At 72.0% G+C, this 52,000-nt stretch carries 49 protein-coding genes, 2 tRNA genes and 4 pseudogenes; 17 read left to right on the plus strand and 38 right to left on the minus strand.

The annotated features are described in order from the left end of the window. From B277_RS09980 to B277_RS09995, 5 genes are all read right to left on the minus strand, one after another. Nucleotides 1–1,856 (minus strand): coiled-coil domain-containing protein (locus tag B277_RS09980; RefSeq protein ID WP_476625115.1); only part of this gene is annotated, 1,856 nt, incomplete at its 3' end. Continuing rightward, entirely contained in the window at nucleotides 1,853–2,566 is a 714-nt protein-coding gene (locus B277_RS19105; RefSeq protein ID WP_051987997.1) for a chromosome segregation SMC family protein, read from the minus strand. The genes B277_RS19105 and B277_RS09980, both read right to left, overlap by 4 nt. 90 nt (nucleotides 2,567–2,656) lie before the next feature. Continuing rightward, entirely contained in the window at nucleotides 2,657–3,418 is a 762-nt protein-coding gene (gene map, locus B277_RS09985) for a type I methionyl aminopeptidase (RefSeq protein WP_007927831.1), read from the minus strand. 4 nt (nucleotides 3,419–3,422) lie between these two features. Then, nucleotides 3,423–3,710, minus strand: a complete 288-nt coding sequence (locus tag B277_RS09990) for a chorismate mutase (protein WP_040881311.1) — start codon at nucleotides 3,708–3,710, stop codon at nucleotides 3,423–3,425. A gap of 66 nt (nucleotides 3,711–3,776) precedes the next feature. Beyond that, complete coding sequence (locus B277_RS09995) at nucleotides 3,777–4,067, minus strand: acylphosphatase (RefSeq protein ID WP_007927842.1); 291 nt, start codon at nucleotides 4,065–4,067, stop codon at nucleotides 3,777–3,779. Nucleotides 4,068–4,137: 70 nt separating this feature from the next. Here B277_RS09995 and B277_RS10000 point away from each other — a divergent pair, with 70 nt between their 5' ends. Next, a complete protein-coding gene (locus tag B277_RS10000) occupies nucleotides 4,138–6,099 on the plus strand; it encodes an acyltransferase family protein (RefSeq protein ID WP_007927843.1) in 1,962 nt (653 codons plus the stop codon). A 60-nt stretch (nucleotides 6,100–6,159) separates the two neighbouring features. On the opposite strand, the gene mutM is transcribed toward B277_RS10000, so the two are convergent. The 9 genes from mutM to B277_RS10045 form a co-directional block, all read right to left on the minus strand. Beyond that, nucleotides 6,160–7,032, minus strand: a complete 873-nt coding sequence (mutM, locus tag B277_RS10005; protein WP_007927845.1) for a bifunctional DNA-formamidopyrimidine glycosylase/DNA-(apurinic or apyrimidinic site) lyase — start codon at nucleotides 7,030–7,032, stop codon at nucleotides 6,160–6,162. Nucleotide 7,033: 1 nt separating this feature from the next. After that, nucleotides 7,034–7,780 carry a ribonuclease III gene (gene rnc / locus B277_RS10010; protein ID WP_007927846.1) on the minus strand — a complete coding sequence of 249 codons (747 nt, stop codon included), beginning with the start codon at nucleotides 7,778–7,780 and terminating at the stop codon, nucleotides 7,034–7,036. A 13-nt stretch (nucleotides 7,781–7,793) separates the two neighbouring features. Then, on the minus strand, nucleotides 7,794–7,988 hold the full coding sequence (rpmF, locus tag B277_RS10015; RefSeq protein ID WP_007927847.1) for a 50S ribosomal protein L32: 195 nt from the start codon (nucleotides 7,986–7,988) through the stop codon (nucleotides 7,794–7,796). 1 nt (nucleotide 7,989) lies between these two features. After that, on the minus strand, nucleotides 7,990–8,586 hold the full coding sequence (locus tag B277_RS10020; RefSeq protein WP_040881312.1) for a YceD family protein: 597 nt from the start codon (nucleotides 8,584–8,586) through the stop codon (nucleotides 7,990–7,992). 105 nt (nucleotides 8,587–8,691) lie between these two features. Next, nucleotides 8,692–9,174, minus strand: coding sequence for a pantetheine-phosphate adenylyltransferase (gene coaD / locus B277_RS10025; protein ID WP_007927850.1), 483 nt, complete (start codon nucleotides 9,172–9,174; stop codon nucleotides 8,692–8,694). Beyond that, nucleotides 9,171–9,725: a hemerythrin domain-containing protein gene (locus B277_RS10030; RefSeq protein ID WP_007927852.1), complete on the minus strand. Its 555-nt coding sequence runs from the start codon at nucleotides 9,723–9,725 to the stop codon at nucleotides 9,171–9,173. Before B277_RS10030 ends, coaD begins: the two co-directional genes overlap by 4 nt. A gap of 48 nt (nucleotides 9,726–9,773) precedes the next feature. After that, nucleotides 9,774–10,349, minus strand: coding sequence for a 16S rRNA (guanine(966)-N(2))-methyltransferase RsmD (rsmD, locus tag B277_RS10035; RefSeq protein ID WP_007927854.1), 576 nt, complete (start codon nucleotides 10,347–10,349; stop codon nucleotides 9,774–9,776). A gap of 66 nt (nucleotides 10,350–10,415) precedes the next feature. Continuing rightward, a complete protein-coding gene (locus tag B277_RS19925) occupies nucleotides 10,416–11,819 on the minus strand; it encodes an ATP-dependent DNA helicase RecG (protein WP_338009757.1) in 1,404 nt (467 codons plus the stop codon). An 834-nt stretch (nucleotides 11,820–12,653) separates the two neighbouring features. After that, nucleotides 12,654–14,306: a DAK2 domain-containing protein gene (locus B277_RS10045; RefSeq protein ID WP_040881315.1), complete on the minus strand. Its 1,653-nt coding sequence runs from the start codon at nucleotides 14,304–14,306 to the stop codon at nucleotides 12,654–12,656. A 155-nt stretch (nucleotides 14,307–14,461) separates the two neighbouring features. Between B277_RS10045 and rpmB the strand changes: the two genes are divergently transcribed. Further along, entirely contained in the window at nucleotides 14,462–14,656 is a 195-nt protein-coding gene (gene rpmB / locus B277_RS10050; protein WP_007927862.1) for a 50S ribosomal protein L28, read from the plus strand. 90 nt (nucleotides 14,657–14,746) lie between these two features. On the opposite strand, the gene B277_RS19930 is transcribed toward rpmB, so the two are convergent. Then, nucleotides 14,747–15,373 (minus strand): thiamine-phosphate kinase, encoded by a 627-nt coding sequence (locus tag B277_RS19930; protein ID WP_338009759.1) that lies wholly within the window; start codon nucleotides 15,371–15,373, stop codon nucleotides 14,747–14,749. After that, a complete protein-coding gene (locus B277_RS19935; RefSeq protein ID WP_338009760.1) occupies nucleotides 15,306–15,752 on the minus strand; it encodes a thiamine-phosphate kinase in 447 nt (148 codons plus the stop codon). Before B277_RS19935 ends, B277_RS19930 begins: the two co-directional genes overlap by 68 nt. 54 nt (nucleotides 15,753–15,806) lie before the next feature. Here B277_RS19935 and B277_RS10060 point away from each other — a divergent pair, with 54 nt between their 5' ends. Further along, the gene (locus B277_RS10060; protein ID WP_007927864.1) at nucleotides 15,807–16,265 is read left to right on the plus strand and encodes a DUF3515 family protein; all 459 of its coding nucleotides are present in this window, start codon (nucleotides 15,807–15,809) and stop codon (nucleotides 16,263–16,265) included. Between the two features lie 154 nt (nucleotides 16,266–16,419). Here B277_RS10060 and B277_RS10065 read toward each other — a convergent pair. Continuing rightward, nucleotides 16,420–17,546, minus strand: a pseudogene (locus tag B277_RS10065) (D-alanine--D-alanine ligase family protein). 31 nt (nucleotides 17,547–17,577) lie between these two features. On the opposite strand from B277_RS10065, the gene B277_RS10070 reads away from it, so the two are divergent. After that, nucleotides 17,578–18,681: a trans-sulfuration enzyme family protein gene (locus B277_RS10070; RefSeq protein ID WP_007927866.1), complete on the plus strand. Its 1,104-nt coding sequence runs from the start codon at nucleotides 17,578–17,580 to the stop codon at nucleotides 18,679–18,681. Between the two features lie 173 nt (nucleotides 18,682–18,854). Here the strand turns inward: B277_RS10070 and B277_RS10075 are convergent, their stop codons facing one another. From B277_RS10075 to B277_RS10080, 3 genes and pseudogenes are all read right to left on the minus strand, one after another. Then, complete coding sequence (locus B277_RS10075; protein WP_007927868.1) at nucleotides 18,855–19,544, minus strand: NAD(P)H-dependent glycerol-3-phosphate dehydrogenase; 690 nt, start codon at nucleotides 19,542–19,544, stop codon at nucleotides 18,855–18,857. Between the two features lie 94 nt (nucleotides 19,545–19,638). Further along, nucleotides 19,639–19,854, minus strand: a pseudogene (locus tag B277_RS19940) (2-dehydropantoate 2-reductase N-terminal domain-containing protein); the annotation flags it as partial. Beyond that, complete coding sequence (locus tag B277_RS10080; RefSeq protein WP_007927870.1) at nucleotides 19,851–20,606, minus strand: lysophospholipid acyltransferase family protein; 756 nt, start codon at nucleotides 20,604–20,606, stop codon at nucleotides 19,851–19,853. The pseudogene B277_RS19940 and the gene B277_RS10080, both read right to left, overlap by 4 nt. 85 nt (nucleotides 20,607–20,691) lie before the next feature. Here B277_RS10080 and B277_RS10085 point away from each other — a divergent pair, with 85 nt between their 5' ends. Continuing rightward, nucleotides 20,692–20,898, plus strand: a complete 207-nt coding sequence (locus B277_RS10085) for a hypothetical protein (RefSeq protein WP_007927872.1) — start codon at nucleotides 20,692–20,694, stop codon at nucleotides 20,896–20,898. Between the two features lie 54 nt (nucleotides 20,899–20,952). Here the strand turns inward: B277_RS10085 and B277_RS10090 are convergent, their stop codons facing one another. From B277_RS10090 to leuC, 3 genes are all read right to left on the minus strand, one after another. Further along, a complete protein-coding gene (locus B277_RS10090) occupies nucleotides 20,953–21,693 on the minus strand; it encodes an HU family DNA-binding protein (protein WP_040881316.1) in 741 nt (246 codons plus the stop codon). A gap of 204 nt (nucleotides 21,694–21,897) precedes the next feature. After that, nucleotides 21,898–22,491 carry a 3-isopropylmalate dehydratase small subunit gene (gene leuD, locus B277_RS10095; RefSeq protein ID WP_007927875.1) on the minus strand — a complete coding sequence of 198 codons (594 nt, stop codon included), beginning with the start codon at nucleotides 22,489–22,491 and terminating at the stop codon, nucleotides 21,898–21,900. 10 nt (nucleotides 22,492–22,501) lie between these two features. Continuing rightward, nucleotides 22,502–23,926 carry a 3-isopropylmalate dehydratase large subunit gene (gene leuC, locus B277_RS10100; protein ID WP_007927876.1) on the minus strand — a complete coding sequence of 475 codons (1,425 nt, stop codon included), beginning with the start codon at nucleotides 23,924–23,926 and terminating at the stop codon, nucleotides 22,502–22,504. Nucleotides 23,927–24,046: 120 nt separating this feature from the next. Here leuC and B277_RS10105 point away from each other — a divergent pair, with 120 nt between their 5' ends. Then, nucleotides 24,047–24,796 (plus strand): IclR family transcriptional regulator, encoded by a 750-nt coding sequence (locus B277_RS10105; protein WP_007927877.1) that lies wholly within the window; start codon nucleotides 24,047–24,049, stop codon nucleotides 24,794–24,796. Between the two features lie 226 nt (nucleotides 24,797–25,022). Here B277_RS10105 and B277_RS10110 read toward each other — a convergent pair. The 6 genes from B277_RS10110 to B277_RS10135 all read right to left on the minus strand — a co-directional run bounded on the left by B277_RS10110 (nucleotide 25,023) and on the right by B277_RS10135 (nucleotide 29,457). Continuing rightward, nucleotides 25,023–25,095, minus strand: a tRNA-Glu gene (locus B277_RS10110). Between the two features lie 99 nt (nucleotides 25,096–25,194). Then, nucleotides 25,195–25,266 (minus strand) — tRNA-Gln (locus tag B277_RS10115). Between the two features lie 96 nt (nucleotides 25,267–25,362). Beyond that, on the minus strand, nucleotides 25,363–26,913 hold the full coding sequence (gltX, locus tag B277_RS10120) for a glutamate--tRNA ligase (RefSeq protein WP_007927878.1): 1,551 nt from the start codon (nucleotides 26,911–26,913) through the stop codon (nucleotides 25,363–25,365). Between the two features lie 33 nt (nucleotides 26,914–26,946). Continuing rightward, on the minus strand, nucleotides 26,947–28,203 hold the full coding sequence (locus B277_RS16020) for a WXG100 family type VII secretion target (RefSeq protein WP_007927879.1): 1,257 nt from the start codon (nucleotides 28,201–28,203) through the stop codon (nucleotides 26,947–26,949). Between the two features lie 129 nt (nucleotides 28,204–28,332). Continuing rightward, nucleotides 28,333–28,668 carry a YnfA family protein gene (locus B277_RS10130; protein ID WP_007927881.1) on the minus strand — a complete coding sequence of 112 codons (336 nt, stop codon included), beginning with the start codon at nucleotides 28,666–28,668 and terminating at the stop codon, nucleotides 28,333–28,335. Nucleotides 28,669–28,680: 12 nt separating this feature from the next. After that, the gene (locus B277_RS10135; protein ID WP_007927884.1) at nucleotides 28,681–29,457 is read right to left on the minus strand and encodes a fumarylacetoacetate hydrolase family protein; all 777 of its coding nucleotides are present in this window, start codon (nucleotides 29,455–29,457) and stop codon (nucleotides 28,681–28,683) included. Between the two features lie 36 nt (nucleotides 29,458–29,493). Between B277_RS10135 and B277_RS10140 the strand changes: the two genes are divergently transcribed. Beyond that, nucleotides 29,494–30,378 carry a hypothetical protein gene (locus B277_RS10140; protein WP_007927886.1) on the plus strand — a complete coding sequence of 295 codons (885 nt, stop codon included), beginning with the start codon at nucleotides 29,494–29,496 and terminating at the stop codon, nucleotides 30,376–30,378. 44 nt (nucleotides 30,379–30,422) lie between these two features. On the opposite strand, the gene B277_RS19110 is transcribed toward B277_RS10140, so the two are convergent. After that, nucleotides 30,423–31,217 (minus strand): PucR family transcriptional regulator, encoded by a 795-nt coding sequence (locus B277_RS19110; RefSeq protein ID WP_238539395.1) that lies wholly within the window; start codon nucleotides 31,215–31,217, stop codon nucleotides 30,423–30,425. A gap of 441 nt (nucleotides 31,218–31,658) precedes the next feature. Between B277_RS19110 and B277_RS10150 the strand changes: the two genes are divergently transcribed. The 9 genes from B277_RS10150 (at nucleotide 31,659) to B277_RS10185 (ending at nucleotide 38,980) form a co-directional block, all read left to right on the plus strand. Further along, nucleotides 31,659–32,198, plus strand: a complete 540-nt coding sequence (locus B277_RS10150) for a hypothetical protein (RefSeq protein WP_007927891.1) — start codon at nucleotides 31,659–31,661, stop codon at nucleotides 32,196–32,198. Then, a complete protein-coding gene (locus tag B277_RS10155) occupies nucleotides 32,195–33,253 on the plus strand; it encodes an acyl-CoA dehydrogenase family protein (protein WP_007927893.1) in 1,059 nt (352 codons plus the stop codon). The genes B277_RS10150 and B277_RS10155 overlap by 4 nt, the downstream gene beginning before the upstream one ends. Beyond that, entirely contained in the window at nucleotides 33,250–34,614 is a 1,365-nt protein-coding gene (locus tag B277_RS10160) for a bifunctional PIG-L family deacetylase/class I SAM-dependent methyltransferase (protein WP_007927895.1), read from the plus strand. Before B277_RS10155 ends, B277_RS10160 begins: the two co-directional genes overlap by 4 nt. Continuing rightward, the gene (locus B277_RS18155; RefSeq protein ID WP_007927904.1) at nucleotides 34,611–34,985 is read left to right on the plus strand and encodes a glycosyltransferase family 2 protein; all 375 of its coding nucleotides are present in this window, start codon (nucleotides 34,611–34,613) and stop codon (nucleotides 34,983–34,985) included. Before B277_RS10160 ends, B277_RS18155 begins: the two co-directional genes overlap by 4 nt. 52 nt (nucleotides 34,986–35,037) lie before the next feature. Continuing rightward, entirely contained in the window at nucleotides 35,038–35,310 is a 273-nt protein-coding gene (locus B277_RS18160; protein WP_193788272.1) for a hypothetical protein, read from the plus strand. Next, nucleotides 35,310–36,392: a glycosyltransferase gene (locus tag B277_RS10170; protein ID WP_007927908.1), complete on the plus strand. Its 1,083-nt coding sequence runs from the start codon at nucleotides 35,310–35,312 to the stop codon at nucleotides 36,390–36,392. Before B277_RS18160 ends, B277_RS10170 begins: the two co-directional genes overlap by 1 nt. Beyond that, nucleotides 36,389–37,432 (plus strand): glycosyltransferase, encoded by a 1,044-nt coding sequence (locus tag B277_RS10175; RefSeq protein ID WP_007927910.1) that lies wholly within the window; start codon nucleotides 36,389–36,391, stop codon nucleotides 37,430–37,432. Before B277_RS10170 ends, B277_RS10175 begins: the two co-directional genes overlap by 4 nt. Before the next feature lie 488 nt (nucleotides 37,433–37,920). Next, on the plus strand, nucleotides 37,921–38,271 hold the full coding sequence (locus B277_RS18400; protein WP_202948422.1) for a glycosyltransferase family 2 protein: 351 nt from the start codon (nucleotides 37,921–37,923) through the stop codon (nucleotides 38,269–38,271). Between the two features lie 31 nt (nucleotides 38,272–38,302). Continuing rightward, a complete protein-coding gene (locus B277_RS10185; RefSeq protein WP_040881314.1) occupies nucleotides 38,303–38,980 on the plus strand; it encodes a helix-turn-helix transcriptional regulator in 678 nt (225 codons plus the stop codon). A 205-nt stretch (nucleotides 38,981–39,185) separates the two neighbouring features. On the opposite strand, the gene B277_RS10190 is transcribed toward B277_RS10185, so the two are convergent. Further along, nucleotides 39,186–40,367 (minus strand): zinc-dependent alcohol dehydrogenase, encoded by a 1,182-nt coding sequence (locus B277_RS10190; RefSeq protein WP_007927914.1) that lies wholly within the window; start codon nucleotides 40,365–40,367, stop codon nucleotides 39,186–39,188. A gap of 24 nt (nucleotides 40,368–40,391) precedes the next feature. Then, nucleotides 40,392–42,497: a catalase gene (locus B277_RS10195; protein ID WP_007927918.1), complete on the minus strand. Its 2,106-nt coding sequence runs from the start codon at nucleotides 42,495–42,497 to the stop codon at nucleotides 40,392–40,394. A gap of 227 nt (nucleotides 42,498–42,724) precedes the next feature. Here B277_RS10195 and B277_RS20330 point away from each other — a divergent pair. Further along, nucleotides 42,725–46,145: pseudogene (locus tag B277_RS20330) on the plus strand (proline dehydrogenase family protein). A gap of 43 nt (nucleotides 46,146–46,188) precedes the next feature. On the opposite strand, the gene cimA reads toward B277_RS20330, so the two are convergent. The 6 genes and pseudogenes from cimA to B277_RS10230 form a co-directional block, all read right to left on the minus strand. Beyond that, complete coding sequence (cimA, locus tag B277_RS10205) at nucleotides 46,189–47,769, minus strand: citramalate synthase (protein WP_007927920.1); 1,581 nt, start codon at nucleotides 47,767–47,769, stop codon at nucleotides 46,189–46,191. Between the two features lie 377 nt (nucleotides 47,770–48,146). Next, nucleotides 48,147–48,935, minus strand: a complete 789-nt coding sequence (locus B277_RS10210) for an HAD family hydrolase (protein ID WP_007927923.1) — start codon at nucleotides 48,933–48,935, stop codon at nucleotides 48,147–48,149. A gap of 34 nt (nucleotides 48,936–48,969) precedes the next feature. Beyond that, nucleotides 48,970–50,071, minus strand: a pseudogene (locus tag B277_RS10215) (branched-chain amino acid aminotransferase). 62 nt (nucleotides 50,072–50,133) lie between these two features. Further along, on the minus strand, nucleotides 50,134–50,391 hold the full coding sequence (locus B277_RS10220) for a Txe/YoeB family addiction module toxin (protein ID WP_007927930.1): 258 nt from the start codon (nucleotides 50,389–50,391) through the stop codon (nucleotides 50,134–50,136). Further along, nucleotides 50,388–50,633 carry a type II toxin-antitoxin system Phd/YefM family antitoxin gene (locus B277_RS10225; RefSeq protein WP_007927933.1) on the minus strand — a complete coding sequence of 82 codons (246 nt, stop codon included), beginning with the start codon at nucleotides 50,631–50,633 and terminating at the stop codon, nucleotides 50,388–50,390. Before B277_RS10225 ends, B277_RS10220 begins: the two co-directional genes overlap by 4 nt. A gap of 78 nt (nucleotides 50,634–50,711) precedes the next feature. Continuing rightward, a complete protein-coding gene (locus B277_RS10230; RefSeq protein ID WP_007927934.1) occupies nucleotides 50,712–51,758 on the minus strand; it encodes a 3-isopropylmalate dehydrogenase in 1,047 nt (348 codons plus the stop codon). Nucleotides 51,759–52,000: the final 242 nt, after the last annotated feature.

Consider the following 52,000-nt stretch of genomic DNA (forward strand, 5'->3'; position numbering starts at 1 on the left):
GCGGCACTCTGCACGGCTGCCGCGACCTCGGCCTCGCGTCGGCGACGCTCGCGGCGGGCCCGCAGTCGCTCCCGGGCGGCGATCTCGTTGCGGGCGGCCCCCTCGAGCGACTCGGCCCGGCCGTGCAAGGAGCGGGCCCGCTCCTCCTTGGTGCGCAGAGCCAGACGCACCTCGGTCTCCGCGGTGCGCGCCGCGCTCGCCTCGAGCTCCAGACGCTCGCGGTCGTCGGTGTCGTCATCCGTCTCGTCGTCGGCCGGGGCCGCGGAGGCCTCCTCGAGGCGCTGCTCGAGCTCGGCGAGCTCGGCACGCTCGGACTCGAGCGCGGTCGTGACCTCGGTGATCTTGGCGCGGGTGCGCTCGGCCTCGCTGCGGGCGGTCCGGGTCGTCGTGCCCAGGCTGCCGAGCTGCTCGGCGACGGCCGCCATCCGGGCGTCGGACTCGTGCAGGGCCTCCATCGCGGCATCGCGCGCCTCGACGCACTCGGCGAGGGTGGCGCGGGCGCGGGTCAGGGCAAAGGCCGACTCCTCGCTGCGCCGGGTCGCGTCGTCGAGGCGGGTGCGGGTCTCGTCGACGGCGGCCTGCAGCTCGAGCAGGCTCGGTGCGGCGCTGGACCCGCCCCGCACGAAGCCCGGTCCGTAGACGTCACCCTCCTCGGTGACGGCGGTGACCTCGCCGACCCGCTCGAGGAGGGCCAGCGCGGCGGGCGTGTCCGAGACGACGGCGACCCGCTCGAGGACCTGCTCGACTGCGGGGCGGATGTCGTCGGGGGCCTCGAGCACGTCGAGCGCCCAGACGGCGCCGTCCGGCAGGGTGGGCCAGCTGCTCCGGTCCGAAGGGCGGGCCGTTGCGCCGACGACGAGCGTCGCCCGACCGGCGTCATCGGTGCGCAGCTGCTCGACGGCGCGGGCCGCCGCCGCGACGCTGCCGACCGCGAGCGCATTGCCGGCCTGGTCCAGCGCCGCGGCGATGGCCGCCTCGTGCCCCCCACGGACCGTGACGAGCTCGGCGACCGAGCCGATGATCTCGTGCTCCCCGGACGCGGCCTCGCGCAGCGCCTCGACCCCGTCCTTGCGGCGCAGGCTGAGCTCGAGGGCCTCGAGGCGGGCCTGGGCGGACTGGCGGTCGCGGTCGGCCGTGCGCCCGGCCTCGACGATCTGCTCGACCTCCTGGGTAGCGGAGTCGTGGGCGGCGGCGGTGCGTTCGTAGGCCTCGTCGAGGCCCTCCTCGCTCCCCTCCTCGTCGGCGATGGTCCCCTCGAGCCGGGTGAACTCCCGCTCGGCCTCGTCGGCGCGGGCGAGTGCCGTCGAGACGATCTCCTCGAGGCGCCCGACCTCGGCCTCACGGGCCTCGATGCGCGACCGGCGAGCGCCGACCTGCCCGGCGAGGCGGGCCAGGCCCTCACGCCGGTCGGCCGCGCGCTGGGCGAGGGTCGCGATGCGCTGCTGCTCGGCGGCGTGCGCCTGCTCCGCAGACTCGCGGGCGGCGACGGCTGCGGCGAGCTCCTCCCCCACGCGGGCGATGTCGGCGCGCAGCGTCTCCTCGTCGGCACGTGCCCTGGCCGCCTGCTCACGCAGAGCGTCCGGGTCGCGGCCGCTCGTCGTCTCGACCTCCTCGTCCTGGCCGAGCAGGCGCACCCGCTCGGCGGCGAGGGAGGCGGTCGCGGCGAGGCGGTCGGTGAGCGTCGCCAGCCGGGTGGCGCGCTGCTGCGCGGCGACGAGCTCGGCAGCGGCGGCGGCCCCGGCCTCCTCGTGCTCGGTGATGCGGGTGCGGGCGGCGAGCACGGCCTGCTCGAGGGTCTTGCGCCGCTCGAGCATGGCCTGCTCGTCGGCGACCTCCTGCTGGAGGGCCGAGGTCATCCGCACGAGGTCGTCGGCGAGCAGGCGGTGACGAGCATCGCGGGCGTCGGCCTGGATGACCGCTGCCTTGCGCGGGCGGTCTCGGCCTGGCGGCCCAGCGGCCCGAGCTGGCGACGGATCTCGGTGGTCAGGTCCGCGACGCGCGAGAGGTTGGCCTCCATCCCCTCGAGTTTGCGGATCGCCTTTTCCTTGCGCTTGCGGTGCTTGAGGACGCCGGCGGCCTCCTCGATGAAGCCGCGGCGCTCCTCGGGGGTCGCCCGCAGGACGGCATCGAGCTGGCCCTGCCCGACGATGACGTGCATCTCCCGGCCGATGCCGGAGTCGGAGAGCAGCTCCTGGATGTCGAGCAGCCGGCACGAGGTGCCGTTGATCGCGTACTCCGAGCCGCCGTTGCGAAACATCGTGCGGCTGATCGTCACCTCGGTGTAGTCGATCGGCAGCGCACCGTCGGTGTTGTCGATCGTCATCGTCACCTCGGCGCGGCCCAGCGGCGCCCGGCCGGCCGTCCCGGCGAAGATGACATCCTCCATCTTGCCGCCGCGCAGCGACTTGGCCCCCTGCTCGCCCATGACCCAGGCGAGGGCGTCGACGACATTGGACTTGCCCGACCCGTTGGGTCCGACGATGCACGTGATGCCCGGCTCCAGGCGCATGTGGGTCGCCGAGGCGAACGACTTGAAGCCCTTGAGGGTGAGGCTCTTGACGTACACGAGCGAGGCGCTCCTCGGGCCGGCGGCGGGATGAGTTCGGGCCACTCTACTTCCGGGCAGCCGGAGGCCGGGGCGCTGCGCCCCCTTCGCTCAGGCGGTGAGGATGATCGGGTCGCCGTCGGTGATGGCGACCGTGTGCTCGCTGTGGGCACCACGCGAGCCGTCGACGCTGCGCAGGGTCCACCCGTCGGGGTCCGTGTAGATCTCGTCGGTCGTCGCGAGGAACCACGGCTCGATGGCGATGACCAGGCCCGGCCGCAGGGGCATGCCCCGGCCCGCCCGACCGTCGTTGGCGACGTGCGGGTCCCCGTGCATCTCGCGGCCGACACCGTGCCCGCCGAAGTCGGTGTTGATCGAGTAGCCCTCGCCGCGGGCGACGGCTGCGATCGCCGCACCGATGTCGCCGATCTTCTTGCCGGGGCGGGCGACCTCGATCGCCGCCGCGAGCGCTCGCTCGGTCGTGTCGATGAGCCGCAGGTCCTCGGGGTCGGGCGTACCGACGACGAAGGACCGGGCCGCGTCGCACACCCAGCCCTCGACCGACACGGCGAAGTCCACGGACAGCAGGTCACCGTCGCGCAGCCGGTAGTCGTGCGGCAGGCCGTGCAGGACGGCGTCGTTGACCGAGGTGCACAGGACCTTGCCGAAGGGGCTGGCCCCGAAGGAGGGGTGGTAGTCGATGTAGCACGAGGTCCCGCCGGCGGCGCGGATCATGTCGTGCGCGATCGCATCGAGCTCGAGGAGGTTGGTGCCGACCTCGGCGACCTCGGTGAGGCGCTGCAGCACGTCTCGCACGAGCCGCCCGGCGGGGCGCATCTGCTCGATCTCGCGGGGGGTCTTCAGCTCGATCATGCGATCAGTCCTCGTCCGGGCCGGCCTGCTGGCTGGCGATCTGCTCGTGGTGGTGGATGACCTCGGCGATGACGAAGTTCAAGAACTTCTCCGCGAAGACCGGGTCGAGGCCGGCCGTGTCGGCGAGGTCGCGCAGTCGCGCGATCTGGCGCTCCTCGCGCGCCGGGTCGGCGGGCGGCAGGTCCATGCGCGCCTTGAGCACCCCGACGCTCTGCGTCGCCTTGAACCGCTCGGCGAGCAGGTGGATCAGCGCCGCGTCGATGTTGTCGATGGACTGACGCAGTCGCAGCAGCTCGGGGGGTGGTCTCGCTCACCCGGTCAAGGCTAGGTCACGTGCCCGGCTCGGCTCGAGGGCCTCTCACTTCTCGACGAAGCCCGCGACTCCTCCCTTCGCGCTGCCGTCCTGACGCACCACCGACGTGACCTGACCGGGCCGGCGCGTCGTCGAGGGCTCCTCCCGCAGGAGCCGGTCCAGCGCGGCCAACGCCGAAGGGGAGCCCTGCGCCACGACCTCGACCCGCCCGTCGTCCATGTTGCGGGCGTGGCCGACCAGACCCAGCTCGAGGGCCCGGGAGCGGGTCCACCAGCGGAAGCCGACGCCCTGCACCCGGCCCCGGACGAAGTAGGTCGCGCGCTCCGTGCTGGTCATGGCGGCGAAACTACCCGCTCCCCGGTGCGCCTCCACCACCCGAGGGCCGCGCGCGCCTAGCGTCGGGTGCGTGGGTCAGCCAACCGCCACCGCCGACGCAGAGGCCACCTCCGCGCCCGAGGCCACCTCCCCGCCAGCCCCGGCCGGCCGTGCCAGCCGCGGCCACCTCGCCGGGCTCGACGGCCTGCGGGCCCTGGCGATCGTCGCGGTCGTCGTCTTCCACCTCGACCCGGCCTGGCTGCCCGGTGGATTCCTCGGCGTCGACGTCTTCTTCGTCATCTCCGGCTTCCTCATCACCACACTGCTCGTCCGCGAGCGGCGGGACACCGGGCGGGTGGACCTGCGGGGCTTCTGGACCCGCCGGGCCCGACGCCTCCTGCCCGCCCTGCTCGTCGTCGTCCCGGTGGCGATCCTCATCGCCCGCACCGTCGAGGCCGACCTGCTCGTCGGCGTGCGCCGCCAGGCGCTCGGAGCCCTGACCTTCTCGACCAACTGGCTCGAGATCGCCCAGGGCAGCAACTACTTCGCCGCCACCTCGCCGCAGCTCTTCATGAATTTCTGGAGCCTGGCGGTCGAGGAGCAGTTCTACCTCGTGTGGCCGCTGGCGATGATCGGCCTGCTGTGGCTGCACCGCCGCTTCGCCGTCACCGAGGGCGCGCTCGCCACCCTCGTGCTCGGGCTGGGGCTCACCTCCGCCGTGCTCATGGCGGTGACCTTCGACCCCGCGGCGCCCACCGTCGCGTACTACGGCACGCACACCCACCTCGTCGGCCTCATGCTCGGTGCCGCCCTGGCGATCGTGTGGACCGGCCCGCTGCGGGCGTACACGACGAGCCGGGTGTGGTGCACCCGTCGACCGTGGATCGTCGGCGCCGCCATCGTGACGATCGCGCTGCTGCTGGCCTTCGCCGCCGAGGACCACGCGTGGACCTTCCGCCTGGGCATCCCGCTCGTGTCCGTCGCGACCGCCGTGCTCCTGCTCGCGGCCGTGGAGCGCCCCGGGCGGCTGCGCAGCACCCTCGAGCTGCCGCCCCTGACGTGGATCGGGCAGCGCTCCTACGGCATCTACTTGTGGCACTGGCCGGTCATCCTCATCGTCGCCCAGGACATCCCGACGAGCGCCGGCTCCGCCGCCTTCGTCTGGACGCGTGTGTGGGCCGTCGTCGTGACGCTGGCCCTGGCCGACCTGTCCTACCGCTTCATCGAGACCCCCGTGCGCCGGCTCGGCTTCCGCGAGACGGGTCGTCGCATCCTCGGCGCCTTCACGCTCCTGCAGTCGGCGCGGGCCCGCCGCGTCGTGCTCGGCACCGCCGTCGCCGCCGCCCTCGTGCTCGGGCTCGTCCTCGTCACGGCCCCTGACACCACGTCGACCCAGCGCACCATCGAGGCCAACGAGGCCCGCGCGGCCGCCCCCCGCAAGACCGAGCCCGCCCCGACCTTCTCCGGCACCGCGAGCTTCACGATGCCGGAGGGGGACGAGATCGACGTCTTCGGCGACTCGATGGTCGTCGGCTCGGTGCCCGCGCTCGAGTACTACTTCCCCGGCGTCCAGATCGACGCGAAGTCCAACCGCCGCTGGTCCGACGGGCGCTCGGCCATCGAGGCGGCCGGCTCCTCGCTGCGCCGCGCCGTCGTCCTGGCCTTCGGCACCAACGCGGGCACCGAGCCCGAGACGATCCGCGCGATCCTCGACGAGATCGGCGACGACCGCATGGTCGTCATCGTCAACCTCCACGCCGATCGGCTCTCCCGCATCGACGACGACAATGCCGAGCTGCGCAAGATCGCGGCCGAGCGGCCCAACGTCGCCCTGGCCGACTGGGACGCGGCCGTGGCGGCGGAGGACCTGCAGGCCGACGGAATCCACCCTTCGCTCGGCGGGGCGCACACCTACGCGGCGACGATCCGGCAGGCCTTCGCCGACCTCTCCGAGAAGCACACCGGCAAGGCCGTGACGCTCAAGGACCTCCCCCCGCCCCCTGACCCCCGCATCTCCCTAGGGAAATCACCCATCCGGACCACATTTCCCTAGGGAAATGCGCACACCCGGCCGCATTTCCCTAGGGAGATGCGCACGCCCGGCCGCATTTCCCTAGGCAGATGCCGACCTCGGGCGCACCTGGCAGCGCGGACACGAGGTGGAGCTGCGGTTCATGAACTGCTCGCGTCGCATCGTCGTGCCACACCGCGGGCAGGGGCGTCCCTCCTGGCCGTAGGCGGCGAGCGACCGGTCGAAGTAGCCCGAGGCGCCGTTGACATTCACATAGAGCTCGTCGAAGCTCGTGCCGCCCTGCTCCAGGGCCTGCGCCATGACGTCGCGCGCATGGTCGAGCAGGCGCGCGATCGCCGGCTTCGTCAGCGACGAGGCGAGCCGCTCCCCGTGGACCCCGGCACGCCACAGCGCCTCGTCGGCGTAGATGTTGCCGATGCCGGAGACGACGGTCTGGTTGAGCAGCACCCGCTTGATCCCGCTGCGCCGCCGCTTGATGTCGCGCACGACGACGTCACGGTCGTAGTCGGGGTCGAAGGGGTCGAGCGCGATGTGCGTGATGCCCTCCGGCACACCGTCGACGAGATCGGCGAGGGCGAAGCCGCCGAAGGTGCGCTGGTCGACGAAGCGCAGCTCGTGGCCGGCGTCGGTGAAACGCACCCGAGCGTGGGTGTGGCGGGCCTCCGCGTCGTCGGGGTCGGTGACGAGCATCTGCCCGCTCATGCCGAGGTGGACGACCAGCCCCTCGTCGGGCACGGCGTCAGGCCCCTCGGCGAGGGCCAGCCACAGGTACTTGCCGCGCCGGTGGGCCCCGGTGACGGTGCGACCGGCGAGGCGGTCCTCGAGATCACGCGGACCGGGCACGTGGCGTCGAGCCACCCGCTCGCCGCGCAGCGACACGGTCTCGATGGTCCGTCCGGTGACGTGGGCGGCCAGTCCGCGTCGGACGACCTCGACCTCGGGCAGCTCGGGCACGTCAGGCCGAGGTCTGGGGCGCGTCCGCGGTCAGCGCCGCGTACGCGTTGGCCGCAGCCTGCTGCTCGGCGTCCTTCTTCGACCGCCCGACACCGGTGCCCCGCACCTCGTCGCCGACGTGGGCGTGGGCGGTGAAGGTCTTGTCGTGGTCGGGACCCTCGTCGCTCGTGCGGTACTGCACGCCGCCGAGACCTTGGGCGGCCGCGACCTCCTGCAGGGAGGTCTTCCAGTCGAGGCCGGCGCCGAGGTTGGCCGAGCTCTTCATCACCGGGCCGAGCAGGGAGTGCACGAGCAGCCCCGCGGCGTCGAGGCCGCGGGGCTTGGGCGTCGAGAGGTAGACCGCGCCGATGACCGCCTCGACGGTGTCGGCGAGGATCGAGTTCTTGTCCCGCCCGCCGGTCGTCTCCTCGCCGCGCCCGAGGCTGACGAAGTCACCGAGACCGATGGTCCGGGCGACCTCCGCCAGGGCACGCATGTTGACCACGGCGGCCCGCAGCTTCGCCAGCTCCCCCTCGCTGAGGTCAGGGTGCGTCGAGTGCAGGTGGTCGGTGACGACGAGCCCGAGCACCGAGTCCCCGAGGAACTCGAGGCGCTCGTTGTGGGGCAGGCCGCCGTTCTCGTAAGAGTACGAGCGGTGTGTGAGCGCACGCGTGAGCAGCGGCTCGTCGACGGGCTCCCCGGTCACCTCGGTGAGGTATCGGGAGAGCTCCTCGACGGGCCGCTGCTGCGGTGAGGTCCTGTCGCTCATTGCGACAGGAGGCTCAGGCCTGGTGCTCGGTACGGTCCGCGGTCGCGTAGTAGCGACCCTTGTAGGTACCGCAGGAGGGGCAGGCCTGGTGGGCCGGCGCCGGCGACTTGCACTGGGGGCAGGTCGACAGCGCGGTCGGCGTCGCCTTCCAGTTCGCGCGGCGGCTACGGGTGTTGGAGCGCGACATCTTCCGCTTCGGGACGGCCACGTCAGTTCCTCTTCTCTTCGTTGTCCTCATCCCCCGCCTGGGCGGCCAGAGGCGCAAGCGCCTCGAGTGCCGCCCACCGGGGGTCGATCAGCTCATGGTGGTGCTCCGGGTCGTCCTCGAGCCTGGCTCCACACTCGGAGCACAGTCCCGGACAGTCGTCCCGGCACACCGGTTGGAAGGGCAGGCTCGGCAGCACCGCGTCCCGCAGCACCGGCTCGAGGTCGATCTGGTCGTCCTCGATCTGGTGCTCTTCCTGCTCGTCGGCCTCGGCATCCACCTCGCGGTGGTGCTTCGCCCGATCCGGCCAGACGAACAGCTCCTGGAAACGGTTGTCGACCGGTAGGTCGATTTCGTCCAGGCACCGCACGCATGCGCCCGTCGCCGTGGCAGAGACCGTCCCCGTCACCAGCACGCCCTCGTGCACGGACTCCATCCGCACCGTCAGGTCCATCGGGTGACCCTCGGGGACGGACAGCACATCCGTGCCGAAACCGGCAGGTGCTCCGGCCTGGACGTCCACTTCATGCATCGACCCGGGTCGTCGGCCCACGTTCTTGGCATCAAGCACCAAGGGCGAGGAGGGGGCGTTGCGTTCCATGGCTCCAGTCTCCGGAAGAACGGCCCACGACACGACGACGTAGACCGACGCACCAGACTACCGGCGATCCCCCCTTCGTCCCAAACCGGCGAAGGGGGGCGGCGCTCAGGGCCCCGGCAGCCGCTCGACGAGGGCGTCGCGCACCTCGTCGGAGACCAGTCCGGTGACGTCGCCGCCGAAGCGGGCGACCTCCTTGACGAGCGAGGAGGAGACGTGCTCGTGGCGGGGGTCGCCGGGGATGAAGAGGGTCTCGACACCCGTGAGGTGCCGGTTCATCAGGCCCATCGGCCACTCGTAGGAGAAGTCGGTCTCCCCGCGCAGCCCCTTGAGCAGGACCTGCGCGTCGAGCTCCGCGCACACGTCCACGACGAGCTGGTTGGCGAAGGGAGCGACCCGCACGTTGCTGAGGTCCCCGACCTGAGCCTCGATGAAGGCGACCCGCTCGTCGACGGTGAAGGTGCCCTGCTTGGCCGGGTTGTGCAGGATCGCGACGACGACCTCGTCGAAGAGCGTGGCGGACCGGCGAAAGACGTCGACGTGGCCGACCGTCACCGGGTCGTAGGAGCCGGGGCAGACGGCGCGGGTCACGACGGCTGGTCGTCGTTGGGGAGCAGACCGTCGTCGTAGGCCTGCTTGACGATGGACTCCACCTGCTCGATGCTGCCGGCGCCGGCCTCGAGGAGCTCGTTGCGCCTGGCGGACCAGCTCTTGCCGAGCTGCTCGCGCAGCTCCTCGCTCGCGTCCTCCCGGGCCGGGTTGAGGATCGTCAGCTCCTCCTCGCCGATGTGGTGGTTGAGCACCTCCGCGACGGCCTCGAGGGCGTCCTGAAACTTCTGCGTGTCGGTGCCCTTGGCCCGGAGCAGGTGGAGCAGCGCCTCGTTGGTCGCCGCGTGCTCCTTCTCGCCGTGCTCCTCCTCCTCGCCGGCGATGACCTTGCGCGACTTCAGCTTCGGGTAGGCGATCTCCTCCTCGGCCTCGCTGTGGGCGATGAGCAGTGCGGCGAAGGCGGCGCGGGCCGCCTCGCGATCAGCCGTGGCGTCGCGCATGTCGCGCATGAGGCTCTCGAAGAGCCGGTGGTCGTCGGCGATGAGGTCCGTGATGTCGCCTGCTGCCGGCCGCGGGATCGTGTAGTCGCTCATGTCCCCATTCCTACCGGATGATCGGGGACGGTGCGGGAGGCCGGCCGCTCAGATCTGGTAGTCGGGGGCGACGCGGATGGCAAACCACAGCGTCGTCTCGCCGTAGGCCTTCGAGCCCTCGGCGACGATGCCGTCGGGCCAGGTCGGCTCAGGCGAGCGGGACGAGCGCTCGATGACGATGACCGGCTCCTGGGCCAGCCACTGGTGGGCGAGGAGCATCTCGAGGACGGCGGTGAGCGAGTCCTCGGTGACGTCGTAGGGCGGGTCGGCGAGGACGAGGTCGTAGCGCAGCGAGGCCGGACGGTCGAGGGCCTGCTCGACGGTGCTCGACTGCAGCCGCGCGCCGGCGACGCCGAGGTCGGAGATGTTGGCGCGGATCGTCGCGGACGCCCCGCGGTCGGACTCGACGAGCAGCACGCTGGCCGCGCCGCGGCTGGCCGCCTCGAGGCCGAGGGCCCCGGAGCCGGCGTAGAGGTCCATGACGTGCGCCCTGTCGATGACATCGCGCGCCTCGAGGGAGCTGAAGAGCGCCTCGCGCACCCGGTCGGTCGTGGGCCGCGTGCCGTCGCCGGAGGGGGTGCGCAGTCGTCGGCCGCCGGCCTCGCCGCTGATGATCCGAGTCACCGCTCCATGATGCGTCATCGGGTCGGCGAGGGACCACCCGGGCGCGGGTCCGCCCCTCGCCCGAGGTCACCGCGACGAAGGGAGCGACTCAGCCTTCTCGAGGTAGGCCGCCTGCTCAGCGTCGAGCCAGTCGGTGATCGTCTCGCGCAGCTGCGGGTGGTCGCTGAGCTCCGGGTCGGCGTCGAGCAGGCCCTGCGCGTCCTCGCGGGCGGCGACGATGAGCGGCTCGTGCTCGAGCACCGACAGGTGCTGCAGCTGGCTGCGCACGCCGTGCTGGGCGGTGCCGAGCACGTCGCCCTCGCGGCGCTGGGTCAGGTCCAGGCGCGCGAGCTCGAAGCCGTCCGTGGTCGCGCTCACGGCCTGCAGCCGCTCGAGCGCCGACTCGCTGTCGGTGTCCGTCATGAGCAGGCACAGGCCGGGGTGGCCGCCACGGCCCACGCGTCCACGCAGCTGGTGCAGCTGCGAGACGCCGAAGCGGTCGGCGTCGCGGATGACCATCATCGAGGCATTGGGCACGTCGACCCCGACCTCGATGACGGTCGTCGACACGAGCACGTCGATCTCGCCGGCGTGGAAGCGCGCCATGACGCGCTCCTTGTCCTCCGGGGCCATCCGCCCGTGGAGCATCTCGAGGGTGACGCCCTGGAGGACCGGGTGCTCGGCGAGCGCCGCGATCGTCTCCTCGACCGCGGCGAGGGGTCGCTCCGTGCGCTCCTGCTCGACACGCTCACCGTCGTCGTGCTCGTCGTCGACGACGGCGTCCTCGGCGACGAGGTCGACCCCGTCGAGGTCGTGCGGGTCGTCGCCGCCGATGCGGGGGCAGACGACGTAGACCTGACGTCCGGCCGAGACCTCCTCGGCCACGCGGGCCCAGGTGCGGTCGACCCACCCCGGCTTGCGGGCCTCGACGACGTGGGTGGTGATCGGCTGGCGGCCCCGCGGCAGCTCCCGCAGGGTCGACGTCTCCATGTCGCCGAAGACGGTCATCGCCACGGTCCGCGGGATCGGGGTCGCCGTCATGACGAGCAGGTGGGGTGGAGTGACGCCCTTGGCGCGCAGGGCATCTCGCTGCTCCACGCCGAAGCGGTGCTGCTCGTCGACGACGACGAGCGCGAGGTCGGCGAAGGAGACCTTGTCCTCGAGCAGGGCGTGGGTGCCGATGACGATGCCGGCCTGCCCGGAGGCGATCTCGAGCAGCGTCTCGCGGCGGCGGGCTGCCGACATCGACCCGGTGAGCAGGGCGACGCGGGTGGCGTGCTCGTCGCCGCCGAGCATCCCCCCTTCGGCCAGGTCACCGAGCATGGCGGTGATCGACGCGGCGTGCTGGGCGGCGAGCACCTCGGTCGGCGCGAGGAGCGCCGCCTGTCCCCCGCTGTCGACCGCGGCGAGCATCGCGCGCAGGGCGACGATCGTCTTGCCCGAGCCGACCTCGCCCTGCAGGAGGCGGTGCATGGGGGTCGGGCGGGCCATCTCGTCGAGGATCTCGCGACCGACCTGCTGCTGTCCCGGCGTCAGCTCGAAGGGCAGCCGCTCGTCGAAGGCTGCGAGCAGGCCACCCTCGCGGGGGGGCGCGTCCCTGCGTGACGACCGCCGCTGCCGCGCGCCGCCGCTGCCCGAGGATGCACTGGAGGACCAGCGCCTCCTCGTAGCGCAGCCGCTCCCTGCCGGCCTCGACGTCGGCGTGGTCGCGGGGTGCGTGGATGGCACGAAGGGCGGACCTCCGGTCGAGCAGGCCACGCCGGGTCCGCACGGCCTCGGGCACGGCGTCGACGACGCCGTCGAGATGCCCGAGCACGAGCCGCACGCAGCGGGTGATCGTCCACGGGTGCACGCCGGGCACGTGGCGGTAGATCGGGATGAGGCCGGTGTGGTCGGCGTCGCCGAGCTCACCGAGGGCCGCGGCCTCCTCGAGCGAGGCGTAGCCCGGGTGTGCGAGCTGGGTGACGCTGCGGTACTCCGAGACGGTGCCGGCGAAGAGGAACTCGCGCCCGGCGACGAGCTTGTGCTCATGGCCGCGCGCGTCGAAGAAGGTCACGCGCATCCGCGAGCGCCCGTCGGTGATCGTGGCCTCGAGCATGCGGCCGCGGCGGGACTTCATCGTGCGGGTCTCCGCGTGCTCGACCCTGGCCACCGCGACGAGGAAGTCCCCGGGGCGGGGACAGCCGAGGTCGGGGGCGGCGGTGCGGTAGCGCCGGGGCCAGAAGTCGAGCAGCTCCCCGACGGTCTCGATCTGCCGGTGCTTGGCGAGCTTGCCGGCTGCCTGGCCGCCGAGCAGCCCCTTGAGCCGGGTCTCCTCGGTCGCCACTACTCGGCCCCGAGGAGGAGCAGGTAGTGCGGCTGGACGCCGTCGACGACCTGCACCTCGATGCCGGCGCGCCGGGACTCGATCCACCCGGTGACGGCCTCGGCGAGCCCGTCGGGTGCGTCCTCGCCGACGACGAGCGTCACGAGCTCGGTGCCCGCGGAGACGATGCCCTCCAGCACCTCGCGGGCGACCTGCTCGGCGTCGGAGCCGACGATGGTGATGTCGCCGCTCACGACCCCGAGGACGTCACCGACCTCGCAGAGCCCACCGCTCGTCAGCCCGGCCTTGACGGCGACCGTCACGGCGCCGTGCCGGGTGGCGGCGGCCGAGCGGGTCATCGCGAGGACGTTGTGCTGCGTCGTCGCGCCCGGGTCGAAGACGGCGAGCGCCGCCAGTCCCTGGACCGCGGTCACGGAGGTGATGACGTGGACGGTCTGCCCCTCCTGGGCTGCGGCGTGGGCTGCCGCGTCGGCGGCCATCCGGGTGTCACGGTCGTTGGGCAGGAGGATGACCTCCTCGGTCCCGGCCTGGCGCACCGCCGCGACGAGCTCGCCCGCCGAGGCGCGGTGGCCGGGGCCCGAGGCGACGGTCGTCGCCCCGGCCTCCTCGAGCAGGGCGGCGATGCCGGGACCGGCCGCGCAGGCGACGATCGACAGGCCGCCCTTCGGGGCCGGTGCGATGGTCTCCAGGAGGGTCACGGCGACCCGGCGCGGTACCCCGTGCTCGATGCCGGCCTCGAGGGCCGCCCCGATGTCGTCGGTGTGCACGTGCACGTGGCACACGTCCTCCGCGGTCGACACGACGACGCTGTCGCCGATCTCGTCGAGCCGCTGACGCAGCCGGGTCACGCCCCCTTCGTCCACGTCGTGGAGCAGGTACATGACCTCGTGGGCCGGGCCGTCGTGGGGAGCCGTCACGGCGGCCCCGTCGACCGGGCGGGTCCAGCCCGGGCGCCGCTCGAGCGTGGGGTTGAGGGTGAACTCGTCGACGGCATAGCTCGTCGGCGCGCCCTCCTCGTGCACGACCTGGTCCAGGGCCTCGACGAAGAGGAGGTACCCGGCGCCGCCGGCATCGACGACCCCGGCATCGGCGAGCACCTGCAACTGGTCCGGGGTGCGCGCCAGCGCCGCGCGCGCTGCGTCGACGGCTGCTCGGGTGAGCTCCCCGAGGCTGCCCCCGTCACGACAGACCTGCTCGGCCCGCTCGGCGGTTGCGTCGGCGACGCTGAGGATCGTCCCCTCCTGCGGGCGCACGACGCTCTCGCGGGCCCGGTCGGCACCGCGGCGCACCGCTTGGGCCACGGCCTTGGTGTCGATCGACACGAGGTCGCCGGCGCTCACGACCTCGCTGACCCCGCGGATCATCTGGCTGAGGATGACGCCGGAGTTGCCCCGGGCGGACATCAGGGCCGCGCGGGAGATGGCGGCGGCCTCGCTGGGCAGCGGGAGGCTGCCGAAGGTCCCGGCACGCTCCTGCTCCGAGCGGGCGGCGTCGAGGGCCTGGTCGAGGGTGAGGTACATGTTGGTGCCCGTGTCACCATCGGGGACCGGGTAGACGTTGAGCGCGTCGATCTCGGCACGCCTCGCGGCGAGTGCGGCGCGGGTCACCACGACCCACCGGCGCACGGAGTCAGCGTCGAGGACCTCCAGCACGCCGTCAGGGTAGTGGAGAAGGACCGCCCCCACGCCGTTTTGGTGGTGTCGTGCTCACTCGGCTACTCTGTACCGGTTGCCCGGTGACAGCTCCGCCTCTTCGGTGGAGTGCCCGAGCACGACACTCACGTTACTGACGAACACAGGAGATACCCGTGGCTGCCAACTGCGACGTCTGCGGCAAGGGACCGTCCTTCGGACACTCCATCTCGCACTCGCACCGCCGCACCAAGCGTCGCTGGAACCCGAACATCCAGCGCGTTCGGGCCAAGGTGGGCGACGCCGGGGTGACCCCGAAGCGTCTCAATGTCTGCACCTCGTGCCTCAAGGCCGGCAAGGTCAAGCGCTGACCCGAGCCTGACGACATCGCCGCCGCTCCCCTCACGGGGACGGCGGCTTTTTCGTGCGTCCACGGGCGCCACCGCCACGGCCGAAGGGGGTCACCCCCGGAAGTGGTCCCAGCCGATCACCTCGGGTGCTGTGCCGTCGACGAGCACCGCGGGCTCCCCGGCCGCACAGCTGCCGAGGACCTGCCAGCCAGCGGGGACGTCGGCCGGCGCGAAGGTCGCCACGAGCGAGTGCTCCTCGCCCCCGCTGAGCACCTGGACGAGTGCCTCGTCGGCCCCCAGGGCCCGGGTGAGCGGGCCGTCGGCCTGCACGCGCAGTGCCTGCCCGTCGAGCTCGACCCGCACGCCGCTCGCACGGGCGACCCGGCCGAGGTCGCGCACGAGCCCGTCGGAGACGTCGATCATCGACGTCGCCCCGGCACGCGCCGCCGCGGGCCCCTCGCGCCAGGGCGGCGACCCGGCGGTCCGGTGGACGAGGCAGAGGTCGTGGGCCGCCTGCTCGGACCCGCCCGGCTCGCCGTCGAGGTGGGTGCGTCCGCGACCCGCGAGCAGGAGCTGCAGCCCTCCCCCGGACCGGCCGAGCCCGCCCCGGACGGCGACGACGTCGCCGGGCCGGGCACCGTCGCGACACACGGGTGGACGCCCTTCGAGGTCACCGGTCGCCGTGATCGCGACGACGACCGTGCCGGAGGCCGCCGACGAGAGGTCGCCGCCGAGCACGGGGGCACCGGCCTCCCCCCGCGGCCTGCGCGATGCCCTCGGCGAGCTCGAGCGCCCAGGCCACCTCGGTCTCCGGGTCGGCCGCGAGCGCGACGAGCAGCCCGGTGGGCACCGCACCCATCGCCGCGATGTCCGCGATGTTTTGCGCGACGACCTTGAGCCCCACCTCGCGCGCTGACGACCAGTCGTCGCGCCAATCACGCCCGCGGACCATGGAGTCGGTCGTGAGCACGACACTCCCCGAGGGGGCGGCGAGCACCGCGGCGTCGTCGCCGGGGCCGAGCGGCACGGCCGCGGGCCCGGTGATCCCGCCGAAGCGCGGGAAGAGCTGCTCGAGCAGCTCGCCCTCGGTGAGGTCACGCAGGCGCGTGCGGGGCATCCGGGCTCTCCGTCCGACGAAGGGGGGTCAGGACCGCACGGTAGCCTCCCGGCCGTGCCCACCACTCCCCGACCTCGCGTCGCGCTCGCCTGTGCCCTCGCCCTGCCCCTGCTGCTCGCCGGCTGCGCCGGGGCCGTCGAGGTGGGCGTGCCCGGGGCGGCGGGTAGTCCGGCGTGCACCGCCGCGAGCGAGCACTGGCCGCAGGAGCTGTCGGGTCAGGCCCCCGTGGAGACGGACCCGAGCGACCCGGCTGTCCGGGCGTGGGGCGACCCGGCGATCGTCGCGCGCTGCGGTGTGCCGGCGATGCCGCCCACCGAGGAGCAGTGCGTCGTCGTCGACGAGATCGGGTGGGTCGCCGAGGACCTGGGTGACGGCACGCGACTGACGAGCTTCGGTCACGACCCGGCGATCGAGGTCATCGTGCCGCAGGAGCAGGGGCCGGGCCCGCTCCTCCTGCCGGCCTTCAGCGAGGCTGTCGAGGAGCTGCCGACCAACGGCCGGGAGTGCTCCTGAGTCCGGGGCACTCCCCCTTCGCTGCGCATCTCCCTAGGGAAATACGGCCCTCCTGCGCATTTCCCTAGGGAGATGCGCACCCCTGGGCACATTTCCCTAAGGAGATGCGCACCCCTCGGCACATTTCCCTAGGGAAATGACGGCGAAGGGAGGGTCAGCGCAGGCCGACGGGGCGCTCGAGGGCGAGCTGGATGAGCTCGTCGACGAGCTCGGGGTAGGTCACGCCACTCGCCTCCCACATGCGCGGGTACATCGAGTGGGGCGTGAAGCCGGGCATGGTGTTGATCTCGTTGATGACCACGGCACCGCCGTCGGTGACGAAGCAGTCGACCCGCGCCAGGCCTTCGCAGGCCAGGGACTCGAAGGCGGCCGCTGCCAGGCGACGCACCTCGTCTGTGACGGCCTCGGACAGGTCGGCCGGGCAGGAGAGGACGACCGAGGCCTCGTCCAGGTACTTGGCCTCGAAGTCGTAGAAGTCGTGGCCGTGGCCCTCCTCGACGACGATCTCGCCCGGCATGGACGTGCGCGGCGCGTCGAGACCGCGGCCCTGCAGCACGGCGCACTCGATCTCGCGGCCGACGATGCCGGACTCGACGATGACCTTGAGGTCGTGCTCGCGGGCGGCCTCGATGGCGGCCTCCAGCCCGTCGGGGGTGTCGACCTTGGACACTCCCATGGACGAGCCGGCCCGGCAGGGCTTGACGAAGACCGGGTAGGTCAGGGCGGCCACAGCGTCCATCGCCGCGGCCTTGTCCCGGCGCCACTGGGCGTCGGTGATGACGGTGTAGGGCCCGACGGGCAGACCGGCGCCGGCGAAGACGACCTTCATGTAGTGCTTGTCCATCCCCGCCGCCGAGGCGAGCACCCCCGAGCCGACATAGCGGATGTCGGTGAGCTCGAGCATGCCCTGGAGGGTGCCGTCCTCGCCGTAAGGCCGTGGAGCAACGGGAAGACGACGTCGACGTCGCCCAGCGCCTCGAGCGCCTGACCGGGGCGGTGGACGGTGAGCGCCGTCTCCCCCACGCGCGTCGGCAGGATCACCTCGGTGCCGGTGTGGGCGACCTCGGGGGTGTGCCCCGGCGTGAGCGCCAGCGCGTCGGGGTCGTCGGCGGCCAGGACCCAGGCGCCGTCGCGGGTGATGCCCACGGGCACGACGTCGTAGGCGTCGCGGTCGATCGCCCGCAGCACACCGGCCGCGGTGGCGCACGAGACGGCGTGCTCGGAGGAGCGTCCGCCGAAGACGACGGCGACGCGCGGCTTGCTGCTGGGATGGCTGCTCATCGGGGGAAGACTAACGTCTAGCCTCTCGCCCATGGAGCACCGAGACGACGACGCGCACGCAGCCCTCTCCCCCCGCACCCGCGTGGTGGCGCTCGGTCGGCCCGAGCGGGCGCCGGGCGCGCCGCTCAACGCTCCGGTCACCTTCACCTCCACCTACGTCCAGGACGGACCGGTCAACTACGCCCGCGTCGACAACCCGACGTGGACCCCCTTCGAGCTGGCCGTGGGTGACCTCGAAGGGGGCCGGGCCCTCCTCTACTCCTCCGGCATGGCGGCCGTGCACGCGGCGCTCTCCCTCGTGCCCCAGGGCGGGACCGTCGTCGCGCCGGCCGCGGCCTACAACGGCGTCGTCGTCTCCCTCACCGAGGCCGCCGAGGCTGGCCGGCTCACCGTGCGCTGGGTCGACATCACGGACGATGCCGCCGTCGGGGCCGCCCTGCCGGGCGCCGACCTGCTGTGGCTCGAGTCGCCGTCCAACCCGCTGCTCGAGGTCGCCGACATCGCCGGTCTGGCGGCCGCGGCGCACGAGGCGGGGGCGCTCGTCGTCGTCGACAACACCTTCGCCACCCCGCTGCTGCAGCGACCCCTCGAGGACGGCGTCGACGTCGTCGTGCACTCGGCGACGAAGTACCTCGCGGGCCACTCGGACGTCATCCTCGGGCTGACCGTCACGCCCGACACGGCGACGGGACGGGACCTGCACACCCGACTGGCCCGGCAGCGAACCCTCGGCGGGGCGATCGCCGGCCCGATGGAGGCGTGGCTGGCCCTGCGCGGGCTGCGGACCCTCTCCCTCCGCGTCGAGCGGGCCTGTGCCAATGCTGCCGATCTCGCGGGACGGCTGGCCACCCACCCGCGGATCTCGCGGGTCCGCTACCCCGGCTGGGGCGCCATCGTCTCCGTGGAGGTCGCCGGCGAGGGTGACGACGTCGTCGAGGCGGAGGCCCTGACCACCGGCACGCGGATCTGGTCGCCGTCGACGAGCCTCGGCGGGGTGGAGTCACAGCTCGAGCGGCGCCGCCGCCAGCCGGGCGAGCCCGAGGCCGTGCCCGTCAACCTCGTGCGGCTGTCCGTCGGAGTCGAGGACGTCGAAGACCTCTGGGCCGACCTCGAGCAGGCCCTCGACCGCATCTGACGGCGCAAGCGCAGGACGAAGGGGGGTGACCGCGCACATCAAGCCGATGTCAGGCACGACGACGTGACCTGCGGGCAGACGAAGGACTTCGGCGGGCGCGGTCGTCCGCCTTCGTCCGGAGCCGCAGCGGCCCTTCGAGACGGTCGCGGGCGGCCTCCTCAGGGAAGAGTGCCCTACTCGGTCTCGTGCTTGCGGGCACGCGAGAGGAGCACGCCCTCCATGTCGCGCGGCGAGACGCCCTCGTGGACGACCCGGGTGACCTGCTCGGTGATCGGGACCTCGACGCCGTGGGCGCGGGCGAGGTCGAGGATCGAGGCGCAGGACTTCACACCCTCCGCGGTCTGGCGCGTCTGCTCGGTCACCTCGGCGACCGACAGCCCCTCGCCGAGCTTGACGCCGAAGGAGTGGTTGCGCGAGAGCGGCGACATGCACGTGGCGATGAGGTCGCCCACGCCGGCGAGCCCGGCCATCGTGCGGGGGTCGGCGCCCAGCGCCATGGCCAGGCGCGTGGTCTCCGCGAGACCGCGGGTGATGATCGACGCCTTGGTGTTGTCGCCGAAGCCCAGGCCGGCGGCCATGCCGACGGCGAGCGCGATGACGTTCTTGACCGCACCACCGAGCTCGACGCCCACGACGTCCGTCGAGGTGTAGGGGCGGAAGAAGCTCGTCGAGCAGGCGGCGGCCACGCTCGTCGCCGCGTCGACGTCCGGGCAGGCGACGACCGTCGCGGCAGGCTGCTGCTGCACGATCTCGCGTGCGAGATTGGGCCCGCTGACGACCGCGATCCGCTCGGCTGGGATGCCCGCGACCTCGTGGATGACCTGGCTCATCCGCTTCGTCGTGCCGAGCTCGATCCCCTTCATCAGCGAGACGACGATCTTGTCCTGTCCGAGCAGGGGGGGCCCAGCCGGTGAGGTTGTCGCGCAGCGACTGCGACGGCACGGAGAGGACGACGATCTCGGCTCCGTCGGTCACCTCGGCGGGGTCGGTCGAGGCCGAGATGCGCGAAGGGAGCGCCACCCCCGGCAGGTAGTCGTCGTTGACGCCGGCGTTGAGCTGGTCGACGAGCCCCTGACGGCGGCCCCACACCCGCACGTCGTTGTCGCCGGCGGCGAGGATGGAGGCAAAGGCGGTGCCCCAGCTGCCGGCACCGAAGACGGCGATCTGTGTCATTGGTCGACTCCTTGTCGGTAGTTGCCCGTGACCCTCAGGCCGTGGGACTTGGGGTCGAATCGCTCGGCGGGTGCTCTTTCGCCCCGCAGCTGCTCGAGCTCGTGCGTGATCGCCGCCATGATGCGCTCCGTGGCGGCGGTGACCGTCGGGGCATTCAGCGGCTGGTCACGCAGGTCGTCCAGGACGACCGGCGGCCCGAAGCGCACCCGCATGAGCCGGCGGTGCCGGGAGAGCCGAGGCCGCTTGGCGTAGCGGGGCAGCAGCTCCTGCGGGCCCCACTGCGCGACGGGGATCACCGGCGCACCGGACTGCAGCGCCAGACGCGCGGCACCCGTCTTGCCACGCATGGGCCACAGGTCGGGGTCGCGGGTGAGCGACCCCTCGGGGTAGACGACGACGCACTCCCCCTCGCCGAGAGCCCGGACGGCAGGGACGAGAGCCTCTCCGGCAGACGAGGTCTCGCGGTCGACGCGCACCTGCTTGGCGTGGCGCAGGACCCACCCGACGACCGGGGTGTCGAAGAGCGTGCTCTTGGCGAGGTAGACCGGGCTGTAGCCGCGGTTGTAGAGCACGTGCGCCCACGGGAAGGGGTCGACGTGCGAGATGTGGTTGGGCGTGATGAGGAAGCCGCCCTCCTCGGGCACGTGCTCGAGGCCCGACACCTCGTAGCGCGCGACGACGCGCATCGCGCCGCGCAGCAGCCCGGCGGCCACCCGGTACATCACGGGCGTGTGCGTGCGGTGGACGACCATGTCACCTCTTCTGCTGTCGGGTCCGGGGTGAGACCCGGGGCCGGCGTCGGCTTGTTCACCCTAGGACACGGATACGCTCGCTCACGTGCAAGCCACGGTCTTCTCCCACTCCCCGGATGCGACGACGGTCGTCACCGACGCGGGCCGCCGCCTCGAGGTGGCCGCGGAGGTCGTGGCCGCCAGTGGGCTGCGCTTCGTGCGGCCCGGTCAGCGGGTGAGCATCACCCTGCGCGGCGACGTCGTCGAGCGGCTGTGGATCACCGGCATCGGCGAGGGCGAGACGATCGCCTGACGGGACGACGTGGGGGCCGGCGACCTCGGTCACCGGCCCCACGCGTACCGCAGGTCAGTCGCTGCTCGCGGCGGGCTTCTTCGCGGGCGTGGCCTTCTTGGCGGGCGTCGACTTCTTCGCCGGCGTCGCCTTCTTCGTCGAGGTGGCCTTGGTCGCCGTGGCCTTCTTGGCGGGCGTCGACTTCTTCGCCGGCGTCGCCTTCTTGGCCGAGGCGGCCTTGGTCGCCGTGGCCTTCTTCGCGGGCGTCGACTTCTTCGCGGGCGTCGACTTCCTCGCCGGCGTCGCCTTCTTCGTCGAGGCGGCCTTGGTCGCCGTCGCCTTCTTGGAGGGCGTCGACTTCTTGGCGGTGGTCTTCTTCGCCGAGGTCTTCGTGGCGGTCGACGTCTTCTTGGCGGGTGCGGCCTTCTTCGACTTGCGACCTGGAACGGCGCTCTCGGCGATGCCGAGAGCCGTCCCCGCGACGCTCGTCACGGTGCCGGCCGCAGCCCGCGCCGCGGCCGGGGCCGCCTTGGGCAGGGAACGGGGGTCGGCCACGTAGCCCTTGAAGCTCGTCCCGGCCTTGAAGCGCGGCACCGACGTCTTCTTGATCTTGACGACCTCACCCGTGCGGGGGTTGCGGCCGGTGCGGGCTGCGCGGGCCGCCTTCTCGAAGGTGCCGAATCCGGTGATGGCGACGCGGCCACCCTTCGCCACCTCGCGGACGATCGTGTCGAGCACGACCTCGAGCGCTTCCTGGGCGGCCTTCCGGCTGCCGAGCCTCTCCTCGAGAGCCTTGACGAGTTCTGCCTTGTTCACGGTCACTCCCGTAGCGGTACGGCGCCGGTCGTCCCCCGGCAGGGAAGGCCGAGTCGTGCACCCGACCTGTTCCGACGGTAGGGGTGGGGAGAGCCACGGTGTGTGATTTGGACCCCGTCATTTTGTTGTCGCGCAAGCCGGTTCACGAAGGGGGCGGCGCGCCGCCCCCTTCGCTGTGAACCAATACGCCTGTGCGTCAAGGAGTTACGCCGCGTTGGTGACCGGCTTCCAGCTCGGGCGGGCGGCCTCGAAGTCGGTGACGTCCTGCTCGTGACGCAACGTCAGTCCGATGTCGTCGAGCCCTTCGAGCAGACGCCAGCGGGTGTAGTCGTCGACGTGGAAGGCGCAGACGATGTCACCCGCGGTGATCGTCTTGGCCGTGAGGTCGACGGTGATCTCGGCACCCGGGGTGTTGTCGAGGTACTTCCACAGCAGCTCGACGTCGTCCTGCGAGACCTGCGCGGCGAGCAGCCCCTGCTTGCCGGAGTTGCCGCGGAAGATGTCGGCGAAGCGCGAGGAGATGACGACCCGGAATCCGTAGTCCTTGAGCGCCCACACGGCGTGCTCGCGCGAGGAGCCGGTGCCGAAGTCGGGGCCGACGACGAGCACGGAGCCGTCGCGGTAGGCGGGCTGGTTGAGCACGAAGTTTTCGTCGCCCCGCCAGGCCGCGAAGAGCCCGTCCTCGAAGCCGGTGCGCGAGACCCGCTTGAGGTAGACGGCGGGGATGATCTGGTCGGTGTCGACGTTGCTGCGGCGCAGCGGGACGCCGGTGCCGGTGTGGGTCGTGAACTTTTCCATGGCGTGCTCCTCAGACCGTCTCGAGGCTGGCGGGGGCGTCGGACTCCAGGTCCGCGGGGCTCGACAGAGTGCCGCGCACCGCGGTCGCCGCGGCGACGAGCGGGCTGACGAGGTGGGTCCGACCACCCTTGCCCTGGCGCCCCTCGAAGTTGCGGTTGCTCGTCGAGGCCGACCGCTCCCCCGGCGCGAGGGTGTCGGGGTTCATGCCGAGGCACATCGAGCAGCCGGGCAGGCGCCACTCGGCACCGGCGTCGGTGAAGACCTGGTCCAGGCCCTCGGCCTCGGCCTGCAGGCGGACGCGGGCGGAGCCGGGCACGACGAGCATGCGCACGGAGTCGGCGACGCGGCGTCCCTTGATGACCTCGGCGGCGGCGCGCAGGTCCTCGATCCGACCGTTGGTGCACGAGCCGACGAAGACGGTGTCGACGGCGACCTCGCGCAGCGGGGTGCCGGCCGTGAGCCCCATGTACTCCAGGGCCTTGGCGGCGGCGACTCGCTCGGTGTCGTCGGCGATCGCGGCGGGGTCCGGCACGGCCTCGCCGAGCGGCGAGCCCTGGCCCGGGTTGGTGCCCCACGTGACGAAGGGGGTGAGCGTCGAGGCGTCGATGTCGACCTCGGCGTCGAAGACGGCGTCGTCGTCGGTGCGCAGGGTGCGCCAGTGCTCGACGGCGGCGTCCCAGTCGGCGCCGGTCGGGGCGTGGTCGCGGCCCTTGAGGTAGTCGAAGGTCACGTCGTCGGGGGCGATCATGCCCGCGCGGGCGCCGGCCTCGATCGACATGTTGCACACGGTCATGCGTGCCTCCATCGACAGTGCCTCAATGGCCTCGCCGCGGTACTCGAGCACATAGCCCTGCCCACCGCCGGTGCCGATCTTGGCGATGACGGCGAGGATGATGTCCTTGGCGGTCACGCCGGGCTGCAGCTTGCCGCGGACGTTGATCGCCATCGTCTTGAAGGGGTTGAGCGAGAGGGTCTGCGTCGCGAGGACGTGCTCGACCTCGCTCGTGCCGATGCCGAAGGCCAGCGCACCGAAGGCGCCGTGGGTGCTCGTGTGGCTGTCGCCGCAGACGACCGTCATGCCGGGCTGGGTCAAGCCGAGCTGCGGCCCGACGACGTGGACGATGCCCTGCTCGGCGTCGCCCATCGGGTACAGCCGCACACCGAACTCCGCGCAGTTGTCGCGCAGGGTCTCGACCTGGACCTTGCTCACCGGGTCGGTGATCGGCCCGGGGGTCGTCGGGACGTTGTGGTCCTCGGTCGCGAGCGTGAGGTCGGGACGGCGCACGGGCCGGCCGGCGATGCGCAGGCCCTCGAAGGCCTGCGGGCTCGTCACCTCGTGGAGGAGGTGCAGGTCGATGTAGAGCAGGTCGGGCTCTCCGTCGACGTGTCGGACGACGTGCTCGCCCCAGACCTTTTCGGCCAGCGTTCCAGCCATGTGCCTCTTCCCTCCATGCGGTTCCGCGATGTGTGCGCGGGGGTGTGTCGCTGCCGACATTCGCACGTCGCCAGCGACCCGGATCTTGCGTCTCACGACATGAGATGTCAATATCACTCCATGGACAACGGTAGCGGAGTTGGCGTTCTCGACAAGGCCGCCGTCGTGCTGGGCGCTCTCGAAGCGGGTCCCTCGACCCTCGCCCAGCTCGTCGCGGCCACCGGTCTGGCACGCCCTACGGCACATCGCCTCGCGGTCGCCCTCGAGCACCACCGACTCGTCGCGCGCGACATGCAGGGGCGCTTCGTCCTCGGCCCACGCCTCGGCGAGCTGGCCGCCTCGGCCGGCGAGGACAAGCTCCTCGTCGCCGCCAACCCCGTCCTCGGCGCCCTGCGCGACCACACCAACGAGTCGGCGCAGCTCTTCCGCCGCCAGGGCGAGCACCGTGTGTGCGTCTCGGCCGCGGAGCGCCCGGTCGGTCTGCGCGACTCGATCCCCGTCGGCGCAACGTTGTCGATGCAGGCCGGCTCCGCCGCCCAGGTCCTGCTCGCGTGGGAGGAGCCCGACCGGCTGCACCGCGGCCTGCAGGAGGCGGCCTTCACCGCGACGATGCTCTCGGCGGTGCGCCGCCGCGGGTGGGCGCAGAGCGTCGGCGAGCGCGAGGCGGGCGTCGCCTCCGTCTCGGCCCCCGTCCGCTCCCCCAGCGGACGGGTCATCGCCGCCGTGTCGATCTCGGGCCCGATCGAGCGCCTCTCCCGCCAGCCCGGTCGCCTGCACGCCGCGACCGTCATCGCCGGCGCCAACAAGCTGACCGAGGTCCTGGAGAAGCACGCCAAGGCGGCCGAGGCCGCCGACCGCGACACCGAGTGACGGCCCGCTCCCGGACAGGCAGGGCGGCGCGCTGCCGATGTCCTTCGTCGTCGCGTGGTCACGTCGTCGTTCTCGACATCGGCTTGATGCTGCGCCACCCCACCTGACCGTCCGCTGCTCACGAACGTCCGGGACGCGCCTCGCCCTTCACCTGGAGCCGCCTGGTGGGAGAAGTCAGGTACGACAAAGGCCCCCGCTTTTCAGAGCGGGGGGCCTTTGACCGATGTAGCCCCGACGGGATTCGAACCCGCGCTACCGCCTTGAGAGGGCGGCGTGCTAGGCCACTACACAACGGGGCCATATGTGCTTCCCAGTCCGGCTGACCGGCTGGGCAACGGAGAGAACCTTAACCCCGAAGGGGGCTCTTTCCGAAATCGAGCGGCGAACCGCTCTCAGCGCTGGGGTACCAGGACTCGAACCTAGAACAACTGAACCAGAATCAGCCGTGTTGCCAATTACACCATACCCCAAGGGGGTATCACCGACCCTTCGGACCGAAGTCCGCGCGGCCTGTGAACCGAGTGACGATGCTACCCGCGAAAGGGCGTCACCCCAAATCGCCCCGATCAGCCCAGCGAGGAGCGCAGCGCGCGCAGGCGCGTGAGCGTCGAGTGCTGCCCCAGGATCTCCATCGACTCGAAGAGCGGCGGGCTGATCCGCGCCCCCGACACGGCCGTGCGCAGCGGCCCGAAGGCGAAGCGAGGCTTGATGCCCATGCCGTCGACGATCGCCTCGCGCAGCGTCGCCTCGATCTGCTCGGCGTGCCACTCGTTGCCCGCCCGGCTCTCCTCGGAGAGGACCCCGGCCGGCACGTGCAGCGCCTCGAGCGCGCCGATCGCCGCGTCGAGCACCTCCCCGGCGTTGTCCTTCAGGCCTGCACGCGCGTCCTCGTCGATCTGCAGGTCGGCGTCGGCTGTGTAGAAGGGCCGCACCAGGGCGCTCGCCTCGGTGAGCAGCGCGATGCGCGTCTGGATGAGCTCGGCGACCGACTTCAGCCGGGCCAGCTCACCCAGCGAGGGGTTGTCGCCGAGCACCCCGTCGGCCTGCAGGTAGGGCTGCAGCCGCGCGGTGAAGTCGGCCAGGTCGAGGTCGCGGATCCACGCGCCGTTGAGCCACTCGAGCTTCTTGAGGTCGAAGATCGGGCCGACGGTGTTGACCTTGCTCCACGCGAAGTCGCGGCTGAACTCCTCGAAGGTGAACTTCTCGACGTCCTGGCCGTCCTCCCCCTTCGCCGGTGGGTAGGCCAGCAGGCCGAGGAAGTTGACGACGGCCTCGGGCAGGTAGCCCTGCTCCTGGAACCACGTGAGGCGGGCCTCGGGGTTCTTGCGCTTGGAGATCTTCGACTTGTTGGTGTTGCGCAGCAGCGGCATGTGGGCAAACTTCGGCGGCTCGAGGCCGAGCCACTGGTAGAGCAGCACGTGCTTGGGCGTCGAGGAGATCCACTCCTCGCCGCGCACGACGTGGGTGATGCCCATCTCGTGGTCGTCGACGACGACGGCCATGTGGTAGGTCGGGAAGCCGTCGGCCTTGAGGATCACCTGGTCGTCGGGGCGCGGTGCGGAGACGGTGCCGCGGATGACGTCCTCGAAGGTCGTCGGCGCGTCGTCGGGCACGAGCATGCGCACGACCGGGGTCTCGTTGAAGCCCTCGAGCTCGGCGCGCTCCTCACGCGTCTTGCCGACGCACAGGCGGTCGTAGCCGGTGGGCAGCTTGAGCTTCTGCTGCTTCTCACGCATGGCCGTGAGGCGCTCGGTGGAGCACCAGCAGTAGTAGGCGTGGCCGTCCTCGATGAGCTTGTCGACGTACGGCCGGTAGGTCTCCAGACGCTCGCTCTGCCGATAGGGCGCGTAGGGGCCGCCGACGTCGGGGCCCTCGTCCCAGCGCAGGCCGAGCCACCCGAGCGTGTCGTAGAGCTGCTGCTCGCTCGTCTCGTTGAAACGGGCCCGGTCGGTGTCCTCGATGCGCAGGACGAACTGACCACCCTGCTGCCGCGCGAAGGCGAGGTTGAAGAGGGCCATGTAGGCGGTGCCGACATGGGGGTCGCCGGTCGGCGAGGGCGCGACGCGCAGGCGGACGGAGGACGCGGAGGGTGCAGCGTGTGCGGAGGAGTCGCTCATGATGGCCCGATCGTATCGCCGTCACCGGCCGGATCAGTCGGGGTAGCGCTCCTCGAGTGCCTGCTCCATCGGGTCCCAGTGGTGACCCCACACGCCCGCGCCGAGGTCCGCACCGGTCTGCGCCACCTCGGCGATGTCACGTGCGGTGTCTAAGGGGTTGAGGTCGAATCCGGAGGTGACGGCGCCGACCATCGTGCCGATGATCGCGCCCGTCCGCACGACGGCGTCCCCCTGGGCGCTCTGCGGGGTCTCGAGGACGATCTGGGTGCCGGGCGCGTCGGGCATGAGCCCCGACAGCGGCCCGCTCTGCTGCTGCTGGGTGAGGATGTCGGTCGACGTGCTGTAGGTGCGGATCTGCCCCTGGTCCGTCGCCGCCAGGACCGAGGCCGCCGTCGCTCCCCCACCGCGCAGCTCGGCCGCCACCTCCGCGGTGTTGTCGTGCACGCCGGCCGCGTCGAAGGTCACCGCGGGCTGACCCGTGGCCATCGCCGCCGCCGCGGCCAGACCACCACCGAGCGAGTGGCCGGTGAAGGTGACCTCTCCGCCCGTCGCCACGTCAAGCTGCTGGGCCAGGGCCATCGCCTGGGTGTACTGCTGGGCGGGCAACCCCACACCCTGCCGGCCGTTGTCCAGCCAGTCCGACAGCTCGGAGTCGCTGCCGCGGAAGGCGAGCACGTATCCCCCGTCGGCCGTGCGGTAGAGCGCTGACTGCAGGCCGCTGCCCGCGTCCTCGAAAATGGCGGGGTCGATGCCCAGGGCGTGCAGGTCGTCGTCCGACACCTCGGAGTACCCCTCGGGCAGGTCGGGCTGGCTGTCGTGCAGCAGCGGGTGGTCGTAGAGCCCGTTGTCGGGACCGTAGACGTGGTGGGCCAACGCCCACAGGTCACGATCGACCGGCTGCCCCTCCGTGCCGCGCACGTCCTCGTCGAAGCTCGACCCGGTCCGCGGGTCCGGCGTGGGAGGTCCGGTCCGCGGTGCGGCCGGGCCCGGGGTGGACGGTGTGGCGGGTGCGCCACCTGAGCCACCGCTCGCCGCGACCTGCTCGTCCGCCTGCGCCCGCAGTGCGCGGGCCACCGTCGTCAGCCGGGTCGTGCAGTCGCCGAGGGCCCGCTCGGCGAGCCGCCACTCCTGCCGGAAGTCGTCGAGGTCGCTCCCCTGCCAGGCGGCGGTGAGCAGGCCGAGCCGGGTCGTGCCGTCGGCGTGCACCCGGGCCACGCGAGCGGCCTCGTCGTCGAGTCGCGAGGCGACCTCGCGCAGTCGCTCGGCATCGGTGCCGTGGGTCAGGGTCATCGTCGCTCCCGCCGTGGATGAGACGACCGTAGCGGCGGGTGACCGGTGGCGACATGGGGAGGACTCCCCCCTTCGAGGCTCCTCCGTCGCACCTCAGGACGACGCCTTCACCGGGTGGGCCGCAGGGGGTCAGCCCGACCGGGGTGCGTACATGATGACGGCGACGCCGGTCAGGCAGATCAGCGCGCCGGCGACGTCCCAGCGGTCGGGGCGAAAGCCGTCGAGGGCCATGGCCCACAGCAGCGACCCGGCGACGAAGACCCCGCCGTAGGCGGCGAGGATCCGCCCGAAGTTGGCGTCGGGCTGGAGGGTGGCGACGACGCCGTAGAGCCCGAGCGCGAGCACGCCAGCCCCGACCCACACCCAGCCGCGGTGCTCGCGCACGCCCTGCCAAACGAGCCAGGCCCCGCCGATCTCGAGGACCGCCGCGAGGACGAAGAGCGGGACCGAGCGGGCGGCGTCCATGTCAGCCGCGCGTCACTCGGACGCGACGAAAGGGTTGGACAGCGTGCCGATGGCGTCGATCTCGACGTCGACCCGCTGACCGGCCGTCACCGGGCCGACCCCCGCCGGGGTGCCGGTGAGGATGACGTCGCCGGGCAGCAGGGTGAAGGACCGGGAGGCGTGGCTGATCAGGGCCGCGACGCCGTGGACCATGTCCGAGCTGTGGCCGTCCTGGACGACCTCGCCGTCGCGCAGGGTCGTGATCGACACGTCCTGCGGGTCGAGGTCGGTCTCGATCCACGGGCCGAGTGGGCAGAAGGTGTCCATGCCCTTGGCCCGCGCCCACTGGCCGTCGCCGCGCTGCAGGTCACGCGCCGAGACGTCGTTGGCGATGGTGTAGCCGAAGATGACCTTCTTGGCCTCCTCGGGCTGGATGTCCTTGCACATCCGGCCGATGATCACCGCGAGCTCACCCTCGTAGTGGACCTCGGAGGTCAGGGCGGTCGGGATGACGACCGGGTCGTCGGGGCCCACGACCGCCGTGTTGGGCACGAGGAACATCATCGGCTCCTCGGGCACGTCGTTGCCCATCTCGGCGGCGTGGTCGGCGTAGTTGCGCCCGATGCCGATGATCTTGCTGCGCGGGATGACGGGTGCGAGCAGCCGCACCTCGTCGACCGTCGTCGTCCTGCCGGTGAGCTCGATCCGCTGGTAGAGCGGGTCGCCGGTCACCTCCGCGATCTTCTTGCCGTCTGCGTCGACGAGCCCGTAGACGGGGTCGTCACCTTGGGTGTATCTCGCGATGCGCACGAGTCCACCCTAGGCGACTGCCTACCCTGTGGTGCGATGCTCCCGACGACCCTGACCCGCGACGAGTGGACGACGCGTGCCCGCGAGCACGCCACCGCCGTCGACGAGTTGACGGCCGGGCACCGCGAGCGCCGCGCCCGGGGCGAGCGGCACCCGGTCGAGGACTTCCTCTTCGAGTACTACGCGCACCGGCCGAGCCACCTGCGCCGATGGCACCCCGGCCCGGGCGTCGCCCTGCGCGACGCGCCGGAGTACGCCGACCGCTCCGGCTACGTCGTGAGCGGGGGCGTCGCCCGGCTCGACCTCGACGGCCTCGTCGGGCGAAGGGGGCGGACCGTCGCCTTCGTGCGGGACCTGCTCCTCGCGACGCTGTCGCGCCCCGGCACCCACGACTGCTTCGGCCTGCACGAGTGGGCGATGGTCTACCACCTCCAGCCCGGCGAGCAGCGGCACGAGCAGCTCCCCCTTCGTCTGGGGCAGGAGGCGACCGACGCGGTCGTCGACGGCCACCGGATCCGGTGCAGCCACCACGACGCCTACCGCTTCTTCACCCCCGACGCGGTGGAGCTGAACTCCCTTCGCCCCACCCGTGAGGACCAGGTCGAGCACGAGCAGCCGGCCTGCCTGCACGCCGGCATGGACGTCTACAAGTGGTGCTTCAAGCTCGCGCCGGCTGTGCCCTCGGAGCTGACGCTGCGGGCCGTCCGGCACGCGCTGCAGGTGCGCCGGCTCGACATGCAGGCCTCGCCGTACGACGTGTCAGGCTTCGGGCTGGACCCCGTCGCGATCGAGACGCCGCAGGGCAAGGCGGAGTACGTCGCCCGGCAGCGTGAGCTGATGACGACCTCCAACGCGCTGCGGCGAGAGCTCGTCGACGTCTGCGACCGGCTGCTCGCCGCGCCCGAGTCCGCATTTCCCTAGGGAAATGCGGGCTGGAGTGCGCATTTCCCTAGGGAAATGCGAGCTCAGGGGCGCAGGACGAGCAGGCCGAGGTGCAGCTCGAGGCGGTCGCGCCCGCGCGAGAGGTCGAGACCGGTGATCGCCTCGACCCGGCGCAGCCGCGCGTAGACGCTCTGCCGGTGCAGGCCGAGATGGGCCGAGGTCGCGGCGACGGAGCAGCCCCCTTCGAGGTGGGCCCAGGCGGTCTCGACGAGATCCGGTGCGGCGGAGAGCAGCTCGGCCACCGCGGGCGTGCGCACCGCGGCGAGCAGCTCGTCACCCGCGGTCGTGCCGAGCAGCCGCTCGATGCCGAGCGCGGCCCACGGGTGGACGCGGGCGGCGGCCGGCGGACGGTCGATGTCGCCGGGGGCCGGCCGCACGACGCGAAGGGCGGCCCGCGCCTCCCGCAGCGAGCTCGCGACCTCGGGCAGCGGCACGAGCTCACCCACACCCGCGACGACGTGCGCCTGGTTGACCCGACCGAGCACCTGCAGCGCCGCCTGCGCCTGCTCGTGCACCTCCGCCTCCCCGGCCGCGGGGACGACGAGCACGAGGTCACCGGATCGCTCGGCGACCCCGACGTGACGCGGCAGCCCGCCCGGGCCGTGCACCTCGTCGGCGCGCAGGCGGGTGCCCGGCGCCGCCCCGAGCACGACGACGGCCGCCCGGACGCTCGGGTCGACGGCCAGCTCGTCCGCGAGCTCGCGGGCCGGGCCGCTCCCCGAGCGCGGACCGGCCGCGACGAGGTCGAGGACGAGCCGCTCGGTCTCGCGGCGACGGGAGACCAGCCGGGCGAGGTGCTCCCCCGCGCGATCGGCCACCACGCCAGCCGCCGTCACGCGCTCCGCCGACAGGCCCCCCCGGCGGCTCGACCGCCCACAGGTAGCCCTGGACGACCCCGTGCCAGCGGGCCGGCAGGCACAGCCGGGCACCCGTCCCCCGCTCCGGGTCCGCCGGGATGTGCACCGGGCCGCTCGCCCGCGCGATGCCGAAGGCCTCGAACCACTCCCGAGTACTCGGGTGCGCACCCCTCGACATGACGGTCTCGACCCGCACGCTGTCGGCGTCACCGGCGTGCGCGGCGAAGGCGAGCAGCCGGAAACGACGGTCCTCGAGGGTCACCGGGGCGAGGAGGATCGCGGAGGCCTCGTCGACGAGGTCCTGCAGATCGGCCATCGGACAAATGTAGGCGGAGCGGCCCACTGCACCAGGCCACCCCTAGGGGTGTTGCAGCCCGGGCCCGCCCTTCCTACTGTCGAGAGATGACGATCTACAGCACCACGGTCCGGGCCGCGCACCTTGTCACCAACGCCGCCTGGTTCGGCGGTTCGCTCATGGGCGCCGTCGCTCTCAACCCCGCATCACGAGTGGGCGACAGCGCTCAGGAGCGCTCACGCATCGCCGACGAAGGGTGGACCTCGTGGGGACCTGTGCAGGCCGGCGCGATCGGCGTGCACCTCCTGAGCGGGCTGGCGATCGTCGCCGACAACAAACGGCGCGTCGTGGTCCACCCACCGACCACAACTGCAGTCGTCGTGAAGACGGCTCTCACCGGCGTCGCGCTGGTCGCGAGCGCCGCCGCGTATCGCGAGGGGGCCCGGCTCGGTCGTGCCCAAGAGGCCGGCGACCGGGACCCGGAGGCGGCCCAGCGCGTCCGCGACCTCTCTGCCCGTATGCGCTGGCTCCAGTGGGCCACCCCGATGGCGACGGGCGGCCTGCTCGTCCTGGACGCCGCCCTCGGCGAGCAGCAGCGTGGTCCGGCCGGTCTCCTCGATCGCGCGTCGTCGCTGCGACGTTCATGACGACCAGCACGGCCGCCTCGCGGCCCTTCAGCTTCTTGGCTTGGGCGGACCAGGACCTCGTCCTCGCCGCCCGCGACGTGGCGGCAGACATCCCGGCGGCACTGTCGCTGGCGATCGACCTGAGCCCGCTCTCCTCCCACCTGGGGACGAGCACATGGTCCTACCTGCAATCCCTGGGCTCCCTCGGCGCCGGCGATCTCACCGTCGCCCGGGTCGTCGAGCCGCACCTCGATGCGCTGAGCATCCTGGCGCAGGCGGCCGACGCACACCCTGGCGCCGACGGTGACGACGTGACCGTCAGCGCACCGCGGGGCAGCACCTGGGGCGTCTACGCGGCCCACTCCCCGGACACCCATCTGGACGCCACCCGCTCGGATGCGGGCTGGCGTCTGTCGGGGAGCAAACCGTGGTGCTCGCTCGCGGCCCACGTCAGCCACGCAATCATCACCGCGCACGTGTCCGCCGAGCGGCGGCAGGCCTTCGCCGTCGACCTGTCGCACCCCGGCATCCGACGGGACGATGCGTCCTGGGCTTCGCGCGGGCTCGTGGACGTGCGCAGCACCGGCCTGGACCTGCACGACGTCCCGGCGACCCCCGTCGGCCCGGCCGGGTGGTACCTGACCCGACCGGGATTCGCGTGGGGTGGGGTCGCCGTGGCGGCCGTGTGGTTCGGAGCTGCGGCAGCCCTCGCGCAGCGCGTGCTCGACGCTGCATGTCGCCGGGAGCCCGATCAGATCGCGACCTGGCACCTCGGTCGCCTCGACCGGGCTCTGCGGGCCGCCGAGCTGGAGCTGCGGGCGGCAGCCGCCGCGATCGACGCGGGGACGGCCACGGGTGCGGCGGGCGCCTTCATGGCCGCCCGGGCCCGCGACGCGGCAGCGTCCGCCGCCCACGTCTGCCTGACCGAGGTGGCTCGGGCGCTGGGGCCGGCTCCGCTGACCTTCGACGAGGAGCACGCCCGTCGGGTCGCGGACCTCACCGTCTACGTCCGGCAGCACCATGGCGACCGCGACCTGGCGCGCACCGGAGCGTTGCTCGTCGAAGCCGCACGATGACCACCCGGACGCCACGCCTGGACCACCCCGACGGCGAGCTGCGGTGGGTGGGCGACCCTCGATGGTCATCGGTGACGACACCCACGACGCGTGCCGTCATCGGCGACCACCACCACCTGCTCGTCGTGGCAGCCCACCCGGACGACGAGTGCTTGGGCGCCGGGGCCTTCATCGCCGATGCCGCCGCGCTCGGCGTGGACGTGACGCTGCTGATCCTGACCAGCGGGGAGGCGTCGCACCCTCGCTCCTCCACGGTGAGCCGTGAGGACCTGGGCGCTCGTCGGCGCGCCGAGGGCGAGCGAGCCGCCGCTGAACTCGCGCCGGCCGCACACGTCGTGCACGTCGGGCTCCCCGACGGCGGCCTCGCAGAGCGCCAGGAGGAGATCTCGGCTGCCGTCGCCTCCTTCTGCTCCGCGGGCACCCTCGCCCTGGCCCCGTGGACGTCGGACGGACACCCCGATCATGACGCTGCTGGTCGCGCAACCCGCACCGCGGTCCTCTCCCGGACGTCCGCCGGAGAGGCGGGGGTCAACCTGGCCCACTACTTGGTGTGGTTCTGGCACTGGGGCGAACCCGACCTGCTGCCGTGGTCGGACCTCGTCGTCGTCGACGCGACCCTGGACGCCCAGTCCCGTCGCACGCGGGCGGTCCAGCGGCATCACAGCCAGGTCCAGCCGCTCTCGACGGCCGCGGGTGACGAGGCGTTGCTGACGGACGCAGTGCTGGCGCCGACCGTGCGTGGCTTCACCACCCTGGTCCTGCCCGACCGCGGCAACCTGCGCCCCGATGCGCCGAGTTCGCAGCGACCCGCCACGTTCGACGCGATGTTCGACTGCGGCGAGGACCCCTGGTCGAGCGACACCTGGTACGAGCGGCGCAAACGTGCCCTGACCACGGCCGTCCTGCGACGCGAGCGGTACGAACGGGTGCTCGACCTCGGATGCTCCACGGGTGCGCTCACGCGCGACCTCGCGTCGCGGTCGGGTGACGTCGTGGCGATCGACGTCAGTCAGCGCGCACTCGACATCGCTGCTCGCGACGCACCGAGCGGCCTGACCTGGATCAGGGGTGAGGCCCCCTCCATCATCACCGAGCTGAGCGGACCCTTCGACCTCGTGGTGATGTCCGAGGTCGGCTACTTCCTCACGCCCTTCGAGCTGTGGCTCACCCTCGGCGGTCTCATCGAGCGACTCGCTCCCGGCGGTGAGCTCGTCCTGGTGAGCTGGCGGCACGCGACCCGCGAGATCCCCTTGGACGGCCCCCGCGTGCACGCTCAGGTCCGCGCCGTGTGTGACCGCTGGTCGGTGGTCACCCTCGTCGAGGAGGACGTCCTCATCGACGTCTACGAGGCGTCCCGATGATCCGCGCCCTGCACGTCGTCGTGCCCGCACGCAACGAGGAGGTGCTGCTCCCCGAGGCACTGGCCAGCATCGACGCCGCTCGGCGCCGGGCGAGCACCGTCCATCCCGAGGTGATGATCGACGTCACGGTCGTGCTCGACCGCTCCGTCGACGGCTCCGCGTCGGTCGTCCGCCGAGCGGGTGTCCGCAGCCTCAGCGTCGACCACGGCAATGTCGGCGCCGCCCGACGCAGTGGGGCCACCGCTGCCCTGAGAACCGCCGCGGCCCTTCAGATCGGTGTCGATGACCTCTGGCTCGCCTCGACCGATGCCGACACCGTCGTCCCCCCCGCATTGGCTGGTCGGACACATCGACCTCTCCCGGACCCATGACGCGGTCATCGGCACCGTCGAGCCGCGCGGTCTGACCGACTCGCGCGTGCTGATGGAATGGCGCGCCCGGCACCACCTGGTCGAAGGGCACCCTCACGTGCACGGCGCCAACCTGGGCCTGCGTGCGAGCACCTACCTCGCCATCGGAGGGTTCCGCGCGATGGCGAGCGACGAGGACGTCGACCTCGTGCGGCGCATCCGCGCTCACACGCCGTCATGGGTGGCGACGGACACGGTGCGAGTGTCCTCCTCGGCCCGTCGGAACGGTCGGTGCCGGGGTGGTTTTGCGGAGTACCTCACCGACCTCGCGGACGAGGTGGGCTAGTGCGCATCGCCATGCTCGCCACCTCGCGTCACCCCATCGCCGAGCCCTATGCCGGTGGCCAGGAGTCGCACACTGCGCTGCTGGCGCGCGGACTGCGGGAGCTCGGGCACCACGTGCGGATGTACGCGCCCGCGGGCAGCGACCCCCGTGTCGCCGACGAGCTCGTCCCCTATCGCGGTCTGCCCGACCTCAGTGCCGTGGCCGCGCTCGACCGCCAGTTGCCCGAGCCCGACTTCCTGCGCGACCACGCGGCCTTCACCGCGGCTGTCGTCGACCTCCTCGCCAGGCCCGTCGACGTGGTCCACAACCAGAGCCTGAACTTCCTCCCGCTGGCTTTCAGCCCGGCGGTGGCCGCACCACTGGTGACGACGCTGCACACTCCCCCCTTCCCCTGGATGGAGCTCGGGGTCGACCTGGCGAGCCCGCGCGTGGAGTACGTCTGCGTCAGCCGCACCAACGCGGCAGACTGGAGCACGCTGCCCACCCGCCCGAGGGTCATCCACAACGGGGTCGCCGACGACGGCGGCGGCTCGGGCGCAGGGGGCGAGGACCTGGTGTGGGTCGGCCGTCTGACGCACACCAAAGGATGCGACCTCGCCATCTCCGCCGCGCGACGAGCCGGGCGGCGCCTGACCATCGTCGGCCCGGTGAGCGAGCGGGGGTGGTTCGACGACGTCATCGCGCCCCAGCTCGACGATCGTGTGAGGTACGCCGGACATCTGCCGCACTCCGAGTTGGCCGCGCTCGTGCGCGCCAGCGCGGCGACCTTGGTCACCCCGCGGTGGGAAGAACCCTTCGGCCTCGTCGCGGCGGAGTCTGCGACGTGGGGAACCCCGGTCATCGCTCTGGATCGGGGTGGTCTCGCAGAGTTCGTCACCCCGGAGATCGGCGTCCTCGTGAGTGCCCGGGGGGACGCCGACAGCATCGTCCGGGGACTGAGCGACGGCGTGGACGCAGCGGCTTCGCTCCCCCGCGAGGGCGTGCGCCACGCCGCCCTGAGGGACCTGGGCTCGGAGCGGATGGTGCACGAGTACGCGAGCCTGTACCGCGAGCTCGTCGGCTCGGGACGAGGCCGAGCGTGAAGGTCGGCTGGTACGTGCACCACCACGGCTCCGGGCACCGCACCCGAGCGATGCTCGTGGGCCGTCGGCTGGCCACGCACGGGGTCGATGTGACCCTCCTCGGCTCAGGGCTGGACCTGGCCGCCACGCGCGCCGCCGGACTCGAGTCCGTGCCGCTGCCCCACGACGCTCCTCTCGCCGACGGCGCATCGGCCAGCGACGCCGACGTGACGATGCGCGGCCTCATGCACTGGGCACCGTTGGGCCACCGGGGCTTCAGCGAGCGCATGACGACCATCGCACGGTGGATCCAGGTGCACGAGCCCGACGTCGTCGTCGTGGACGTCTCGTGCGAGGTGACCGTGCTCGTCCGGCTCCTCGGCGTCCCGGTCATCGTCGTGGCACAGCCGGGACTGCGGCGCGACGCGCCGCACCAGAGCGCTCTGGCCGCAGCCACCGCCGTTCTCACCCCATGGCCGGAGTGGGCCCACACGCAGCTGTGGTCGACCGGGACCTTCGCCGCACGCGTCGTGGCCGTGGGAGGACTAGCCCGCAGCCCGCGAGCAGCCATCGCCTCGGCAGGCCGGCACCGGACGAACGCCCGGGACGGCGTGCGTCGCGCCACGGGTCTCATCCTCTCGGGCTCCGAGGGATTCGACCGCGGAGACCTGCCGATGAGCATCGTCCGCTCGGCCCCACACCTCGACTGGCAGGTCGCGGGCGGAGACGTCTGGGTCCCGGACGTGCGCAGCCTGATCGCTCGCGCGGACGTCGTGGTCACCCACGGCGGGCAGAACGCCGTGGCTGACGTCGCCGCTGCCGGTGTGGCGGCATTGGTCGTGCCACAGCGCCGACCCTACGAGGAGCCGGAGCACATGGCCGCGACCCTCGACGCCGCAGGTCTTGCGACCGCGGTCCGGCCCGAGGACCTCGACACGATCGACTGGGCCTGCGCGCTCGACACGGCCTTGGCGCGAGGCGGCCGGGGGTGGGTGCGGTGGGAGTGCGCAGGTGCCGTCGACCGGGCGGCCGCGCTGGTCGAGGCGGTGGCCGGTGGCTGAGCACATCGTGATCGTGACCGTCGTCCACGGCCGGCACGCGCACCTGCGCGAGCAGCGCAGGATCCTGCGCGACGTCTCCCCCGGGACGCCGCACATCATCGTGGCCATGGACGACCACGCCATCGACGACGTCGTCGCTGGCCAGCCGAGCGTGACCGTCATCCATGTCGAGCGCGATCCTCGCGGTCTCCCCCTCGCGCGAGCACGCAACATCGGGGTGCGGGCAGCGCTGCGCTCCGGCGCGGACCTGGTGATCCTGCTCGACGTGGACTGTGTGCCCGGACCACGTCTGGTGAGCTCCTACGAGATCGCTGCCGAGAAAGTTCCTCAGGCCCTGCTCTGCGGACCGGTGACCTACCTCGACGAAGGCGTCCGGGTCCCGGACGACGCCCGCAGGCTCGACGACCTGACCGACCCCCCACCCCGCCCGGCCGGCACCAGCGCCCGACACGATCCAGCGCGACGGCTCGCACGAGCTCTTCTGGTCATTGAGCTTCGCGGTCAAAGCGTCCACCTGGGACCTGCTGGGAGGCTTTGCCGAGGAGTACGTCGGCTACGGGGCCGAGGACACCGACCTCGGTCGGGTCGCCCGCGAGCGAGGTGTCGAGCTGGTCTGGGTCGGAGGCGCCCATGCCTACCACCAGCATCACCCGGTGTCACGGCCGCCGGTCGAGCATCTCGTCGACATCGTGCGCAATGCATCGATCTACTGGCGACGTTGGCACGAGTGGCCCATGTCGGGGTGGCTCGACGAGTTCGAGAGGCAGGGCCGCATCATCCGTCGTCCCGGCAAGATCGTGCTCGTCGCGACGGCGGACGGCAACGAGACCCGAGCCTGACCGAGTCGGTGACCGCGGCTATGGTCAGCGCATGAGCGCCCCTGCACGTGGCCCCTTGAGGGTCGCCCTGATCAACGATCACGAGCTGATCATCCAAGGAGTCGCCGCCATGCTCGAGCCCTACGCCGACGTCGTCAGGGTCGTCGAGCTGGATGCAGGGACCACGGTGGCTCAACCGGTCGACATCGCGCTGTACGACACCTACGCCCGCACCGCGTTCGACGGTGACGACCTCGACGTCTTGTGCGCCGCCCCCCACATCGGGCAGGTGGTCCTCTTCACCTGGCATCTCTCCGAGGACCTCATCGAGTCAGCTCGGGCCCGCGGGGTCACCACGGCGATCTCCAAGTCGGTCAGCGCGGAGGATCTCGTCATGGAGCTGACCAAGGCTCACGAAGGGCATCTGCGGGTCATCCCCTTCCAGCCGGACTCCACGCTCCCCACCAACTACTGGCCCGGCCGCGCGGCCGGCCTGACGCCTCGTGAGTCAGAGATCATCGCTCTCGTGACCGCCGGTCTGAGCAACAACGCCATCGCGGAGCGGACGTGCCTGAGCATCAACTCGGTCAAGTCCTACATCCGCTCCGCGTACCGGACGATGGGCGTGGACAGCCGCAGCCAGGCCGTCCTCTGGGGGATCGACAACGGCATGGCCCCGACACGCAAGCGGATCGTCCTCGAGGCGCCGCCCACGCCCGCCGACTACTGACCCGACGCGCTGCCGCGCTGCGACCCCCTTCGACCGGATCGATCGGGTTGAGCCGGCGCGCGGCGCGACACCGTGTACCCGCCTGCCCACCCACGACTGGGTGTGAGCGCGATCGGCGAGCGACCGGCCAGCACCGCGTCGATCGCGGGCGCAGCGCGTCACGAGTGGCCGAGACCGCGTGGGGCCCCGGCCACTCGTGCTGCGGTCACGGCTTCAGCACGACCTTGATGCAGCCGTCCTGCTTCTTCTGGAACATCGAGTACGCGTCAGGAGCCTGTGTCAGCGGCAGTCGGTGGGTCGCAAACGCCTCGAGACCGAGGGGGTCGCCGTCCTCGAGCACGAGCGGCATGATGTCGTCGATCCACCGCTTGACGTGGCACTGGCCCATGCGCAGAGCCAGACCCTTGTCGAAGATCTCCATCATCGGTAGGGGGTCGGCCATCCCGCCGTAGACCCCGCTCACCGAGACCGTGCCCGAACGTCGGACGGCTCCGATCGCCGTGCGCAGTGCGGCGAGGCGGTCGATGCCGACCGTCTTCATCATCGGCTTGGCCAGGACATCCGGGACCAGGCCGACGGCCTTGATGGCGGTCTCGGCCACGGGTGCGCCGTGGGCCTCCATCCCGACCGCGTCCAGGGAGCCGTCGACCCCGCGGCCGTCGGTGAGCTCGCGGATCGCGCCCGGCACGTCATCGGTCTCGTCGGTGTTGATGACGGTCGCGCCGTACTGGCGCGCCCGTGCCAGCCGCTCCGGCACGTTGTCCACGCCGATGACCTGCAGGCCACGCTGGGTCGCGATGGCGACCGCCATCAGGCCGACCGGTCCCAGCCCGATGACGGCGAGGCTGCCTCCGTCGGGCACGTCGGCGTATTCCACCCCCTGCCAAGCGGTCGGGAGGATGTCGGAGAGGTACAGGAACCGCTCGTCGGCCACGCCCTCGGGGACGAGGATCGGGCCGAACTGTGCCTGCGGGACGCGCAGGTACTCCGCCTGGCCCCCCGGGACGGAGCCGTAGAGCTCGGTGAAACCGAAGAGCGAGGCCCCCATGCCCTGCTCGCGCACCTGCGTGGTCTCGCACTGGGCCATGAATCCGCGCTGGCACATCCAGCAGTGCCCGCACGAGATGTTGAAGGGGACGACGACCCGGTCGCCCACCGAGATGTGGGTGACCTCCGACCCCACCTCCTCGACGATGCCCATGGTCTCGTGGCCGAGGATGTCTCCCTTCGACAGGAAGGGACCGAGTGGGTCGTAGAGATGGAGGTCGGATCCGCAGATCGCCGTCGATGTGACACGGATGACCGCGTCGGTCGGGTGCTCGATGCGAGGGTCGGGGACGTCGTCGATGCGGACGTCGCTGCGGCCTTGCCAGGTGAGTGCCTTCATGTGGTGCCTCTCCGTCGTGGTGTCTCAGGCGTCGAGGTCGCGGTCCCACTGGCGTGGTCCGGCGATCCTCGACAGGAATGTCGTGTTGTCCTTGGCCGTGTCCAGGCCCAGGCAGGCCGCGTCGAGCTTGTCGCTGAGACCGGCCGCCGCGACGAGAGCATCGGTGGCGCCGCCGAGCCCGATGACCTTGTAGTGGTTGAAGGCGTCGGTGAGGAAGTCACGCGCTGCTGGCTCGTCGGCCAGGACGGCTCCACCGTCGGGCCCCGTCAGGACCGCGATCGCGTCGTACAGCACCGAGGGGGCGCCGGCGACGGCCTGCGTCGCCTCGAGCAGCGAGTCGTCGGACAGCGTGGCGCCCCCGACGGCCTTGGCGACGACCTCGCAGATGCCGCCTGCCTTGGTCACGGCCTTGCGCAGACGCTTGACCGCGGCCGCGTCCGCGCCGTCGCCGACCAGCAGCCCCAGCTTGCGGCCGGCGAAGGTCTCCTTGGCGTTGGCAAGGATGCTCAGAGCGGGGCTCGGCGGCAGATCCGTGATGGGCTCCGCGGCCGGGACGGAGGCCTCCGGGAGGGGCATCCGCAGGCCCGCGGCCACGCCAGCGGCGAGGTCCTCGTCGACATTGCGCAGGTTGGCGATCATCCGTGACCTGATGGCCGGGATCTCGCACTTGCCCAGCTCGAAGGTGTACGCGAGGACGATGTGCTCCTGCTCGACCGGCGTCTGGCTGACGTAGAACTGCCGGGCCTGACTGTAGTGATCGGCAAAGGACGCGCTGCGCACGCGCCGGGTCTGGCCCTCGACCTCCTCGGGGAAGGGTTGCTGCCCCGGCGCACCCACCTCGCGCGGCCCTCGGTCCTCGCCGCTGAAGGAGTTCGGCTCGTAGGCCGCCCGACCAGGCTGCGGTGACATCTGCATGTGACCGTCGCGCTGGAAGTGAGCGACGGGGCACCGGGGCGCGTTGACCGGCAGCTGGCTGAAGTTGGTGCTGCCGAGCCTCTTCAGCTGGGTGTCGAGGTAGGAGAAGTTGCGGCCCTGGAGCAGGGGGTCGTTGCTGAAGTCGATGCCCGGCGGCACGTTCTGCGTCATGAAGGCGACCTGCTCGACCTCGGCGAAGACGTTGTCGACGAGCCGGTCCAGGGTCATCGTGCCGACAGTCCGGACCGGGATGAGCTCCTCGGGGATGAGCTTGGTCGCGTCGAGGACGTCGAAGTCGAACTCGTCGGCGAAGGCGTCGTCGAAGACCTGCACACCCAGCTCCCACTGCGGGAAGTCGCCGACGGTGATGGCGTCGAAGAGGTCGCGGCGGTGGAAGTCGGGGTCGGCGCCGTTGATCTTGACCGCCTCGTTCCAGACCACGGACTGCATGCCCAGCACGGGCTTCCAGTGGAACTTCACGAAGGAGCTGTCGCCGGCGTCGTTGATGAAGCGGAAGGTGTGGACACCGAAGCCCTCCATCATGCGGAAAGAGCGCGGGATGGCTCGGTCCGACATCTGCCACAGCGTCATGTGGGTCGACTCGGGCATGAGCGAGGCGAAGTCCCAGAAGGTGTCGTGGGCGCTCTGTGCCTGCGGGAAACCGCGGTCCGGCTCCTCCTTGACTGCGTGGACCAGGTCGGGGAACTTCACGGCGTCCTGGATGAAGAAGACCGGGATGTTGTTGCCGACGAGGTCCCAGTTGCCCTCGTCGGTGTAGAACTTCGTGGCGAACCCGCGCACGTCCCGCGCGAGGTCGAAGGAGCCGAGGTTGCCGGCCACGGTGGAGAAGCGGACGAAGGTCTCGGTCTTCTTGCCGGCCGAGGCGAAGATGCTGGCACGTGTGATGTCGGCGAGCGACTCGTGGCACTCGAAGACCCCGTGAGCTCCGTAGCCACGCGCGTGGACCACTCGCTCGGGGATGCGCTCGTGGTCGAAGTGGAAGAGCTTCTCGCGGAACGCGTGGTCGGACATGAGGGTCGGACCACGCTCACCCGCTCGCAGTGAGTTGTTGTCGTCCTCGATCGGGACGCCGTGCGCCGACGTCATGACCGGGCTATCGCCGCCTGCTCGCTGGTGGGTCTCGCCGCCGGCCCCGACGCCGTCGTCGGCAGGTGGATGGGCGTCGTGGTTGGTGGTGCGCTTCGTCGTGGGCATCGAGATGACCTCCTCAGGCTGGCGACGTTCAGGAACCCGCGGCCGGGTCGACGTCTCCTTCGACGCTAGGTAGGGGATGCCCGAGGCACTACCTCCCAAGGGGTGGAGACAGGACGCGTGTCACACAGACCCCGACCGTGCCGACCAGACAGATGTATGTCGATGAGCGGCTTGGGGCAGACGTCTGGCTGTGGTCATCGCCACGTCGCGCGCCTACCGTCGAGAGCATGACGACGACACCCGCCCAGACCGACCCGGCCACCGCAGCGTTCGCCCCCTTCGTCGAGGAGGCCATCGCCCTCGCCGCCCGCTGGTCCGCCGCGGCCAGCGCCGGGGAGACGAAGCGGGAGGCGCAGTCGACCGGCCAGCTCGCCGCGCTCCTGTCCGACCACGAGGGGCTCGACCTCGCCGTCTTCTTCGTCGACCGGGTCGCCCGGCCCGAGGACGACCGGGTCGCGGCCACCGCCCTCAACCGGATCACCGCCTCGGACGCCGCCTCCTTCCTCGGCCCGCTCGACCGCAGCCTGCTCGGCCTCGGCGCCCGCGCCGCGCGGATCGCGCCCAAGGTGGTCGTGCCCGCCGCCCGCGCGCGGATGAAGCAGATGGTCGGCCACCTCATCGTCGACGCCCGCGACCCCAGGCTCGGCCGTCACCTGGCCGCCGCCCGCGAGGACGGCTTCCGCCTCAACATCAACCTCCTCGGCGAGGCCGTGCTCGGCGAGGGCGAGGCCTCCTCGCGCACCGAGCGCACCCGCGAGATCCTCGAGCGCCCCGACGTCGACTACGCGTCGATCAAGGTCTCCTCGCTCGTCAGCCAGATCAGCACGTGGGACACGGCGGGCACCGTCGAGCGCTGCCTGACCCGCCTGCGCCCCCTCTACGAGACGGCCCGGGCCTCGACGCCGCACGCCTTCGTCAACCTCGACATGGAGGAGTACCGCGACCTCGAGATGACGATGGAGGTCTTCACGACCCTCCTGTCCGAGCCGCAGTTCCACGACCTCGAGGCCGGCATCGTCCTGCAGGCTTACCTGCCCGACGCGCTGCCCGCCCTCGAGCGGCTCGTCGACTTCGCCCTCGCCCGCCGCGCGGCCGGTGGCGCCCCGATCAAGGTCCGCCTCGTCAAGGGCGCCAACCTCGCCATGGAGCGGGTCGAGGCCGTCATGCACAGCTGGGAGCAGGCCCCCTACCCGACGAAGGGGGATGTCGACGCCAACTACCTGCGCTGCATCGAGCGAGCCCTGCGCCCCGAGCTCGCGGGCGCGCTGCGCCTCGGCGTCGCCTCGCACAACCTCTACGACGTCGCCGCCGCCCACCTGCTCGCTCAGCACCGCGGCGTCTCGGCCGCGCTCGACGTCGAGATGCTGCAGGGCATGTCTCCCGCCCAGGCCCGCGCCGTGCGCGACGAGGTGGGCACCGTCATCCTCTACACGCCAGTCGTCGCCCCCCAGGACTTCGACGCCGCTGTCTCCTACCTCGTGCGCCGCCTCGAGGAGACCGCGTCGCCGGAAAGCTACCTGCACGCCTCCTTCGCCGACGACCCGTCGGCGATGCCCGACCAGGAGGCTCGCTTCCGGACGAGCGTCGAGGCCATCGGCTCCACGCACGTCGGGCCGCGCCGCTCCGCCGAGCGGGCACCCATCGGTGACCACTTCGACAACACGCCTGACTCCGACCCGGCGCTACCGGCCACCCGCGAGTGGGCTGCCCGGGCCGTCGCCGCACCCCGGCCCGAGCCGACCTCACCTCACCTGGGCAGCACCGCCGCCGTCGACGAGGTCGTCGCCACCGCCCGCACTGCCCACGAGGGCTGGGCCGCGCGGCCTGCCGCCGAGCGAGCAGACCTGCTGCGCAAGGCCGCTCGCGAGATCGACGCCCGCCGCGAGGAACTGCTCGCGATCATGGCCGCCGAGGCGGGCAAGACCGCCGCCGAAGCCGACCCGGAGATCTCCGAGGCCGTCGACTTCGCGCGCTACTACGCCGACCGCGCCCTCGAGCTCGAGGACGGGGGCGATGGCCGACGGGGCGCGCTTCACCCCCTTCGCCCTGACGCTCGTGACGCCGCCGTGGAACTTCCCCGTCGCCATCCCCATCGGCGGTGTCCTGGCTGCACTCGCCGCGGGCTCCGCCGTCGTCATCAAGCCGGCGCCGCAGACGCCGGTGTGCGTCGAGGCGACCGTCGCGGCGCTGCACGCCGCCGGGATCCCCCGCGAGGTGCTGCACGTCGTGCGCACCGACGAGGACGAGATCGGTCAGCACCTCGTCGCCCACCCCGACGTCGACACCGTCGTGCTCACCGGCGCTAGCGAGACCGCGCGGCTCTTCGCCGGCTGGCGCGCCGGACGCGAGCACGGGGCCGGCGTCCTCGGCGAGACCTCGGGCAAGAACGCGCTCGTCGTCACCCCGTCAGCCGACCTCGACCTGGCCGTCGCCGACCTCGTCTCCTCGGCCTTCGGCCACGCCGGTCAGAAGTGCTCGGCCGCCTCGCTCGGCATCCTCGTCGGGTCGGTCGCCGACTCCGAGCGATTCCGCCGTCAGCTCGTCGACGCGGTCGAGTCGATCGCCGTCGGGTGGCCGGCGGACCTCGGCACCCGCATGGGCCCGGTCATCGAGGTGCCGAGCGGCAAGCTGCTCCGCGCGCTGACGACCCTCGAGCCGGGCGAGCGCTGGCTCGTGCAGCCGCGTCGCCTCGACGACACCGGCCGGCTCTGGTCGCCGGGCGTCAAGGACGGCGTGCGCCCCGGCTCCTTCTTCCACCTCACCGAGGTCTTCGGACCGGTGCTCGGGCTCATGCGCGCGGACTCCCTCGACGAGGCGCTCGAGCTGCAGAATGCGACCGCCTTCGGCCTGACCGGTGGCCTGCACAGCCTCGACGAGGAGGAGATCGCGCGCTGGACCGAAGCGGTCGAGGTCGGCAACGCCTATGTCAACCGGCACATCACCGGCGCGATCGTGCGCCGCCAGTCCTTCGGCGGGTGGAAGGCCAGCTCGATCGGCCCCGGCGCCAAGGCGGGCGGCCCCAACTACGTCGCCCAGCTCGGCACGTGGTCCGCCGACGGTCTCCCGACGAAGGGGGCGTCCGTCGCCTCCGCGGTCCGCGCCACCGTCGACGCGCAGCTCGCCGGGCTCGGCGACACGGTCACCGACGAGGAGCGCGCCTGGCTCGAGTCGGCGCTCGCGAGCGATGCGGCCGCCTGGGCGGGCGAGCTCGGGGTCGAGCACGACGAGAGCGCGCTGGTCGTGGAGACCAACGTCTTCCGCTACCGCCCGCACCCGCGGGTGCTCGTGCGCGCCGGCGCCGGGGCGCGACCGGTCGAGGTGCTGCGCCTCGTCGCAGCCGCCACCCTCACCCGAGCCCACGTCGTCGTCTCCGCCGACCCATCCCTCAACCTTCCGGCGAGCCTCGGCCACGTGCAGGTCGTCACCGAGGTCGAGGCGGCCTGCCTCGTGCGGGCCCGCCGGACCGCCGACGTGCGCGTGCGCGCCATCGGCGAGGCCCCGCCCACCCTCGTCGACGACCTCGTCGCCGGTGGTGTCGACGTCATCACCGGCGAGGTCCTGGCGACCGGACGCCGTGAGCTGCTCCCCTTCGTCCGGGAGCAGGCCGTGAGCACCACCCGGCATCGCTTCGGTCACGTGGCGGGCTGATCGCTGCCAGCGGGTGGAGGTCCTGGCCTGACCCTTGCGCGGGTCAGCGCACGGGCACCCCGGCACGCATCAGGCCGTAGGTGATGCCGTCGAGCAGCGCCTCCCACGAGGCCTCGACGATGTTGGGTGCCACCCCGACGGTCGTCCACGAGGTGTGCTCGTCGCTGTGCTCGATGAGCACCCGCGTCGTCGCGTCGGTGCCGTGGGCGGCATCGAGGATGCGCACCTTGTAGTCGATGAGCTCGATCCGCTCGATCTCCGGGTAGACCGCGACGAGAGCGTGGCGCAGACCCTGGTCGAGCGCGTTGACCGGGCCGTTGCCCTCCCCCGTCGCGACGAAGCGCTGCCCGCCCGCGGTCGCCTTGACCGTCGACTCCGAGAGCGCGTCGGCCCCACCGCGGGCGTCGATCATGATCCGCCAGGACTCGACCTGCGCGTACTCCAGCGACTCCTCCTGCACCTCACGCCGCAGCAGCAACTCGAAGCTCGCGTCCGCCGCGTCGAAGGTGTAGCCCCGCTGCTCGAGATCCTTGACCTTGGCGAGCACGCGCGCGAGCGCCGCGTCGTCGCCGGTGAGGTCGACGCCGAACTCCCGGCTCTTCAGCTCCACCGTCGCCCGCCCGGCCATGTCGGAGACGAGCATGCGCATGTCGTTGCCCACGTCCTTGGGCTCGATGTGTTGGTAGAGGTCGGGGTCGACCTTGATCGCGCTCGCGTGCAGACCGGCCTTGTGCGCGAAGGCGCCCGAGCCGACGTAGGGCTGCCGGGAGAAGTGCGGGAAGTTGGTCACCTCGCTCACCGCGTGCGAGATGCGTGTCGCGTCCTGCAGGCGGTGCGGCTCGACGAGGTCCATGCCGAGCTTGAGCTGGAGGTTGGCGACGACGGTGATGAGGTCGGCATTGCCGGTGCGCTCGCCGTAGGCGTTGACCGTGCCCTGGACGTGGTCGGCGCCGGCCTCGACCGCGGCCATCGTGTTGGCCACCGCGCAGCCGGTGTCGTTGTGGCAGTGGATGCCCAGCCGCGCCCCGGTCGCCTCGATGACGTCGGCGACGGCCGCGCTCACCTGGCCGGGCAGCATGCCGCCGTTGGTGTCGCACAGGGCGACGACCTCGGCCCCGGCCTCGTGTGCGGCGCGCACGCAGGCGAGTGCGTAGTCGCGGTCGAGGTGGTAGCCGTCGAAGAAGTGCTCGCCGTCGACGATGACGGTCCGGGCCTGACCCACGAGGTGGGTCACGGTGTCGGCGATCATCGCGAGGTTTTCGTCGCGGGTGGTCTTCAGCGCCCGCTCGACGTGCCCCGGGTGCATCTTGGCGACGAGGGTGATGACCTCGGCGCCGGAGTCGAGCAGCGCCTGCACCTGCGGGTCGGTGGCGGCGGAGCCGCCGGCGCGCCGGGTGGCGCCGAAGGCGGCGAGCGTCGCCGTGTGCAGCTGCAGCTCGGTGCGAGCCCGGCGGAAGAACTCGGTGTCGTTGGGGTTGGCCCCCGGCCACCCCCCTTCGATGTGGGTGACACCGAGGTCGTCGAGGTGACGGGCGATCGTCAGCTTGTCCACGACCGAGAGGTTGATGCCCTCCTGCTGGGCACCGTCGCGCATGGTCGTGTCGTAGACGTGGAAGCCGTGCATCGTGGGTTCTTCCGGTTGGGGCGAAGGGAGGCACTCGCCTCCGCGGTGAGTGTGACACCTGCTCGTCGCGCCCGTCCGTGGCGGGGGTGATGCTCCGGACCCGTCCGCTCGTCTCGTCCCCTGCCCGAGAAAAGCGAAAGACCCCCCCGGGTGTGGGAGGTCCGCGCGACGAGCAGGTGGCTCGTCGCGCCTAGATAATGAGCTCGGCTGCGGTGGCAGCGCGGGTCGTCATCTGGGGCATCACCTGGTCACCATGGCACCGTCCCACGAGCCGGTCACCGACCGTCCGCCCTTCGAGACGCTCGCAGAGCGAGCTCCTCAGGGACCGGTCGGACCCACACTCCCTGAGGAGGCCGCCCGCGGCCGTCTCGAAGGGACTACAGCAGCCCCTCGAGCACCTGCGCGACCCCGTCGTCGTCGTTGGCAGGGGCGTGGTCGGTCGCGGCCGCCAGGACCTCGGGATGCGCATTGGCCACGGCGAAGGACCGCCCGGCCCAGAGGAGCATCGGCAGGTCGTTGGGCATGTCACCGAAGGCCCACACCTCCCCCGCGTCGATCCCGAGCTCCGCGCACCAGCCGGCGAGCGCGGCAGCCTTGGTGACCCCCTTCGCCGAGACCTCGGCCAGCCCGCCGGCACCGCTGAAGGCCACGACCGCGCGGTCGCCGACGATCTCGGTGACCGCGGTGATGAACTCGTCGTCGGTCAGGTGCGGGTTGCGGGCGAGCAGCTTGCCGACGAGCGCGTCGTCCAGCCGCTCGATGGCCGGGGTCGTCACGAGGTTCTCCGGGTGGTCGTGGATCGCGGCAAACATGCTCTCCGCGGCCAGCCCGGTGTGCCGCTCGGCGGCGAAACCCGTGCCGGGCAGCTGGTCGCGCAGGTCGAGCACGATCTCGGTGACGACCTCGCGCGGGATGGAGCGCACGCCGAAGACCCGCCGCTCGGCGACGTCGTAGCGGAAGGCACCGTTGCCGCAGATCGCAACTCCGCGCGTGCCGACGACGTGCGCCAGCTCGTCGAGCCAGCGCGGGGGGCGGGCGGTGACGAGGACCGTCTCGAGCCCTGCATCGGCGACGGCACGAAGGGCGTCGACCGAGCGGGACGAGACGGTCCCGTCACTGCGCAGCAGGGTGCCGTCGAGATCGGTGGCGATGAGCCGAGGGGTCACGTGGGCTACCTCGGTGCGGTGCTGGCGTGGCTGCTCAGGCGAGCCGGGTCATCCAGCCGCGGGTGTCCTCGGCGACGCCGTACTGGATGTCGAGCAGGCTCTGGCGGATCGTGCGGGTGATCTCGCCTCCGCCCTCACCACCGGTGGACGGGGCGGAGCCGCCGGCCCAGCGCAGCTCGCCGACCGGCGTGACGACGGCGGCGGTGCCGCAGGCGAAGACCTCGGTGATCTCGCCGGAGGCCACGCCCTCCTTCCACCAGTCGATCTCGATGCGCGACTCTTCGGGGGTGAGGCCGAGGTCGGGGGGCGAGCGCGAGGATCGAGTCGCGGGTGACGCCCTCGAGGATCGAGCCGGTGAGCGCGGGGGTGCGCAGCTTGCCGTCCTTGGTGACGAAGAAGAGGTTCATGCCGCCGAGCTCTTCGATGTAGGTGTGCGTCGAGGAGTCGAGGAAGACGGCCTGGTCGCAGCCCTGGGCCTGACCCTCGAGCTGGCCGGCGAGCGAGGAGGCGTAGTTGCCGCCGCACTTGGCAGCCCCCGTGCCACCGTCGCCGGCGCGGGCGTAGTCCTGGCTGATCCAGAGGTTGACCGGCGTGAGGCCACCGGAGAAGTAGGCACCGGCCGGGCTGGCGATGACCGAGAAGGTCACCTCGTTGGCCGGTCGCACCCCGAGGAAGGCCTCCGAGGCGAACATGAAGGGCCGCAGGTAGAGGCTCGTCTCGCCCGTGCCGTAGGCGGGCACCCAGGCCTCGTCGGCCTGGACGAGCGCGCGGATCGCCCCGACGAAGTCCTCCTCCGGCAGCACCGGCAGCGCGAGCCGCTCGCAGCTGCGCGCCATGCGCGCCGCATTGCGGTCGGGGCGGAAGGTCCACACCGAGCCGTCCTCGTGTCGGTAGGCCTTCATCCCTTCGAAGACCTCCTGCGCGTAGTGCAGGACGGCCGCGGCCGGGCTGATCTGCAGCGGCCCGAAGGCGCGCACCTGCCCGTCGTGCCAGCCCTCCCCCTTCGTCCACGTGGCGAGGGCCATGTGGTCGGTGAAGGTCGACCCGAAGCCGGGGTTGGCCAGGACGGCCTCGCGGTCGGCGTCAGGAAGGGGGGCGTCGCTGCGGGTGGTGGTGAAGGTCAGCTCGGCGGTCATCAGTGGCACGTCTCCTCGGGTCCGATGTGGTGCAGGTTACCCCCCGAGCGAAGGGGGTCGGGTCAGCTGTAGTGGAAGCGGGCTTGGAGGACGACGAGGTCGTCACCGTCGACGAGGTAGACCAGACGGTGCTCCTCGGTGATCCTCCGCGACCACGCACCAGCGAGCATGTGACGCAACGGCTCTGGCTTGCCGATGCCGTCCACCGGGTCCCGCAGGGCGTCGTCGATCAGTCGGTTGATCCGCTTGAGCGTCTGGCGGTCGGCACCGAGCCAGTACGTGTAGTCGGCCCAGCCATTGGGGGTGAAGACCAGCCTCATCGCTCGAGGTCGTGCTCGTCCCGCCGCCCTTCGCGGGCCTGAGCCAGGCTCTCGAGGAGGTGACGAGCGTTGGCAGGCACCCGCAGGAGGTGGGCCGTCTCTGCCAGGGCGTCGTAGTCGGCACGGGACATGAGCACCGCGTCACCACGGCGCGACGTGATCTCCACCGTCGTGCGATCTTCGTTGACCTGCTCGATGAGGGGGAAGAGGTTCTTGCGGGCTTCGCTCGCGGTGACGGCCATGATTCCTCCAGACACTGGTACGACTTCTTGTACCAGTGTGCGCCTCGGTAGGCGGTCACCGCAAGCGTAGTCCGGGCGTCACAGCCGCCCGGCGATGGCGTCCCCGATCTGGCTCGTGGACCGCTCGTCCGCACGCTCGGCGAGGTCCGCGGCGACGGCGGCCTCGACCCGCTGGGCGTCGTCGGCGAGGCCGAGGTGGTCGAGCAGCATCGCCGCGGAGAGGATCGCGGCGGTCGGGTCGGCCTTGCCCTGACCCGCGATGTCTGGGGCGGAGCCGTGGACCGGCTCGAACATGCTCGGGGCGTCGCGGGTGGGGTTGATGTTGCCGCTCGCGGCCAGCCCAATGCCGCCGGCGACGGCCGCGGCGATGTCGGTGATGATGTCGCCGAAAAGGTTGTCGGTGACGATGACGTCGAAGCGTGCCGGGTCGGTCGCGAGGAAGATCGTCGCGGCGTCGACGTGCTGGTAGGCGGTCTCGACGTCGGGGAACTCCGCGCCGACCTCCTCGACGGTGCGGCGCCACAGGTGACCGGCGTGGGTGAGCACGTTGTGCTTGTGGACGAGCGTCAGGTGCTTGCGCGGGCGCGCCTGGGCGCGGGCGAAGGCGTCACGCACGACCCGCTCGATGCCGAATCGGGTGTTGACGCTGACCTCGGTCGCGACCTCGTGCGGGGTGCCGACGCGCAGCGCGCCGCCGTTGCCGGCGTAGGGCCCCTCGGTGCCCTCGCGGACGACGACGAAGTCGAGCCCCTTGCTCGTCACGTGCTCGGAGAGCGGGCTGGTGACGCCGGGGAAGAGCTTGGCCGGGCGCAGGTTGACGTAGTGGTCGAGCGCAAAGCGAAGGGGAAGCAGCACGCCCCGCTCGAGGACGCCGGAGGGGACGCTCGGGTCACCGATGGCACCGAGGAGGATGCCGTCGTGGCCGCGCAACTCCTCGACGACGGAGTCGGGCAGGGTCTCGCCGGTGCGGTGCCAGCGGGCCGCGCCGAGGTCGTACTCGGTGGTGCGGAGGTCGACGCCGGAGGCGCCGAGGACCTTCAGGCCCTCCGCGACGACCTCGGGGCCGATGCCGTCGCCGCCGATGACGGCGATGTCGAAGCTGGTCTGCGCTGCGTCCGTGCTCATGTGCTCAGGCTAGGCGCGCGTCCCGACATGTGAACCCCGCGTCCCGACATGTGGGCGCAGGGCCCCTCGCTCCCTGAGTGGGTCCCACGCTCCGCGTGGGCGGTCGCCCCGCGACCGTCTCGAAGGGTCCCTGAGGAGGTCGCCCCGCGACCGTCTCGAAGGGTCCCTGAGGAGGTCGCCCCGCGACCGTCTCGAAGGGTCCCTGAGGAGGTCGCCCCGCGACCGTCTCGAAGGGTCCCTGA

This window comes from Janibacter hoylei PVAS-1, assembly GCF_000297495.1.
GTDB lineage: Bacteria > Actinomycetota > Actinomycetes > Actinomycetales > Dermatophilaceae > Janibacter > Janibacter hoylei.

Coding starts and splice junctions, on each gene's coding strand:
- map (WP_007927831.1), bottom strand. CDS start 3,418: ATGATCGAGCTGAAGACCCCCCGCGAGATCGAGCAGATGCGCCCCGCC.
- B277_RS09995 (WP_007927842.1), bottom strand. CDS start 4,067: ATGACCAGCACGGAGCGCGCGACCTACTTCGTCCGGGGCCGGGTGCAG.
- rnc (WP_007927846.1), bottom strand. CDS start 7,780: ATGAGCGACAGGACCTCACCGCAGCAGCGGCCCGTCGAGGAGCTCTCC.
- B277_RS10020 (WP_040881312.1), bottom strand. CDS start 8,586: ATGGAACGCAACGCCCCCTCCTCGCCCTTGGTGCTTGATGCCAAGAAC.
- B277_RS10030 (WP_007927852.1), bottom strand. CDS start 9,725: ATGAGCGACTACACGATCCCGCGGCCGGCAGCAGGCGACATCACGGAC.
- B277_RS19925 (WP_338009757.1), bottom strand. CDS start 11,819: ATGGCCCGCCCGACCCCCATGCACCGCCTCCTGCAGGGCGAGGTCGGC.
- B277_RS19935 (WP_338009760.1), bottom strand. CDS start 15,752: ATGCCCCGCACGCGCCTGCGTGACCTCACCGAGGGCGAGCTGCTCGAG.
- B277_RS10070 (WP_007927866.1), top strand. CDS start 17,578: ATGGAGCACCGAGACGACGACGCGCACGCAGCCCTCTCCCCCCGCACC.
- B277_RS10075 (WP_007927868.1), bottom strand. CDS start 19,544: ATGAAGGGGATCGAGCTCGGCACGACGAAGCGGATGAGCCAGGTCATC.
- B277_RS10080 (WP_007927870.1), bottom strand. CDS start 20,606: ATGGTCGTCCACCGCACGCACACGCCCGTGATGTACCGGGTGGCCGCC.
- leuD (WP_007927875.1), bottom strand. CDS start 22,491: ATGGAAAAGTTCACGACCCACACCGGCACCGGCGTCCCGCTGCGCCGC.
- leuC (WP_007927876.1), bottom strand. CDS start 23,926: ATGGCTGGAACGCTGGCCGAAAAGGTCTGGGGCGAGCACGTCGTCCGA.
- B277_RS10105 (WP_007927877.1), top strand. CDS start 24,047: ATGGACAACGGTAGCGGAGTTGGCGTTCTCGACAAGGCCGCCGTCGTG.
- gltX (WP_007927878.1), bottom strand. CDS start 26,913: ATGAGCGACTCCTCCGCACACGCTGCACCCTCCGCGTCCTCCGTCCGC.
- B277_RS16020 (WP_007927879.1), bottom strand. CDS start 28,203: ATGACCCTGACCCACGGCACCGATGCCGAGCGACTGCGCGAGGTCGCC.
- B277_RS10130 (WP_007927881.1), bottom strand. CDS start 28,668: ATGGACGCCGCCCGCTCGGTCCCGCTCTTCGTCCTCGCGGCGGTCCTC.
- B277_RS10140 (WP_007927886.1), top strand. CDS start 29,494: ATGCTCCCGACGACCCTGACCCGCGACGAGTGGACGACGCGTGCCCGC.
- B277_RS10150 (WP_007927891.1), top strand. CDS start 31,659: ATGACGATCTACAGCACCACGGTCCGGGCCGCGCACCTTGTCACCAAC.
- B277_RS10155 (WP_007927893.1), top strand. CDS start 32,195: ATGACGACCAGCACGGCCGCCTCGCGGCCCTTCAGCTTCTTGGCTTGG.
- B277_RS10160 (WP_007927895.1), top strand. CDS start 33,250: ATGACCACCCGGACGCCACGCCTGGACCACCCCGACGGCGAGCTGCGG.
- B277_RS18155 (WP_007927904.1), top strand. CDS start 34,611: ATGATCCGCGCCCTGCACGTCGTCGTGCCCGCACGCAACGAGGAGGTG.
- B277_RS18160 (WP_193788272.1), top strand. CDS start 35,038: ATGGAATGGCGCGCCCGGCACCACCTGGTCGAAGGGCACCCTCACGTG.
- B277_RS10185 (WP_040881314.1), top strand. CDS start 38,303: ATGAGCGCCCCTGCACGTGGCCCCTTGAGGGTCGCCCTGATCAACGAT.
- B277_RS10190 (WP_007927914.1), bottom strand. CDS start 40,367: ATGAAGGCACTCACCTGGCAAGGCCGCAGCGACGTCCGCATCGACGAC.
- B277_RS10195 (WP_007927918.1), bottom strand. CDS start 42,497: ATGCCCACGACGAAGCGCACCACCAACCACGACGCCCATCCACCTGCC.
- cimA (WP_007927920.1), bottom strand. CDS start 47,769: ATGCACGGCTTCCACGTCTACGACACGACCATGCGCGACGGTGCCCAG.
- B277_RS10220 (WP_007927930.1), bottom strand. CDS start 50,391: ATGAGGCTGGTCTTCACCCCCAATGGCTGGGCCGACTACACGTACTGG.
- B277_RS10225 (WP_007927933.1), bottom strand. CDS start 50,633: ATGGCCGTCACCGCGAGCGAAGCCCGCAAGAACCTCTTCCCCCTCATC.
- B277_RS10230 (WP_007927934.1), bottom strand. CDS start 51,758: ATGAGCACGGACGCAGCGCAGACCAGCTTCGACATCGCCGTCATCGGC.